This is a genomic window from Proteiniphilum sp. UBA5463 (genome assembly GCF_002427225.1).
Taxonomy (GTDB): Bacteria; Bacteroidota; Bacteroidia; order Bacteroidales; family Dysgonomonadaceae; genus Proteiniphilum; species Proteiniphilum propionicum.
Genome location: NZ_DIQL01000056.1, coordinates 109,305 through 166,975, shown reverse-complemented (window position 1 = coordinate 166,975; position 57,671 = coordinate 109,305). Strand labels below are relative to the sequence as shown.

Here is a 57,671-nt window from a genome sequence, read left to right as displayed (position 1 = left end):
TGGAATACCTGCCTGGAAATCAATTCACCCGGGAGGCCATCAAAGACAAAGACGCACTTATTGTAAGAACTGTAACTCATTTCGGAGAAAAGATACTTTCAGGCACTAACGTAAAACTTATCTGTTCTGCTACCATCGGCTTCGATCATATCGATACAGTATGGTGCGATACACACGGAATTGCGTGGCGAACAGCTCCCGGCTGCAATGCCAATTCAGTAGAACAATATTTAACAGCATCACTTCTGTATCTGGCCGGCAAGTATCAATTCGAACTTAAAGAAAAAACCATCGGCATTGTGGGTGTTGGAAATGTAGGGAGCAAAATAGAGTCAGCCTGCCGGAAACTAGGTATGAATGTATTGCTGAACGATCCTCCAAGGGAAGAGCGTGAAGGCAGAGGCCTTTTTGTGGATATCGCAACTATCAGACAGGAGTCTGATATAATCACCTTTCATACCCCTTTGACCAAATCAGGCAAATATAAAACTTTTCATCTTGCTGATGAGCGCTTCTTTGAAACGGTAGCCAAAAAGCCATTTATAATAAACGCTGCACGTGGAGGTGTCACAGACAACATCGCGTTGAAAAAAGCTCTTTCTCAAGGAAATATTTCAGGTGTAGTAATCGATTGCTGGGAAAATGAGCCCGATATTAATAAAGATCTCCTGCAGATGGCAGATATTGCCACGCCCCATATCGCAGGCTACAGCGCCGACGGCAAGTGGACAGCAACAAGGATGAGCCTTGAAAATCTGAACAGCTTCTTCAATCTTGGAATAGAGCCTGACTATCAGAAGATTCCCTATCCTGCTAAACCAGTTATCAACCTGCAAGGAATTGCACCCGAAAATCAACTAGCACACGCTGTATGGCACACATACAACCCTATGAACGAAACAGCAGCATTAAAAACCGAACCCGGGAAATTCTACCACTTCAGATCGAGCTACCCTTTACGAAGAGAGTACAATGCTTATAATTTTGTGAACGCAGCACCTACTGTGTCTGAAATATTGTTGAAAATGGGTTTTAAACATACAAATATGCCGTAATAGAAGATCAAAATCAATCCAATAATCAAAAGGTAACTAACAAAAAATAGATATACTTATTTTTTTTATTAACAAATAAAAAGTAAATTCGCTATTGAAATAAAAAAGGAAGGAAGCTTAATTTATTAAATACTTACATCATGCAAAAAAAATCTAGTTATTTGTCGCTTCTGCTTCTGCTTTCAGTGGCACTTTTTGCCATATCCTGCAGCAGCAAGCTCAAGCCACTCTCGCAAAACAATTTTAATGTTACCCCCTCTCCTCTCGAGACAGTGGGAAATCAGATTCCGGTAACCATCAACGGGACATTCCCTGAAAAATGGTTTAACAAGAATGCAACAGTAACCATTACTCCTGTTCTTAAGTACGGAAATGGTGAGATAACCGGTACACCATACAGTTATCAAGGAGAAAACATTTCAGGCAACAGGGTAACAATCCCTCAAAACCAGGGTGGTAACTTCACCATGAACAGTACATTTTCCTACATTCCCGAGATGCAGTCATCGGAACTATTTCTCCGCTTTGACGGAAGAATTAAAAACAAACCAGCTAAATTGCCCGATCTGAAAATAGCTGATGGCGTTATTGCTACATCTGCCCTGGCTGATGTCAAGACAACCACTCCTTCTGTAGCTCCCGACGGGTTCCAGCGCATCATTAAGGAAGCTCAGGAAGCCAGTATCATGTTTGTGATTCAACAGGCAAACCTTAGACAGGGCGAACTTAACAAACGCGATATGGCTGATTGGAAACAACGGGTGGAACAGGCTTTCAAAGATCCCAGGCAAAATGTGAATGTAGAAGTTTCGGCCTACGCATCACCTGACGGCGGATTTTCTTTAAACGAAAGACTGGCAGCACAACGTGAAAAAAACACATCGGAGTATCTTGAAAAAGAGTTGAACAAAAGAGATATCGATACTGATGTATATGCACACTATACCGCACAGGACTGGGAAGGATTCCGCAAGTTGGTATCTGCATCGAACCTGCAGGATAAAGAACTTATACTGCGCGTACTGGAGATGTATCCCGATTCTGAAGCACGTGAAAAAGAGATAAAGAACATCTCTTACGTGTTTGAAGAGCTTGCAGAGACTATACTGCCGCAACTGCGTCGTTCGCGCATCATAGCAAATATTGAGATAGTTGGCAAGTCTGATGAAGAGATTATGACAACATGGAAAAACAACCCGAAGGAGTTGTCGGTAGAGGAGTTGCTTTATGGCTCAACATTAACCGCCGATGAAAAAGAAAAAGAGAAGATATATCAATATGTGACAGCCAATTTTTCGAACGATTACAGGGGATGGAACAATATTGGAACAATGTTCTTCAAAAGGGGAGAATATGCAAAGGCAAAACAGTCATTCGACCGTGCAGCTCAGGTAAATCCGTCAGCCCCAGAAGTGAATATGAACAAAGCTCTGCTTGCAATTATGGACAACGACCTATCAACAGCGAACGAATATCTCGGCAGGTCTGCCGGTGCCAGTGGCCTCGATGAAGCAATGGGATTGATAAATTTGTTGCAGGGTAACTACAATCAGGCTGTTGGTGCTTACGGAAACGGCAAGTCCAACAATGCAGGCCTGGCACAGCTATTGGTCAGGGACTACAATAAGGCAAAACAGACATTGGAATCTGTTGAAAACCCGGATGCAACTACCGCCTATCTGCTTGCTATCATCGCATCAAGAACGAACAACTTCAATGAAGTTATCTCTAATCTCCGGACTGCAATCGGTCGCGACAGAACAATAGCTTCACAGGCACTTAAAGATCTGGAATTTGCGAAATATCGCACCAACCAGGAATTTATGTCGGTTGTCGGTTAAGACAAATTCATCAATAATTACAAAAAAGTGGGCTGGTTCAGCCCACTTTTTTTATCTCAAAAACCTGTAATCGTTTATTCAGAAATGATCATAACCGCCAATACCAATAAAACCTATTCCAGCGAAAAAGTCACGTTCAGATGTTTATCGCTTCTAACATAAGTTGAAGTAACATCATATGAGAGCGATTGCTGTCCTTCTGCAGCAGAGATAAGCTGCGTTGAACGGGGGTAAAGAGTAATACTCCGGGTGCCATTGCCCAATGTTAATTTAAGTTCGAAATAAAGATCGCTGTTATTTTTTAATTCGTAGAATATCGTTTTTTCACCATTTTTATTTTCCTGAATATAGTGCCCCGGCATTAGCTTAACACAGGCATTGAACAGACTTCTCACATTCTCCTCTTTTCCTGCCAGTATTTTGCTTGCCCAGGCAACGGTACGGCCTGAATTCAACGCTTCACGAATAGACTCGGGCGTTCTCTCTTTTGCCATCACCAATGTCATAGTTCTGTGCACATAATCTTTGCTTTTATCATAATCATGCCCTATCAGGTTGTGTGCATCAGTACTGCCCATCACTGTCAATCCTTTATCAACGCACCAATCGAGTGCTTTCATATGTAACCCAAAACCGTTGATAACCTCAATTCCGTGCAATGCCCCACTTTTATAGAGATCTTCGATTAACGGGAGCCATTCATATGATCCTTCTATGCCTGGCTGCCAACCGGGATGGTTCCAGAAGATAAAAGCATCCTGCTCTGCCGCTTTCATCACAGCAGCCTTGTTATGCTCATTGCTTCTATCCTCTATAAAGGGTGATGAATCCTTAACATAAATTGCATTAAAGTGGCCCGGAGGAGTATTACGGGTTATTTCCGATCCATTTACCAAGATGATGTTATTTTTCGGGGCAACATCTTTAAGAAGCTCATACCCACGGTTGTGATCAGTTCTCACATCTGCTTTATGTGGCTGATACTCTATATGATCTGTCAGGGCAAATGCATCCAGACCCTCTTCCCATGCCTCCTGGTTACGGATAGTGGGCCACACCTGTCCGTCGGAAAAAACCGAGTGCATATGGAAATCACATTTAAGTACTTCATACCCATTCACTTCGGGTATGATAATATTTTCACGATACACAGGCCGCCTATTTTCATCGAGGTACATCATTCCCTCAACAGTGCCTCGTTGTCCGAATATCAGCATAGACAACAGCAAAAATCCAATCAGTAAAATGTTTCTTTGTGTCATTATAAAAAATTGTTGGTTTTTATCTATAAGTCAGCACCGAAAACCTTGAACATAAACATAATACATTATATATCAATATTTATTTTAAACCAAATGCAATAAAAAAGACTTTCTGGCGGGGATTCATATTTAAAAACAGTTAGTAATTATCCTTATAATCAGTTGGTATTTCTCTGTAAAACAAGTTTGAATAAACATCTAGTATTTTTCCGTAAAAAAGTTGATTATTCTATACTTTGCCAAATTAGTTTATTATTTTATCTCTGCCAAATTAGTCAGGTACAAAAATCATCTGCAACCATATTATTCTTAACCTTCCTTAGAATTCATAAAGTTGTTACACTGTTTTATACGGAACATTTTAATTATAAACATTTAATTTAAAGTTGTGCCTCTGTCATCTGAAAATGCTTCGTTAAAACTTCATTTATAATACTGACAGTCAATAAGTTATACCGCACCCTCAAAAGGTGTCGTACTCTATTGATATTCAGTGAATTATAAGGACCATTTTAAAAGTATTACCGAAGTATTGATATGACAAAAGGTTCATAAAAAATAAAAAGCTCACAAAATGGGACAAACAGATAAAAAACGATTAATTTTACAGCCTGATTGAGGTTGATTAAAGTATTGTAATTAGAAGCCGCTCAAAATTGCAAATAATCAGGAAGATATTTTGGCTTCTCCTGAAAAACTGAAAATTTAACATAAGATTTATGATACGGACAAGGGCTGTAATAAAATATTTAGGTTTCATTTTACTATTCAATTCGCTGTTTCTCTTCATTGCCGCTACAATTTCCTATGCATATAAAGAAGACTCCTTTAATGCTCTGTTATTCAGTGGCGTTTTTTGTGCCGCATCGGGAATCTTACCACAGCTTTTTATCAAAAAGATTGATGAGATTGTGTTTCATGAGGGATTGGCAATAAGTGTTCTGGGATGGATAATTACCTGTTTTGCCGGTATGATTCCGTACTGTTTTTGGGGAGGGGAGTTCACACTTGCAAATGCGCTGTTTGAAAGTGTATCCGGCTACACTACAACAGGAGCAAGCACTTTGAGTAATGTGGAAGCATTGCCTAAAGGGTTGCTTTTCTGGCGGGCATCCACCTCTTTCATTGGGGGAGTAGGAATTATCCTGTTTGTATTATTGATCCTTCCAGAAAAGAAAGGTGTTATATCCAGCTTTTATCGTTCAGAGGTATCAGATCTCTCCAGAATGAGTTTCAGAATAAGATCTAAGCATATTACCCGCATAGTTGTTTCGGTCTATTTAAGTCTTATTATCACTCAAATAATTCTTTTGAAATTATTTGGCATGAGTCTTTTCGATGCTGTCTGCCACTCATTCTCCACGGTTGCCACATCGGGATTCTCTACAAAAAACTTAAGTATAGCTTCATACAACAACTTGGGAATTGAGATTGTTACAATGTTTTTCATGCTGGTAAGCAGTATGCATTTTGGATTGATCTATGCTACTTTGACAAGGAAAAAACTCAATATATTCACTTCCCATCCAACACAAATGTATATGCTCGTTATATTAATCGGGATTATATTGATAACACTTCAACTCACCCATGAGAAAATATTTGGATTTTGGGACTCCTTACGGCATGCAGCTTTTCAGGTGATCTCACTAACTAGTACTACAGGCCTGGTTACAGCTGATACTTCAGTTTGGCCTATTTTCTCAATCATCATATTATGCTATTTCTCTATTCAGTGTGGTATGGTAGGTTCTACCGCAGGAGGGATTAAATTCGACAGGGTTTACCTCTTCTTCTCCTCTGTAAAAAAACAGTTAAAACTAATTCTTCACCCAGAAGGAGTTTACGCCGTGAGAATGAACAAGATAGTCATTGTGCACGATCTGGAACTGCAAATCATGGTGTTCATTATATTCTATATCCTTACTTTTTCAATTACCACTCTCATACTCTCTTTCATGGGGATAGACGGAATGACATCTTTTTCAGCATCAATTGCCACTATAGGCAACGTTGGGCCGGGCTTTGGAGAGGTAGGGTCGGTCAGTAACTACGGACATCTGCCCAATGCTGCTAAATATGTTCTTTCTGCAAATATGTTTCTCGGTCGACTTGAAATAATGAATGTGTTTGCTCTGTTTTTAATGTTGGTTAAGAAAAAGGAAAGGTAAAGAGCGGATAAATTATTATCTTTGCATAATTTTTTGAATTCGATAAACAGACATACAAAGATTATGAATTTTGTGGAAGAGCTCCGATGGCGCGGCATGATACAAGATATGATGCCAGGCACGGAAGAACAGTTACAAAAAGAGCAGACCGCAGGGTATCTTGGAATAGACCCCACAGCCGATTCACTGCATATAGGTCACCTGGTGGGTGTGATGATGCTAAAGCACTTGCAACGAGCCGGGCACAAGCCTATTGCTTTAATTGGCGGTGCCACAGGAATGATTGGCGACCCATCAATGAAGTCAGCAGAGAGAAAACTGCTCGATGAAGATACGCTTCGACATAATCAGGAAGCAATAAAAAAACAATTATCCAAATTTCTTGACTTCGAGAGCGATATTCCCAATAGAGCTGTGCTGGTAAATAATTACGATTGGATGAAAGATTACACTTTTCTCGCTTTCATACGTGACATCGGCAAACATATCACGGTAAACTATATGATGGCGAAAGACTCAGTAAAAAAACGTATCAGCGGCGAAGCGGGTGAAGGGATGTCGTTTACCGAATTCTCATATCAGCTGCTTCAGGGATATGATTATCTTTATCTTTTCCGGGAGATGGGGTGCCGGCTCCAACTGGGCGGATCTGACCAATGGGGAAATATTACAACCGGCACAGAACTCATTCGTCGTGTGGATAGCGGCGACGCATTCGGACTGGTATGCCCTCTCATAACAAAAGCTGACGGTGGAAAATTCGGAAAAACAGAAAATGGTAACGTATGGCTCGACCGCCGCTATACATCACCTTATAAATTTTACCAGTTCTGGATGAATGTGAGCGATGAGGATGCTGAAAAGTATATTAAAATATTTACCTCACTGTCGAGAGAAGAGATCGATGGATTAGTTTTGGAACAGAAATCATCACCTCACCTGCGTCCTTTGCAAAAGCGGCTGGCTGAAGAGCTGACAGTGATGGTGCACTCTCGTGAAGACTATGAGATGGCTTTTAACGCATCAGAGATCCTATTTGGCAAGTCCACCTCTCAGGCTCTGCGCTCTATTGATGAAGAGACTTTTCTTCAGGTATTTGAAGGAGTACCACAATTCTCAATCTCTCGCGGTAAACTAAACGAAGGAATAAGGGCGGTTGATCTTCTTACTGATGAAGCCAGCGTATTTCCTTCAAAGAGTGAGATGCGTAAGACAGTACAGTCTGGCGGAGTAATGATAAACAAAGAGAAGCTTGAAGCCTTTGATGAAGTAATCGGCGTTTCACATCTTATTGGAAATAAATATTTACTTGCACAGCGAGGAAAAAAGAATTATTTTCTACTTATTGCCGAATAGTATACAAAACAGGACTATCTAATGTAAAATCAGATCAAAATATTTGGAACGTTAAAATTAATATTATACTTTTGCACTGCTTTTCACGAAGCACATAAGGATTGTCCCATGGTGTAATGGTAGCACATCTGATTTTGGTTCAGCCAGTCTAGGTTCGAATCCTGGTGGGACAACAACAAAAACGCTATTACTCTGACAAAATAGATTAATAGCGTTTTTATTTTCCTAATATGCGAAACTCATATTTTTTGTTCTACTTTTATGCATAAAAGTAACTCCGAAAAACATCGGAATCGGTGCCTTAAAAATCAAGCCTTTTTATTGACAAACAGGAACATTATCATTAGAGCTGCAGCAATAAGCGACATAACACTCCCAAAGTAGAAAGGAGCACCTGGGCTTACACGGTCGTAAAGATACCCGGCTATAACACTTGCCGGCAACAACATTATTCCGAGCACAGCGTGATATAATCCGTAACCGGTTCCTTTCATCTCATTGGGTATCAGGTCGGAAACTAATGCTTTCTGGCAGGTATCGGTAAGGGCGCTGTATACACCGTACATACCAAACATGGCAATATACACCAGAATCTGACTGGATGCACCAAACATAAAATATACAAACGAATAGACAATAAATCCAGCCGTAATGAGCTTCGCTCGCCCAATTTTATCTGATAGTTTTCCGAAAGGAATCGCCAAAAGAACAGAGACTGTATTGAAAAGCATGTATATTAGTGGTACCAATGACGGACTAATTCCTGTCTCACTGGTCCTTACGATTAAGAGTGAATCGGTAGAATTACCTAGTGTAAAAACAGCAACAATAATAAGAAAGAAAGAATAATTCCTTGGTAATTGCTTCAGTGATATCTTACTTACGGTAAAACTCTTCTGTGATTTGGCCTCTTTCAAAAAAAAGATGATTGTTAGAACACCAATCACAGCTGGTACCGTAGCTACCCAAAAGATGATTTTATATTGAAGAACTGGATTATCCTTAGGCAGGAAAAAAAGTATTCCCGATGCCATTAGAGGACCAACAATAGCACCACTATTATCCATGGCTTTATGAAAACCGAAGCTTTTGCCGGTCTCTCCATTATTAACCGATCCAGATATAAGACTGTCACGCGGTGCAGTACGTATCCCCTTACCTACCCTTTCCAAAAACCGGTATGCCAGCACCTGCATTGGATGAACTACATATGCGTACAAAGGGGTTATTAATGCAGTAATAGTATAACCAATAAACATAAAAGGTTTGTTCTTCCCTATTTTATCACTCCAGAAGCCAGAAACGGCTTTCAACAAGGAGGCAGTACTTTCTGCAATTCCCTCAATAAGCGATATTTGTATTTTTGATGCACCAATAGACATGAGAAAAAGAGGCATTACACTATACACCATTTTAGATGATGTATCTGTAAAAAAGCTTGTCAATCCGGTATAAAAGACGTTTTTCTCTAACCCAAAATAGCGCTTGAGTTTCATCTGTAAATCTGTTTATAACGACAAATTTAGTGTTTTTCACGACAAGAAAAAACAAAAGTGTAAATCCTCTTGCGTTATCGGCAAGTGGTTTTGCTGTCGAAATCACTCACGGAGCATGGTTGACTGATGCTTTACTGAGGTATTACTATTCCTTCTTTATCGAGAGTTTGTAACCCACACCATAAATACTTTTTAATTTTATGGATGGAAAATTCTTTAATATTTTTTTTATACGGGAAATGGACGTATCCAGCGTGTTTTTCAAATGTGAACCGTCATCATTCAAGGAAGCGTTCTGGTTTCCGCTGGCGGCGGGAACGATTGGCGGGTTGGCAATGTCGATTGTGGGGATATTTGTGTTTTTGCCGTTGATGACGGTGAGAAGAGAAAACTATAAAAAAAGATAAAATGTAAAGGCCCACTTCGATGAATACTTCCAACAAAAAAATCCCCGGCATATATTACATATACCAGGGGATAGTTAAACTCAATAAGATAGGTTTGTTATTTCGAATAACTCTCTTTTACAAAAGCTGCATTATTCAAAAAATCATAACTCTCCTTCACTCCTTCGAAAGGGGTTCCTGTATATCTTTCCACTTCCACAATCATATATTTTGCGCCCGATTTCTCTGCATTGTTGAAGATATTCTCAAAGTTCACTTTTCCACTTTTACCTAATTCGGTCTCATCTTTTACATGCAATTGTTCGAAGCGCCCGGGGAAGCTGTTGAAATAATCTACCGGGTCTTTACCGCCCTCACACACCCAGTAAACATCCATCTGGAAAAACACTTTGGAGGGATCGGTATTGTTCAACATATAGTCGTACATTAATTGACCTTCTATTTCGTTGAACTCAAAACTGTGGTTATGATAGCCTAAACGAAGACCTGCAGCATTACATTTCTCACCTATCTGGTTATAATAATCACAATATACCTGAAGGTCGGATAGCGTTTCAGGGGTGGTCATCCAGGGAATGACAATGTATTTCATTCCTGCTTCCTTGTGAGCCTGAATAGCAGTATCCCACCAAGCCCAGGTCTCATCCCAGTTTGTTTCACCCGGTTTTTCGGCTAAAGGTCTTGAAGCATGTGAAGACAGTACTTCCATGCCTGCATCTTCGATCGATTTCTTAAAATCGACAGGAGACATTCCATAAAACTGTCCGTCATTATATCCTGCTGCCTCTACTCCGGTATATCCTATTTCTGCGACTTTTGCAATGGTACCAGCGTAATCAGCCTTGATATCATCTCGTACTGAATATAGTTGAAGGTAAATCTCTTTTTTGGCTGATGCCTCCTCTTTCTGTTGTTTTCCCTGGTTGCATGCAGAGAAAAAAAACAAACCGCTTAATAATGCGGTACTTAACAAAATTGAACGTTTTTTCATTGTATAAGTTGTTTAAAAAAAGGATGTTCCCGTTTCAGATGAGAATATCCTTTCCCTTTGTTTAAATTAATCCAATATTTTAATTTTTATATTTCTGTACCATACATCATCGCCGTGATCCTGTAAGCCTATATAACCTTCCTGATTTTCACCTCCTGCATTCAGGAAGTCAGGCCAGTTTTTGAATTTGCTCCCGGCAACCATTTCTTTCCATGAGTCTGTCCACAGGTGATATTCTACAACATTTTCACCATTCTGAGTATGAATAACGGTTCCTTTATACACCATAATGCCACCTGTATTCCATTCACCTGCAGGTTTTGAATTCTGTGGTACTGCAGGCACCAGATCATACAAAGAAGCAGATTGGCGATTTCCGTCTTTTCCTAACTTGGCATCGGGATGTTTTGCATTATCAAGAATCTGATACTCGGGTGCCGATTCGTAAATTTGTTTTCCTTCCAGCTCCTGAGCCAGATAGAACACACCACTATTTCCACCTTCAGATACTTTCCATTCGAAGGTAAGCTCGAAGTTTTTAAATTTCTGGTCATAAATGATGTCTCCACCATCTTTTGCACCGGCTTCACCCATTCCCGATCCGTTTATCTTGATTGCACCATCTTCAATGGTCCAGGCCGAAGGCATATCGGCACGGTTATAACCACGCCATCCTGTAAAATCTGTACCGTTGAAAAGTGTAATCCATCCTTCACCGGCTGCAGTCATCTCAACACAGTCTGTTGCATCGGCTGTCTTAGATTGTTTGCTTGTGTTGGAACATGACATAAAAATCATTCCTGAAATAATAATTAGACTAAATACATTTAAAACATTTTTCATAACTATTTTCTTTTTAATTAAACTGAAATTTAATTTTTTAAATACAGGGAACAACGACGAAAGAATCAGTCGTTGTCCCTTCTAACCATCAAAAGTGTAATATTATGGCATATCAGGCAATTTCCATCCATTCTGATAGGAGTGCTTGATCATCTCATTTGCATATTCAATAGCATTTACCGGTTCTGTCCAAGTTTTGTTGAATGTCGGGTGTCCGTCGGTGATCTTAAATCCATCTTCAATAATGGTTTTGATAACAGCATCAGCAGGTATATTGGTGAATTGCATGTTTTCACCATCCCAGTGAAGCTCCTGGTTTAATCCTTGCAGTCTTACAGCAAGAACACCCATCACAACCATCTCATTGAAAGGGCCAGCTTCAGAGAAAGGAGACGCAGTTTCAACACGATTTGCAGGAGATTCCTTACAAGCACGTACCCAGTCCATTTCATGCGACAAGGTAACCTCGCGCTGTGTTTTGGGCGAGTTGGGTTTGCGACCGGATACCAGCCACGGGTTAACACCATAACAACCGCATATAAGCGTATCTTTAGATCCGTAGAAGATCACACCCCCACCCTGATCGTTCAGGTTCTTACCCGCAGGAACACCTTCTGGACGCATTGGTTGTAAACCACCATCGTACCAGGTAACCTCAACTTCGGGCATGGCAACTTTAGGCAAGTTGTCGCGTTCAGGGAATACATATTTAACCATTTGAGCGTTGGGAGCACAATCTGTCAGCAACATTGTAGAAGAGCCCTGCACCTTGGTAGGATAGCCCAGATTTAATCCTTTAAACACCGGATGTAAAATATGACAAGCCATATCACCTAATGCGCCGGTACCGAAATCCCACCATCCGCGCCAGTTCCATGGATGATAGATATTATTGAACGGACGTTTTTTTGCCGGTCCTATAAAAAGGTCCCAATTCAGTGTAGATGGAATCTTATCAGCCTGTTTAGGTGTCATCAAACCTTGCGGCCATATAGGCCTGTCAGTAAAAGCTTCAACTTTTCTCACTTCACCTATCTGACCATCTCTTATCCAGTCTATAACCTGGCGTACTCCGGGAGCTGAAGATCCCTGATTACCCATGCTTGTTGCTACTTTGTACTTTGCTGCAAGATTTGTTAACAAACGTGATTCATATACACTGTGAGTAAGTGGTTTCTGAACATACACATGTTTACCCATTGTCATAGCATCAGCGGCAATCATTGCGTGCGTATGGTCAGCCGTAGCTACAACAACAGCATCGATGCTCTTACCCAGTTCATCGTACATTTTTCTGTAATCGTAATACTTCTTAGCTTTCGGGTACTTATCAAACACACGCTGGCTGTACTTCCAGTCCACATCACAAAGTCCGATAATATTCTCGCTTTCAAGCCTGCTAAGGTTGGCGTTCCCCATTCCGCCAATACCTACTCCGGCAATATTCAGTTTATCACTTGGTGCAGTTTGTCCTACACTTTTCCCAAGTACCGATGAAGGTACAACGGTTAGTCCGGCAGCAGCTATTGCTCCGGTTTCTAAAAATTTTCTTCTTGTAATTTTTGATGACATAAGTACTTTTTTTGGTTATTACTTGATATTAATTATAGTTTTTATCCTCTTGTTATCTCTTCTTTTTCTTTATTCCAGTACATGGTTCGGCCTTCGAGATAGGCACGTGTTCCCATATGAGCCGTAATTGCCTCTTCAAAGCCCTGATCGATACCGCAGGAAGGTTGCTTTCCGTTTCTGATGCAGTCCAGCCACTCTTTAAGGTGCAGAAAGGTAGTGTTATATCGCTTTCCACTTATAAATGAGAAGAGCAACCCGCGTTCTGCAAAATATTTTTCGGTAGCAGTTGACACAGCATCAACACTCTGTCCGGGTATATATGAGTAAAATGGTTCACCGGGCTTTATGATTCCCTTGTCTATTTTATCACTATACTGCTCAGACCTGGGGTCTACGGTAACGGTAAGAGTGTTTCCAACCTCCATGGTAGCATCATGGCCCATGATCTTACGGCTGCGATTAAACTGGTTGGCCAGTGTTGCTGAGTAGAGCATTGTCAGGTCCCTGTCTTTGTATTCGAATACCGTTTGCAATACATCCGGTACGGTTCGTCCGTCCTTAAAGAAATAGACACCTCCCGAAGAGCTTGCAGACGAAGGTATACCCAGATTAAGTATCTGGTTCATTGCGTCATACTCATGTGTTAAAAGATCTCCACTCAAACCTGTACTGTAATCCCACCAACAGCGCCATCGGAAAAATCTTTCAAGACTGAACTTTTCGCGGGGCTCTGGCCCTACATATTTTAGTAATCCTGCCGAAGTCATGTAATCCATGTACTCTTTTATACGGCCGGTATCTCCTTCAAATTGTTTCCAGTCAATATTTTTAGATGTAGCCTGTTCATGTATGGGGTATACCCATGCGCCATTAGGATCATTCCTGTTTGTACCGGTCTCTATCAAAGAAACTTTGCCCAACAACCCTTTTTCAATGATCTGCCGTGCCCTCTCGTAGGCTTCAATCTGCCTGTTCTGGTGTCCTAACTGAAATACTAGCTGAGGGTTACTTTTCACAATCGAGCGGAGCTTGTAGGTCTCTGGTACGGTCCAGGTCATTGGCTTTTCAAGATAAACATGTTTGCCCGCCATTATGGCGTCCATAGCCATGGTACCATGCCAGTGATCGGGTGATGCAATTACTACAGCATCAACATCCGGTGCAGACAACAGTTCCTTATAATTAAGGTATCGCTTCGGTTCCGGGCCATGCTTCCCGTTCACCCCTTCCCTGTGTATATTTGCTCCTGCCTTTATAGCATCATTACCATAGACATCAAAAATATCACAAACAGCAGTAATTTCAACACGCAAGTCCTCCTGTTCCATAAAATCACGGTAACGAGTATTGTCAGAGTCTGCTTTTGCCTGCTTAATAAGGTCTTCAACATAGCCGGGAGTAGCAAATCCCAGAGCTTGCATCAGCTGAGCACCTCTGATGCCGAAACCGACAATACCTATTTTAATAACCGGGGCATCGGATGGTATGGAAGCATAGGGTGCTACATCACTCTTGAATCGAAAAATCTCAGAAGCATTTCTGTTTTTGTTTTCAATCTGTTTTTTTTTGTACACTCCGTATGCCATCGCCCCTAATACCGGGACAGAGGCCATCGCCTTGAGTACATCACGGCGCCCTTGAGATACTTCTTTGCCTGATGATTTTTCCCCTTCTCCATTATTGTTATTATATATCTTTTTATCTTCGTCCATTAGATTAAAAATATTGATTTTCACATGTATAGCTTGAACACGATTTAATCATCTGCTTGATTTAAATTAAATATCATGCTCGTCTCATACAAAATTGAAATAACAAAAAATCAGTTTTTTACATTAAGATATATTTTAGAAAGCTATTTCTATTTCAGAATTTAGTATATCGCAAAAGTACCCGATAAAGCAAATGAACTGACTCTGCTTTCACTTTTTCCGGCGAAACAACAAACTGTCAAAACCAATTATTTTTGATGTTGGAAAAAGCATCAGTACCACTACTGCAGATATTATAATAAGATTTTTTTCTATCCACAAATAAGATCCTCCAGCAGGCAATATATATTCTGCATTTAATAATGGAGGATGTGAAAGATAGTACAGAGTCAGAAAAAAAACAGCACCGTAATATCCAATATTTGAAAAAAGGCCCAATATCAACAGTAAGCCAATAAGAGTTAATCCCCATATATTTATAAAATTTGCGACAGACAGTAATATGTTATTTCCGGCAATATACATAAAAACAGGTGCAAAAACCCCTTGCGAGTCCATCATATAGCCATATGCAGACCAGTTTGGAGTGAATACCTTTGCCAGTCCCTCATACAAAAAATACCAACCTATTAAAATACGCAGCACAAACAGTGAGTATAATTGTAATTTGCTATAATGTATTGATTGCATTTTTTTACGGCTTAAAAGATTGTCATCTTGCTTTTTTATGAAGCAAAATGCACCCGTAAAAGTAAGACAAATAATTTTGAAAATGAAATTTTATTGTTTTATTATCACAATCATGCAAGACAAATTGTCAATATTGATGCTTTTCGACTGTTTTTACTGACAATGCTATATAAAAAACGTCATAATAAATTCGGATTTCTTTTATCACTTTATTCATCTTTCACTTATGTTTTGATTAGAGCTGAAAACAGTTTCGGGAAAGTTGTAAATTTGTTCATTCGTTTTTTTTTATCTACTTTTATGGTCTAAAAGTCTTGAAATATTAGTCACGGTAGCTGGCAATTCACTGCTCCCGGCAGATTATTTTCAATAAATAATCACTTTATCACTGTATTTACAGAGATAAGCAAGTTATTTATAAACAATTGAAATTACGAATTGAAATAAACAATACACACGATAAATTGTTTTTTAATTTGTAAAGAGGTATGATTGTCCGGTTTTTTCGAAAATTACTTACAATTTACTGATTATTGAATTGATTTGTACTTCGCATCGTGCAGTTGTCAATCGGTTTATTGCGTGAGTATTGGGTATATATTTGCCAGATTATTAAAGAGATGTAAAAAATAAAAAACAGAATAATGACCCAAAACACTTTTTTAGGCTCAATTGAGCAAAGTATTCGAAATCATTGGAATATGCCGGCCATGACCGATTTTAATGGCAAAACCTTTTATTACAAAGACTTTGCCCTTGAAATAGATCGGCTGCACGACTTTTTTAAATCTGCTGGGATAGAACGTGGGGACAAAATCTCGGTGTGTGGTAGAAACTCCGCCAACTGGGCTATAGTCTTTTTTGCAACTCTCTCTTATGGCGCTGTCTCGGTAAGCATACTTCATGAATTCGATAAAGAGAGCGTACAGTTCATAGTGAATCATTCCGATTCAAAAATGTTTTTCGTGGATGAGAATATCTGGGGCGAAGTTGACGAAACCACCATCCCCAAAGTGGAAACTGTTTTCTCTCTCGACAATTTCTCACTCATAAAAACTGCCTCAAAAGAATTTGAAGTGTTTGTGCAGAATGCACCTGCATTTTTCGAAAAAAAGTATGAGAAGGGTTTCTTTGTCAACGATATCTCTTTCCGTACCGATAAACCGGAGGAACTGGCTGTCATCAACTACACTTCGGGAACAACAAGTAGCCCTAAAGGTGTGATGATACCCTACCGTAGCCTGTGGTCGAATACTAAATTTGCCAACGACAATCTGGAGTTTATTTTTTCGGGCGACAATATTGTATGTATGTTACCAATGGCACATACGTATGGACTGGCTTTTGAAGTTCTCAATTCCATATCAATGGGTTGCCACATCCATTTTCTGGGGAAAACCCCTTCTCCGAAAATACTGCTCGAAACATTCGCGAAAGTTAAACCAAAGCTGATTCTTGCCGTTCCACTCATAATAGAGAAAATTGTTACCAGAAACGTTTTACCCAAGCTGAAACATGGAGCTGCCGGGACACTAGTTAAAATACCGCTGCTAAACTACATAGTGCATGCGAAGGTACGAAAATTGATGATGGCATTTTTCGGCGGGAACCTGGTAGAGGTTGTTATTGGTGGTGCTGCACTCAACTCAGACGTGGAGAAGTTTCTCCGGAAAATCAGATTCCCATACACCGTTGGGTATGGTATGACTGAATGCGGTCCACTTATCTCCTACTCCTTCTGGACTGAGTTCAAAGAGCGTTCATGTGGAAAAGTTGTGGACAGAATGCAGGTGAGAATTGACTCCGAAGATCCACATAACGTTGTTGGAGAGATTCTAACAAAGGGTGCAAATGTTATGCTGGGATATTATAAAAATGAAGAGGCAACAAAGAAGTCGTTCACAAAAGACGGATGGCTAAAGACTGGTGACCTGGGTACTCTGGACAAAGACAATTACGTCTTTATCAGGGGACGAAATAAAAACATGATACTGGGACCTTCGGGGCAAAATATCTATCCCGAAGAGATTGAAGAAAAAATTAACGCTTATACCTATGTTAGCGAGTCACTAGTGATTGAAGAAAATGAAAAACTTATTGCTCTTATTGTACCCGACAAAGATACATTACAGGAACATGGAGTTAATGAACCTAAAATAATACCCTTCTTAGAGCAACTGATAAACGAGGTTAATAGCAAACTGCCATCATACAGCAGGATAACCTCCATCCGCATTCAGGAAGAGGAGTTTGAGAAGACACCCAAACGAAGTATAAAGCGATTTAAATATCAGAAGTAAATAATCAGTGAGATCATTCAAAATAGGAATATAAAAAAAGAGGGTGTCATAATGTGACTTTACCCTCTTCTTTTTTGGTAGATGTATCAATGTCTCTCTTTCACTTTATCAAACGGCCGTGGTCAATACTCATCCCAGCTCTTTATCTCAATATCTTCAAGATCCTTCTTGCAGAAAGCGGTGATAAAAGCGCTAGCAAGCCTGGCGTTAGTAATGAGAGGAATATTGTAATCCACTGCAGCACGGCGAATAATGTAACCGTTTGTCAGCTCCCTGCGAGTTACGTTTTTGGGAATATTAATAATCAAGTCGAATTGTTTTTCTGAAATCATTTTCTTGATGTTATTATCACCATCTTCATCAGGCCAGTTGACATCGGTCGCCATAATGCCGTTATCTTCCAGAAACTTCTGCGTACCGTGGCTGGCATAGAGATCATACCCTCGCTCTCCAAGCAGCTTGCATGCCTCAAGCAGATCAACTTTAGACTTCATCTCACCCGAAGAGATAAGAATTCCCTTTTTAGGTATTCTGTACCCAACAGAGAGCATCGACTTAAGGATTGCCTCTGAAAAATCATCTCCTATACAGCCTACTTCACCGGTGGAAGCCATATCCACACCAAGCACCGGATCGGCATTCTGCAGGCGAGAGAATGAGAACTGCGATGCTTTAACTCCAATATATTCCAGATCAAACACCGAGCTGTCGGGTTTGGTATAGGGAGCATCCAGCATGATGCGGGTTGCTGTCTCTATAAAATTGTGTTTAAGGACCTTAGATACAAACGGGAATGAACGCGATGCTCTCAGATTGCACTCTATTACTTTTATATCGTTATTTTTGGCGAGATACTGAATATTAAAAGGGCCACTGATATTAAGCTCTCTGGCAATCTGCTTCGATATCTTCTTAACGCGTCGCATGGTCTCAAAATAGATTTTTTGAGCAGGAAAAACAAGAGTGGCATCGCCTGAGTGAACACCTGCAAACTCCACATGTTCAGAGATAGCATATTCAACCACCTCACCCTCTCTGGCCACAGCATCAAACTCAATCTCCTTGGCATTTTGCATAAAGCAGGAGACAACTACGGGATATTCTTTCGATACGTTTGAAGCCATCTTCAAGAAGGTGTGCATCTGCTCCTTGTCATAACACACATTCATTGCAGCGCCTGAGAGCACGTAAGAGGGACGGATAAGCACCGGGAAACCCACCTCATCAATAAATAAATCAATCTCTTCAAAGCTGCTCATCTCTTTCCATCGCGGCTGATCAATACGCAGCTCATCGAGCATAGCAGAGAACTTATGGCGATTTTCTGCCCGGTCTATGGAGAGTGGTGAAGTACCCAGGACAGGTACGTTTTGCCTGTGCAGCTTCATAGCTAAGTTGTTAGGAATCTGCCCCCCTACAGAGACAATCACCCCTTTAGGATGCTCAATATCTATAACATCCATAACACGTTCAAACGTAAGCTCATCGAAATAGAGCCTGTCGCACATATCATAATCGGTTGATACCGTTTCAGGATTGTAGTTTATCATCACCGATGCATAACCCAGATCACGGGCTGTTTGCACGGCGTTGACCGAACACCAGTCGAATTCCACTGACGAACCAATTCTATACGCACCTGATCCCAGAACTATAACAGCCTCCTTATCCTCTTTCACCGTGTGGCGACTATCACCTCTACCATAGGTGAAGTAGAGATAATTTGTTTTGTCTGGATGCTCCGAAGCAACGGTATTGATTCGTTGCACAGATGGTACAACCTGCAATTTTTTCCTGTGATTGCGCACCCTGATTAAATCATTTTCGAGGGTTCCCTGAGGATCTTCCACAAAACGGGCAATCTGGAAATCGGAAAAGCCAAGACGTTTTGCCTCTCTAAGTACATTTTCCGGTAGCTCTTCTATCTTATTGTATGCAGAGAGTACCTTTGAATAGTTGTATATATTCTCCAGCTTCTCCAGGAACCAGCGATCTATCTTTGTCAGTTCCTCAATTTTTTCTACACTATACCCTTTATCCAACGCATCAGCGATGGCGAAGATACGCATATCGGTAGGTTTGTATAGTGCCTCTTCCACATCATCGAAAGTCATCTCCCTGTTTCCCACAAAACCGTGCATTCCCTGCCCGATCATTCGTAGCCCTTTCTGGATAATTTCTTCAAACGATTTGCCAATAGACATTATCTCTCCAACCGACTTCATGGAAGAACCAATCTCGTGACTCACACCATAGAACTTATTAAGGTCCCAACGAGGTATCTTCACAATCATATAATCTACCTCGGGTGCCACGTAAGCAGAATTTGGCGTTCCCATTTCACCTATCTGGTCCAGTGAATAGCCCAAGGCCAGCTTGGTAGCCACAAAAGCCAGAGGATACCCCGATGCTTTGGAGGCTAGAGCAGACGAACGGCTCAGGCGAGCATTGATCTCTATTATTCGATAGTCGTTTGTTTCGGCATTAAATGCATACTGTATGTTGCACTCACCCACAATCCCAATATGTTTAACTACCCTCCGGGCAACATCCTCAAGCAAGGCTACCTGTTTTTTGGCAAGGGTGATGATGGGGGCCACCACAATACTTTCGCCGGTGTGGATACCCAGCGGATCAAAATTCTCCATAGGCACAACGGTAAAACAGTGGCCTTTCTTGTCACGTATAACCTCAAACTCAATCTCTTTCCAACCTTTGAGGCTCTCTTCCACAAGTATCTGATCTGAAAAAGAGAGGGCACTTTTGCAAAGTTCGATAAACTCCTCTTCGTTTTCGCAAATACCTGACCCTTGCCCTCCCAAGGCGTAAGCCGATCGAACCATAATGGGAAAACCAATTTCACGGGCAGCTAGCAGTGCATCGTCAATACTCTCCACAGCATGTGAGTGGGGAGTCTTTGCTTCAATCTCATTCAACTTTTTCACAAAGAGATCACGATCCTCAGTAATCATAATAGCATCGACCGAAGTGCCCAGCACGCGAACCCCATATTTTTCAAGCGTACCGTTCAGGTACAATTCCGTTCCGCAGTTCAGCGCTGTCTGTCCGCCAAAAGCCAGTAGTATGCCATCTGGCTGTTCCTTGCAAATTACTTTCTCCACAAAATAGGGCGTAATGGGCAGGAAGTAAACTGTATCGGCTACTCCTTCAGAGGTTTGTATGGTTGCGATATTGGGGTTGATCAACACTGTTTCTATTCCCTCTTCACGCATTGCTTTCAATGCCTGCGAGCCGGAGTAATCGAACTCCCCTGCCTGTCCGATCTTCAGGGCACCGGAACCCAGTAAAATAACTTTCTTGATTGATTTATCCATTTATATTTACTTATATATATTGCTTAGTGTATTACTAAAATATTTAAAATATAGTTCTTATTAATTGTACCCTCTCCAATGTTTTACAGCTATAATCTGGTTGCCGGCTTTACTGAGTGACCTAACAAAAGCATTCGTCAAACAGTTATTGGCAGAAAGCTGAGTATCATTAATAATTCGGTAGCCTGAAAATCCCATTTCACTACTCAAATGCGAATACTCTCTGGAGTAGCACATTAGGATAAGGGGAGCCAAATGTAGATATCCGGGCCCAAAAAAATCGGAAATCACGTCTGTTTCGCTGTGCGCGGGAACTTCGTTATTTCCGATTATGTGATATATGAGTGTTAATATTTGGCCTTTACCAGAGGGATCCGTCAGGCTTTCCCGGTACCCTGTAGCAGCTGTATTGAAAATCACCTCTCCCGATGCTGCCTCTCGGGCTCCAAACGACCATCCGTGAAAAGCCGTACCGCTTACAAGGATCAATCGCACCGGTCTTTCTCTCTGCATAGTGCGTACATTGTTATTTCGAGTTGATATATTATGATATTAGAATGCAAAGATAGAAAAAAAATCTGAGAACATTACAACTGATAAACCGCAACTTTGAATAAATAATTACTTTAACAATACGGTAAATATATTATTAAAATTTACTTGTTAACAGATTACAGCTAAATGCACGACTTCCAATGTTTTGTAACCTGTTTCATATGATGGGTACTCTAAAATAGATATATAAGTCTCATATTTAGCTGCATGAGAAAGTAATAAACGCATGTGTTACGATGACAAGTAGATGGATAAGTAGAGTATTTTTATTAGGCGTACAGATCTTTTTCATTTGCTTTTTTCAAAATTTTTGCTTATATTCAGGGTGGAGAAAGCATGCTAAATATTATGTAAACCACTACTAATCAGTAAGTAATAAACATTGTTGCGTATTTCAGGAAAGATTTAGCAATTCTCATACAGGTTTCGTATGTTTATTTTTCGGAATATGCTGAAAATCTTTACGGATTGAGGCATGAGTATGCTCGAAAATTCAAAATATCAAAAAATAATTATTTATAACGCATTGAATATCAATATCTGTTTTGACACGGTTGGAGTGAAAAAACTTTTCGGAGGTAACTCAGATATAAAGTAATTCAATTATCGTATGAGTTCCGGTTGAAGCTTAAACATTTAATGTATTAAGATATGCATAGCATGGATATATACGAAAGTCAGTTAAAGTAATTTTTAGTTTAAATATGAATAAGATTGCAATAATTGGGAATTATCCTCCCCGTAAATGTGGAATAGCCACATTTACAAAGGATTTAAATGAAGGGATGAAGAAAAAAGCCGTATCAACAGCTGTGGTGGCTATGAATGATGGATTAAACCGATATAATTATCCTGATGATGTGGTTTTTGAAATTGATCAAAATGTAATGCCACTATATATTAATGCAGCTGAATATCTGAACTCCAATAATTTTGATGCTGTAATACTTCAGCATGAGTTTGGAATTTTCGGTGGAAAAGACGGCAGCCATATCATCCAATTGCTTAAACGGTTGCGAATGCCGGTGATCACAACCCTGCATACAATAATTGATGATCCAACAAATAACCAGCGACTGGTAATAAATGAGCTGGCACGCCTTTCTCATAAACTTGTAAGTATTTCTAAAAAAGGAATAGAACTGCTCACAAAAATATATGGTATCCCCGAATCGAAATGCATACATATACACCATGGGGTTCACAATATTGGAAGTGAGAATACTTTAGGTTTGAAAAAGAAACTTGGTGTAGAAAACAAAAAGATAATACTGACTTTTGGCTTGCTATCAAAAAACAAATCTATTGAGGTGGTAATCAATGCACTTCCTGAAGTTATAAAAAAACATCCGGAAGTGGTTTATATTGTTCTGGGGGCAACACATCCACATGTGGTTAAAAACGAAGGTGAAGACTACCGCCACATGCTTTTTCGCCTTGTCAACAGGTTGAATCTGGAGAAGAACATATTGTTTATAAACCGTTTCGTAAGCAATAAAGAACTGTTCAACTATCTTAAGATGTGCGATATTTACGTGATACCGTATATGGGTGAAAAACAGATCTCTTCAGGCACTCTGATCTATACAATGGGTGCTGCCAAACCAATAATATCCACACCCTTCTGGTACGCTAAAGAGATGCTGGCTGACAACAGAGGGGTACTGTTTAACTTTAAAGATTCCGACCAGCTTAGTGAAAAAATAATTGAACTTCTGGATAATGAGAAGAAGAGCAAAACAATTGCTATGAATGCCTTTGCTCTTGCCAAGGAATGTTACTGGCCTAAAATAGGCAAACAGTACTATGACCTGGCGGCAAGAATGATATCGGGAAAAGATATTATTAAACCGGGTATTGAACAAACCACTGAAAGTGAAGTGAAATATGCTGTTCCACCAATTAATCTGGGGCAATTACGTGTTCTTACAGATGATACAGGCATTTTACAGCATGCAAAATTCAACGTACCCGATAGAAACCATGGCTATTGCACCGATGATAACGCAAGGGCATTGATGTTGACAGTGATGCTGCAAAACGAGGTACAAGATACAGATGAGGTGAACAGGCTGGCCAGCATATATTTGTCATTTATCGATTATGCATATAATCCCGAAAACGGAAAATTCCGGAATTTTATGAACTACGAAAGACAATGGCTCGAAGATGAAGGATCTGAGGACAGCACAGGAAGAGCCATTTGGGCACTTGGGTTCACAGCAGCCCACACCAATGTAAGCAACTTCAACCATCATTCCAACCATTTGTTTAAGAGAGGCATTAAGGCGGTTAAGCAGATGACGCATCCCCGGGCAATGGCTTACGCTATCCTTGGGCTGGTGAATCACGCAAAAATGTATGGTGAGGCAACAGTGATAAATCAATTGAAAGAAACAGCTAAAAAGCTTTACTCTTTCTTCGATACAACCATCGATCACGAATGGCTTTGGTTTGACAAAAGAGTTACTTATGGAAACAGCAGAATCCCCCAGGCAATGATTTATGCTGGGATGTACTTAAATGATACCGGTTTAGCAAAGAGAGGCTTAAAAATTTTAGACTGGCTTATTGATAAACAGTTTATAGGTGGGTCATTCTCACCTATCGGCAATAATGGCTGGCTCACCCCGGAAGGGAAAGCACAGTTTGATCAGCAACCTCTGGAGGCAAAGGGCATGATTAATGCGTGCCTTCAAGCAGAAGAGTACACAAATAACGGCAGCTATGGCGAATATGCAGTTAAAGCATTTGAATGGTTTACCGGTGAAAACGACCTTAACATGCCTGTGTATGATTTTGCTACCGGCGGGTGTCGCGACGGACTTCATCACGAAGGAGTGAACCTTAACCAGGGAGCTGAATCAACCTTATCGTGGCTGATATCACTTATGGATATTTCATTTTATTTACGTAACAAAAATAATTTACAGATATGATAAATATAAACCGGCTGCCTATAAAAATTTTGCCATCTTCCAGGCGTACGCTTGTTAGGCCATTTATCCCAAGTAGCGAATCACAAGTGGAACATATACTTTTTAGGATATTCTCTACTCCCTTAGATGAGAAAAAACGTGTACTCGACGGCATTTATGAACGGATTGAAGTGCCTTTGGATACAACACAGGATATTTTTCTGAAAAATTTCGATCACATAAAGCACCGTATTCCAAGCAACCTGAAAATGACTGATGAGAAGAAGCGGCATATCGGTGCTTTTTTCACTCAGCAGTATGCCCTGGAATCTACTGCGCTGTTTAACCCTTCCATTGTGCCACATCCTGTGCAAGATAAAGAGGGTGCAATACGTTTTATTCTCAGCTTACGCGCTATTGGAGAAGGGCATATTTCATCAATCACCTTCATGGAGGGAGTGATTGATTCAGATTATAACATCACTCTTGCTGATAATTCTCCGGTAATTTACGAGCCTGATCGTACAGAACATCATTACCATAAAGATTTGTTTTTAAAAAAAGCATACGACCTGGGCATCCTTACAAGTATAAACATGCCTCTGTTTGATTTATTGTCAGAACAGTTTTCTTTTGAGGATTTAACTAAAGCCATTAATATAACCGTAAGGGGAAACACAATGAGCAATAAGGAGGAGCTCGAGGTCTCCATGAACAGCATAAAATCGTTGGCACTGTCGAATTTCACACTAAATTTTTCGACTGATAACATCACCGAACGTGCAATTTATCCGGCATCGCCCTCTCAGAGTAACGGATTGGAGGATGCCCGTTTTGTGCGGTTCGTGCGTGAAGACAACAGCGTGGTTTACTACGCCACCTTTACTGCTTATAACGGAAAGTCCATCATGCCGGAGATGCTTGAGACAAAAGACTTCAAGGAGTTCAGAATATCCACTCTTAGCGGCCGGGCTGTGAAGAACAAAGGGATGGCCCTTTTCCCCCGTAAGATAGATGGAAACTATATGATGCTTGGACGTCAGGACAATGAATCTCTATATATTATGAAATCTGAAAACCTACACTTCTGGTATGACTATGAGCCTTTACTGAAACCAACTTACGACTGGGAGCTGATTCAGATAGGGAACTGCGGTTCTCCTATTGAAATTGAAGAAGGCTGGCTGGTGATAACACACGGAGTGGGACCGGTGAGAACATATTCATTGGGTGCAGTGCTTCTCGATAAAGATGATCCCAGGCAGGTAATCGGGCGACTGAAAGAACCGCTGCTTACACCGGCCAAAAAAGAGAGCACAGGCTATGTTCCAAATGTTATTTACACCTGTGGAGCTATGGTTGTGAACCGTACATTGATACTGCCATATGCCATCGGCGATATGGTAACAACCTTTGCTACGATAAGTGTAGATGAATTAATTGAGGAGATGGAACGAGAATGAAAATTGCAATGCTTTCACCCATAGCCTGGCGAACGCCCCCTGTTCATTACGGGCCCTGGGAACTTGTTACTTCTTTGCTTACAGAAGAGTTGGTAAAAAAAGGGATAGATGTAACTCTTTTTGCCACTGCCAATTCAATAACAGAAGCAAAGCTTAGATCAGTATGTCAAAGGGGGTACGAGGAGGATAAGAGCATAGATCCAAAGGTGTGGGAATGTCTTCACATATCGGAATGCTTTGAACATGCAGGGGAATTTGATATTATTCACAACCAGTTCGATTTTTTACCGTTAACTTATTCGGGATTGACAGATACACCCTTAATTACCACTATACACGGTTTCTCATCGCCTCGCATTATGCCGGTGTACAAAAAATACAACCGCAAAACACACTATGTTTCCATAAGCAATGCCGACCGTTCGCCCCTGCTGGACTATATTGCCACCGTTTATCATGGCATTGATACGGGTAATTTTACCTTCAATCCTAATCCGACAGGCGACTATCTGCTATATTACGGGAGGGTCCATCACGACAAGGGAACTAAAGAGGCGGTAGAGATTGCCCTGGCACTTGATATGCGGCTGATTATCGCCGGTATTATTCAGGATCAGTTGTATTTCGACACTTATGTTAAGCCTTTTCTAAAAGAGGGCAAAATTGAATATATAGGCAGCGTGGGCGCTGACAGGCGTGACGGGTTACTGGGAAATGCGCGACTGCTCTTGCATCCTATCAATTTTAATGAACCATTTGGCCTATCCATTGTGGAGGCTATGGCATGCGGAACACCTGTAGTAGCATTCAACAAAGGGAGCATGCCTGAGCTGATAACCGATGGGAAAAACGGCTATCTTGCAGAGAACTCAGAAGATGCCATTGAGAAGATCAGGAAGGTGGATAAAATCAGCCGGCAATCTTGTAGAGAGGTTGTGGAAAAGCATTTCACCAAGGAGGTCATGGCTCAGAGCTATATAAAAGTGTATGAAAATATTTTGAATAAATAATTTTACTGTTACCCGGCTCTTTTCTTTTACGCTTCTTCTGTTCTCGTTATCCGTTTCCGGATTTACAAACTCGCCTAATGTCAATAAAGGGAGCAAGTGAAGTAAACAATAGGTTTTTTAAAACTATTTATCCGTTTAGTTGTTAAACATATAATAAAAACATGAAACGTGCGGGCATAATCATTCTCACTTAACAGTTATAGTGAGGTGCAAGTTCCGTAAAAAAACTTATAAAAATGAAAAACTGGAGGATAGAATCATTGATTATTGCGGTGGGACTGACATTAATAGGTGTCATGATTAATACCGGTATCAGTAATTTTAAAAACAGAGACCGTGTAGTAACGGTAAAGGGACTTGCCGAGATGGAGGTCCCTGCAGATAAGGTTGTTTGGCCTTTGATGTACAAAGATTTAGGTAATGATTTATTAACGCTCTACAACAATATTCAAACGAAGAACAAAACCATTGTGGAGTTTTTACAGGCAAACGACATATCAAGCGAAGAGATAAGCGTTGCTCCTCCTGAAATAATTGATATGGAGGCAGAACGTTACTCCGCACAAACACCTCAATACCGGTACAATGCTACATCGGTAATCACCGTTACTTCCAAAGATGTGGAGAAAATAAGGAAACTAATCTCAGAGCAAACCGAACTGCTGAAGCAGGGTGTTGCCATTACGGGTGGCGATTACCGCTATAGCACCATCTACGAGTTCACTGGGTTGAATGATATTAAACCTCAAATGATAGAGGAGGCTACCAAAAACGCACGGCTTGCCGCCGAAAAATTCGCCATCGACTCCGGAAGCAAGCTCGGTAAGATACGCGATGCTTCACAGGGGCAGTTCTCCATTACCGATAGGGATGCCAACACGCCATACATTAAAAATATAAGGGTAGTAACCACGGTAAACTACTACCTGAAAAATTAAAACGAACCAGCAACAGTCTGCAATATTTAGACCTAATAAATAACTAAGATTGCATATCGCTTACAAAGAGAAGCGTTTTCCAGTTTTAAGATAACTCTCATATTTGTTTTGGTTGAATCTGTAATAAAAGGCTCCTCTGCGAGAGTTTTCCTTGTCTTTTATCTCCAGTTTATCCAACAGGTTCATCGAGCTGAGTTTCTTCCTAAAGTTACGTTTATCCACAGGCATTTGATAAATAGCTTCATAAAGATCCTGCAAAGCAGGAAGTGTAAACTTGTTATTAAAGAAGCGAAACATTAGAGGTTGCGTCGAAACTTTATACTGAAGAAGCTTTAGAGCATCGTTTACCATTAGGTTGTGGTCGAAAATAAGTTGCGGTAGTCTATTTATGTTTGTCCATTTGGCATCAAACTTTCGTGCCTGTGAGGTATTGAAATTTTCCGTTGGCACCAGTGCATAAAAGGCTACAGAAATAACCCGTCCCCCCGTATCACGGTCTATCTCTCCGTAAGCCTTTACCTGCTCCATGTAAATGTTTTTCTGTTTAGTGTACCGGTATAACACTTTTTCAGCTGCCTTATACAGGCTTTCATCTGCTTCCATAAAACCTCCCATAAGAGACCATTTATTTTTTAAAGGTTCAACAGGCCGCCGGGTAAGCAGTACGTGAAGATCTTTTTTGCTAAAACCAAAAATAATGCAATCCACTGCGATCAAAAATTGATCATTATTTTTGTAATATGTCTGTAACATAGTAATTATAAGGTAATTATAAGGTAGTTAAAACGGTTAAAAAAACACAGAAGAGGGATACTGTCGTATCCCTACTTCTCTATCATGGTTTGTGTTTACAGAGCTTAAAGTTTGCGTGCACCGTCGCTTATTACCACGTCGTACACCTTCGGCTCATGGCCAAAGCGCGCCTTAAATTTTTCTTTGGCATCGGCTACAAAACTGTCATGTAACTCATCTTTAACAAGGTTGATGGTACAACCTCCAAACCCTCCACCCATAACACGTGAACCGGTAACCCCATGTTCACGTGCAATATCGTTCAAAAAATCGAGCTCATCGCAACTCACTTCGTACAACTTGCTCATACCATGATGAGTCTCATACATTTTCTCACCCACGGTTTTATAGTCGCCCCGTTCAAGGGCATCGCTCACATCTCTTACGCGTTGAGTCTCCTCAATAACATATTGTGCACGCATAAAGTCCTCTTCTGAGATCTCATTCTTCACCTCCAGGAGCATCTCCATTGTTGCATCACGCAAAAATTCCACTTCAGGATGGCGTTTAGCAATGGTTCTTGCTGCGTGTTCACACGATTCGCGACGTTTATTATATGCTGATGATGCCAACTCATGCTTTACCACCGTATCAAGCAGTACCAGCTTATAACCCTGGGGATCGAATGGGAAGTATTCATATTCCATTGTTTTTGTATCGAGGCGTATCAGATGTCCTTCCTTTCCGAATAGAGAGGCAAACTGATCCATGATACCGCATTTTACTCCTACATAGTTGTGCTCGGTACTCTGTCCCACACGGGCCAGTTCGAACTTGTCGATACCCAGTTTAAGCATATCATTCAGCGCAAAAGCATAGGTGCTTTCCAATGCAGCGGAAGAAGACATACCTGCGCCCAGTGGTACATCGCCCGAAAATACTGTATCGAAGGCTTTAATTGTACCTCCTCTTTTAATTATCTCACGGCATACGCCAAAAATATACTTCGCCCACCCCTCTTTAGGGAGATCCTCCTCGTTGAGCCCAAATTCGGAACTTTCGTCAAGATCAATTGCATAAGCTTTCACCTTATCGGCCCCGTTAAACCTGATGGCAGCAATCATCCCTTTGTCAATTGCTCCCGGAAAAACGAAACTACCATTATAGTCGGTATGCTCCCCGATTAGGTTTACACGCCCCGGGGAGGTATATACCTCAGGTGCTTCAGCACCGAATTTTTCATGAAAAATTTTAACTATTTGTTCTTTTGTCATTATTGTCTGATTAATAAATATGAATCACGTAAGAATAAGTTCTGTAAAGAGTACTTTTTGTCTTACTCCTCATGGTTTACAGGAATATTCTTGTTAACATTTTTTGATCCGGCAAGTGCATAATATAACAAAAATGCCATACCTGCGATCACAAGCCAGTAACTACTTAGAAAGCCAGCTTTATCGGAAATTAATCCCTGCAGATATGGAAGTATTCCACCACCGCAAACCATTACCATGAATATTCCGGATGCCATTTCAGTATATTTACCCAATCCTTCCACAGCAAGGTTAAAGATGCTTCCCCACATGATGGAAGTGCACAAACCGCCTAAAACAAGGAAGAAAACTTTAATAGGCACAACAGCACCGAATAAATTAATCGAAAGTGCTGCAGGAATAAAGATAGCTGTCAATATTAACAAGATACCCAATGATGATGTAAAGCTAAGCATGGACTTGCTTGATACTTTAGCACCAACCGAAGCACCTATTAAACGACCGGCAAGCATCAGCAACCAGTATAACCCAACAATTGAGCCTGCAACTCCTGCAGCTATGCCAAGGCCACCACCTTCAGCACCTGTTGTCATATAAAGGTTAGCAATGTTGGGAATACCCACTTCAACACCCACATATATGAATATTGCGATAATACCCAGAACGAAGTGACGGAACGACAATGCACTGTGCTTGTCTTTTACTTTTTCTTTTTTAGGCTGGTTACGTGTTATCTCCAAACGTGGTTCGGGAATATTAACTGCCAAAATAACAATAAAAGCAAAGGCAAAAATACCCATTGCAAGAAACAATGCAGGATTGGCATCACTAATAGCAGCCCGTGCCACATCACCCATCAGGTAACCCACAAGTATGGGAACGATAGTTGCTCCAATGGAGTTGATTGCACCACCGAACTGAATCAACTGGTTTCCTTTATTTCCACCACCGCCTAAAGTGTTAAGCATAGGGTTGACCACGGTATTCAGCATACACATTGAGAAACCTGAGATAAAAGCACCTGTCAGATATACACCAAAACTAGCCACAGTTCCTGAAAGGAAGGTAATTGTCACTCCAATAAAACCAATAGCTACAGCCATCAGGGCAGTGAATTTATATCCTTTTCTTTCAAGGATTAATCCAGCCGGGATTCCCATAAAAGCATAGGCGATAAAGTTTGCCAGATTTCCAAGTTGAGACATGGCATTGCTTGCGCCGAACTGGTTTTTCACAATAACTCCCATCGGATTCTGCAAACCGGTAACGAAGGAGATCATAAAAAACAACATGAACATTACCGCGATAGGCAATGCGTAATTCTTTTTCTGAGTTGTCGTATTCATACTTTTTTATTGTTTAATAATTTCAATTATAGAATAATTTTACTTTATATTTCAAATATTTATCTCACACAAAGAATCTGTAGGTAGTTCTGGAATTAAATATCTCAGCGGTACTCAAAATCACTGAAGGGTATTGCGGTTTATTAATACTATCCGGATAGTGCTGTGTCTCAAAGCATACGGCAGACCTCGATGGATAACGTTTACCGTTTTTTGCAACAAAGCTACCATTCATCCAGTTACCGGTATATACCTGAACTCCGGGCTCTGTAGTATAAATCTCCATTTTGATCCCTGTTTTGGGCGATTCACATAAACCTGCGAAAGAATATTCATTTACTGACTTTTTGTTCAATACAAAATTATGATCGTAGCCACGGCCAATTTTAAGTTGCTCAAAATCATCATCTATACGTTCACCAATAGCATGCGGCCGGGTAAAATCGAACGGAGTTCCTTTCACCGGTTCTGCATCGCCCAAGGGTATGGCTGTATTGTCTGTAGGCAGGTAGCTGGAGGCATTTAGCATAAGAATATGTTCACCAATATATTCATCGCCTTGTCCTGAAAGATTAAAATAGGAGTGATTGGTAAGATTAAGAATGGTAGTTTTGTCTGTTGTTGCCCTATAATTTATGTCCAGAGCATTGTCATCAGTTAATGTGTATGTTACCGTTACAGACAGGCTGCCGGGGAAACCCTCTTCACCGTCGGCTGACAGATAAAACAGTTGAATGCTGTTGTCTGTCACTTTTTTCACCTCCCATACAACTGCGTTAAATCCCTTGATGCCACCATGCAGCGAGTTTGGTCCATTGTTTATGGCAAGATGATACTCCCTACCTTCCAGTTCAAACCGTCCTCCTGCAATCCTATTGGCTGTTCTGCCGCAGACAGCACCAAAATAGGGCTCTTCCGAGGTTAGGTACTCATCGATAGTGGGGTGTCCCAAAACTACGTCAGTTAATATTCCGTTTTTATCGGGAACCATTAACGATACAATTTTAGCTCCGTAATTAGTTACGGTGACTTCACTTCCAAATTTGTTTTTAAGAATGTATAACCCGGTTTGCCTGCCATCCACTGTTTTGTCAAAAGCTTTGACAAGCAAACCGGATTCGCTATACAAATTGTTCATGTAATTTCCTGGGTTTAAGAATAAGATATTGATGAAGATTGATTTTCTGTATAATTGGTGTAAAATTAACACAGTTTTTTGAAACGTCCTAATAAAAATTTGTGTTTAACAACATAAATTCATTAATTAACATTTTAAACTATTAAATATAAACTGCATCAAACCTGCAAAAAACAACCTCCCTCATCTCTCATTATTTGTTATTAATTATATTATTACTTCATTTTCTGCCTTGAACCTCCTGGTAACCAGCACTTTGTCTATCTTGTTGCCATCTATATCTACTATCTCGAACATAAGATTATCATACTCAAATCTATCTCCTACGCCGGGAATTTTGTTAATACATTCAAATACAAAACCGGCGACTGTTGAATAGTCGATTTTATCAAAATCAACGATAAAATCCTCATCAAGCTGTGATAATATTTCTATAGGGGCCTCTCCGCTTACCAGGGCAGAGTTATCATCCCTCATAAAAATGAGTGGTTCATAAGATTCATCTTCTGTCTCCTCCGGGATAGCACCTACAAGATTTTCAAAAATATCATGAATGGTGATTATTCCGTCGAGGCTGCCATACTCATCTACCACCATAGCCATAAATATATGATTTTTCCTGAAGTACTCAAGCACTTTTTGCGCCCGCAGGGTACTGGGTACGATAACAGGCTCCTTAATAAGCTCTTCAATTGTGAACTGTTCATTGTTATTCAGACGCAATAGAAAATCCCTTATAGATATAGTTCCTGTAAAATCATCAATCTTTTTTCTGCATGCAAGAATAATGCTATGTTTTGTCCGAAGCAGATCCTCAATTATCTCCTCACGGCTTTTACTTATATCCACCCACTCCACATCCGTTCGGTGAGTCATCAGGTGAATTGCCTTTTTATCGGAGAAGTAAAATACCTGTTCGTGGATAATATTCTCTTCAACATCAATAATACCTTCATGCGAAGCTGTCTTCAGCATTGCACGCAGTTCCATTTCCGAAACCACCTCATCTTTCGGTTTTAACCCTATAAGTTTATTTACAAAACTTGTTGATACAGAGAGAAGTTTCACGAAAGGATAAAAGATAAGACTCACCACGTGTATAGTAGGCGAGACAGCAATCGCCATTTTTTCGGAATTGTTCAGTGCAACTGTTTTTGGTACAAGCTCACCTATAACAATTGATACATATGTGATAAGGAATACCACTACTATCAATGAAGCAGCGTCCGCAAAAGCACCTATAGCATTAAATTGTTTAAAGAAAGGTACCAGATAGACAGCAAACGCCTGCCCCCCGTACGCACCATTAACAATACCAATAAGAGTAATTCCCACCTGAACTGATGAGAGAAAATTATCGGGGTCGGCCTGCAACTTTCGTGCACGCGCGGCACCTTTACTTCCTTTCTTGCGTTCTGCTTCCAATTTGTTTTTCTTTGCCGAAACAATTGCAATCTCCGACAACGCGAAAAAACCGTTAAGAAGGATAAGAAGAAGTATAACGACAATATGTACCCACATAATCAGCCTATCAGGTGAAGAAAAGTAATCATAAAATTACCACAGCGGAGAGGGATAGGCCTTGTTAGCGGTAAGGCTTTTCAGCTTTGATACTACTTCGGGACGATCATCGGCATAAGTCACACCAAACCACTTTGAAGGTGTATCCAATACTTTCACTGTAATATTACCATTCACAATCAGATGGTTTACCAGTAAAGGGATAAAAAACTCAGCTCTGATATTCTCCGCGTTCTCATTAAGAAACTGCACGAAATAATCATCGGAATATTTGAAGTAATCTGGTGTGAAACCCCACATATTCATAGATACTGGCGTATTGTCGTCAATAGCTATCCACTGATCTCTTTCATTCTTGTAGCTCACTTTTCCATCAATACGCATAACCTGTGTGCGCTCAACCACTCCGGTGAGATTTCCATTTTTATCGGTCTCACATACTCCTCGCGCCACAGTACCGCTTTCTGACAATGTGTTGCCAACTCTATAACCAACCATACAATATTTGTCATGACTGTTTTCAAGAGTCTTTAGATAATCTGCCAACACCTGAAAGCTTTCACGCCCATAGAAGTCGTCGGCGTTGATCACGGCAAAAGGTTCGTGAATCACCTCTTTTCCCATCATTACGGCGTGGTTGGTACCCCACGGTTTTACTCTATCGGGATGGGGGGAAAAGCCTTCTGGAAGATTATCCAGCTCCTGGAATACCAGTTCAACCGGTATTTTCTTCTCATATTTTTTTACAATCTTTTCCCTGAAGTCATCTTCAAACGATTTGCGAATAACAAAAACCAGTTTTCCGAAGCCGGCGTTTACCGCATCATAAATAGAGTAATCCATTATGGTCTCACCTGCCGGGCCTACCCCGTCTAACTGTTTCAGTCCGCCATAGCGGCTGCCCATTCCTGCTGCCAATACAAATAATGTAGGTTTCATCGTGAAAAATTAAAAATTTAGTTCGTCCACAAATGTAAGATTTTTATCGAAAACGAGGAAAAGATTATTGCTCAAATTGCTCTTCAGACCTGTTTTTTGGTTCTTTATTGGCACAATAGATCTATAAATAATTATTAAACCTGCTTGAGAAAATAGTTTTTATACAAATAAGTTACCGCATTTCTGACGATTACGTTTTATACAAATGCTTTCCACAGATCATCTTCCGGAACAGGTGCAGTTACCGATATCTTCTTTTTTGAAACAGGATGTATAAATGATATAGAACGCGCATGCAGGCTGATGCTGCCATCGGGATTGGAGCGCTCAGCCCCATATTTAAGATCGCCCTTGATGGGACACCCCGTTTCGGCCAGCTGGCAGCGGATCTGATGGTGTCTCCCGGTCTCCAAAGCGATCTCCAGCAAAAAATAATTTTTTGAAGCACCTACAAGTCTATAATGTAAGACAGCTTTTTTGGTATTTGGTTTCTCGTTATCGAAAGCAGTAGACTTATTTGTTTTTTCATTTTTCATCAGATAGTGCACCAAAGTGCCCTCTTCTTTTGGTGGGCGATTTTTTACTATAGCCCAATAGATCTTGCTTACTTCATCGTCACGAAACATTCTGTTCAGTCGCGAGAGCGCCTTGCTTGTCTTGGCAAACACCAACACCCCGCTTGTGGGCCGGTCGAGCCGGTGCGTAACGCCACAAAACACGTTACCGGGCTTGTTATATTTAACTTTCAAAAATTCTTTCACCATCTCCGACAATGGTTTGTCGCCCGTTTTATCGCCCTGCACAATTTCACCTGGTGCCTTGTTAACGATAATAATATGGTTGTCTTCGTAAAGAACTGTCATCTGATATGTGACTTCCCTTTTGCCGGGAATAAATAGTGATAATTAAACTTGTGAGCCTACTTTTGAAACCCTTGAAATAAAAAAATGATTTCTAATGCATTAGATGTCAACATCATCCGTTTTGTCACGATTGCAATGAAAGAGGCTTTTAGAAATCCCTATGTTTGCAAAAGCAATAACATTAGGAGTATTGTTATTTATTGAGGATTCACTGATGAAACAAAATATCAGAGACACAAAATTTATTCTGTATCCCTGATATAATCAGTATCCCTGTAATAAAGGCAAAAAGTGGTAATAATTATGCATTCATTCCCCCACAAACATTTATCACCTGCCCACTGACATACGAAGAGAGGTCTGAAGCAAGAAAAAGAGCTACATTCGCAACATCTTCGGGCGTACCTCCGCGACGAAGAGGAATTTGCTTTGCCCATTCTTTTCTTACCTCTTCAGACAATTGACCTGTCATATCAGTTATGATAAAACCCGGAGCAATGGCATTTGCACGGATACCACGTGACCCAAGCTCTTTTGCTATAGATTTTGCCAGGCCTATCATGCCTGCTTTTGAAGCCGAGTAGTTAGCCTGTCCCGCATTTCCTGAAACACCAACCACAGAACTCATATTCACAATGCTGCCCGATTTCTGTCGCATCATCACAGGTGTAACAGCATGGATAAAGTTGAATGCCGACTTCAGGTTCACATTAATTACCGCATCCCATTGCTGTTCGCTCATCCTCATCATCAATCCATCTTTAGTAATACCTGCATTATTGATAAGTATGTCGATACGGCCGAAATCCTTTATTATCTCATCAACTATTTTGTGAGTCTCCTCAAAATTAGCAGCATTGGATGCATATCCCTTGCACTTAACACCAAGCGAGGCAATTTCACGCTCAGTGGCTGCCCCCACCTCATCTATAGTTAAATCTGTGAACGCGATGTTTGATCCTTCCGACGCAAACTTCAAAGCTATGGCTTTACCAATACCACGTGCGGCGCCGGTTATTACCGCTGTTTTTCCTTCTAGTAACTTCATTTGATTGATTATTATTAAAATATCTATTTGGTATATAACCCATTTAAAACGAGGTTCGAGATAATATCCCTATCCTCTTTTTTGTTATATTCTAGTTTCATTACACCACGGATAACAGGCACCTCAAGACCTTTAAATGCATAGTGCAGAATTTCGGCTGTCTGCCTTACATCTTTAATCTGAAAGATAGCGCTGTCACACCCATCCTGCAAGATAGTCTCAAGATAATGAATCTCTTTCTTGTCGAACTCCTTGCGCACATTCTCCACCTGCCATATATCTCTGAAAAAATCGGCCCGGAGTGTACCGTTTCGTGTAACTACCTCTTTTATTGCATTTAGCCGCGTAAAAGCCAACAAAAGAAGTTTTTCATCGTTGGGCATATCACGCTCAACCACCTCTTCAAGCTTATTGTACAGTACTTTTAGCTCAGACTCTATAACTGCCTTGTAAATATCGTTCTTGCTGCTGAAATAGGTGTACAATGTTCTCCTTCCTCTTTGAGAAGCCTCTGCAATATCGTTCATAGTCGTATTCTCGACACCCTTTTTCGCGAAAAGTTGCCGGGCTACGTCTATAAGATTATTCTTCGTTTTAGATATTGCTGCAGACACTTTACTTTGCACATTTCATTTATTTATGTGCAAAAATAAAACAAAGATTTAATATTCCGAAAGTAAATGGGTAAAAAAAAGCGAAATAGTGCTTTCGGCTGGCTTAAGTAATCCAAAACAGGAGAAATTGACTGCTTTTAACAGTTTTCTTTAAACAGTTCTGCAGCCTTACACAGCTCGTTATACCAATCCTCACCAAATCTCCTTATCAACGGTTCTTTTAAAAACCGGTAAAGAGGTATCCCCTCTTTTTGTCCAAGATTAAGTGCAGGCTTGCAGAGATACCACCGCTGGTAATTGACAGCTGTAAAATTATTATACTCATTAAGCCGGATAGGGTATAAATGGCAAGATATTGGTTTTTGAACTGAAATCCTCCCCTCTCTGTATGCTTTGTCAATTGCGCACTTGCATACGCCATTCTCATCGAAATAGGTAAAAACACACTCCTTGCCTTCTATTATTGAGGTAACCAGTTCTCCATCATTATCTATATATGCTATTCCCTGATCATTGATCAATTCAATCGCTTTGGCGGAGAGCTCATCCCGGATATCCGGCAGAATTTCTTTTATTTGTTCAAACTCCTCTCTAGTAAGTGGCGCTCCCGACTCACCCTCAACGCAACATTGCCCTTTGCATTTACAGAGGTTACAGATAAATTGTTCTTCGAAAATATCGTCCGATATTAATGTATTCTGAATTTGTATCATTATTGTTTGTTACTTAACTTTCGCTTGTGTTAGTTGTTATCATTTACAGCTAAATATAAGACTTAGGATAGCTGTTTAGCTGTTACCGCAACACGTTAGAAAATTGAATTAGTCAGCAAGAATCAACTTCAGTTTGTACTGAGGTTCTTAAATTTTTTTTGTATAACCAGAACAGTAGAATTGTCAGCAGCAAGCAAATTAGTGCCATAATTGCAAAGGGTGCAGTGATCTCACTGTTTTCAATATTGTACAACCATTCACTGTCTCTACAGAAATAGGCCAGCACAATAACTGTAGCGTTATTCACAAAGTGCATAAGTACAGGTATCCACAGATTCTGTGTGTAGAGAAAAAGGTAGCCTAACAGGGCTCCCAACAACAATCTTGGAAAAAAGCCATAAAATTGAAAATGCACTACACTGAATATCAATGCGCCAATCCACACAGCCATATGCCCATTTCTGAATTTCTCCTGTATAAGCTGTTGTAATGCGCCGCGAAAAAACATCTCTTCCGCAACAGCTGCAAGTCCGGCTATCATAAACAGGTTCATGAAAAGGCGCCCGATACCTTCACCGGATAACAGCAAATCGGTTGTTTCCTGTGCAGCATCCTCCATAGAACGCATCCACTGTTCAGCAATCTGCATCGATTCTGGGAGTTCAATGCCTTTATTCCATTGTGTAAGGAGAAAAACCGGTATATAAGAAAGGAGAAAAACCATTATTGCTAAAATAATTTTCCTCCCTGCATGCTCTTTGTCCACCATCTTCAGGTATTGCGCTGCCCCGGGAAAACTCCATCCGGTTACAAGATATGCAGGCATAACGAATGCAAAAAAAGCCTGTAATCCCGAACTCAGATATATGATTGTTACCCCGCCCTCTTCAACGCCTGTAACAGCCGAGAAAGCAATCAATATGCTCCCGGCCAGAAGCAGACCGATAAACATGAGTAAAAAAAGATATACAATTTTTGTACCAGCAGTAACCGAAGTAAGAATTTGTCGCATCTTTTCTGTTTTGGAATGCAAAGATAACTAAATAATAATTCAGGCAACTCCTCTTGTAGTAAAACACGGATGTAAAATATTTTTTGCAAATTGGAAGAATAACACTAATTTTGCAGTTTTATTTAAAAAATCATTTCAATCGGTTGAATTTTACCGACTTTCAACAAAAACTAATCACTCAGTATAATGAAGTCAACACTGAATAAAACAGACGAAGTAAACGGAACTATTGTCATTGAGCTGGAAAAAGCAGATTATCAGGAAAATGTAGATAAGTCACTTAATCAATTCCGTCAAAGAGCCAATATTCCGGGATTCCGCCAGGGCAAAGTACCTAAAAGCCTAATACAGAAGCTATATGGCAAAGCTGTAAAGGCAGATGAGATCAATAAAATTGTGACAGATGAAGTTGGCAACTTCATTCGCGACAACAAACTGAAAATTCTGGGTGAACCTCTTCCCGATAATAGTGATGAGAAATTAGTTGATCTGGAGAATGACGAAATACTGAAATTCTATTTCGATGTTGCCCTTACTCCCGAATTCGACCTTCCCCTGGATAAAAGTGTTGAACTGACCTGCCACAAGGTCCTTTTGGAAGAAAATCTCCTGGATGAGCAGATGGATGCCTATAAGAAGAATTACGGCACTTATCTCTCTGTTGAAGATGAAGCAAAAGACACAGACCTGATAAAGGGGACCCTCACCGAATTGAGCGACAGTGAAGATAAAGACAACCTGCAGGTGATAGAAAACGCTATTCTTATGCCTTCATATATTAAGGATGAAGAGATAAAAAGCAGCTTCACAGGTTCCAAAGCGGGCGACAAAGTGGTATTCAACCCAAAGAAAGCATATGATAATAATGAAGCAGAGATAGCATCACTGTTACAGACAACCAAAGATAAGGTAAAAGATATTGATTCCGATTTTTCCTTAGAGATTAAAGAGGTGACCCGTTATCAGGAGGCAGAAATGAACCAGGAGCTTTTCGACCGTGTACTTGGCGAAGGCGTGGTTACTACAGAAGAGGAGTTCAGGACAAGGATAAAGTCAGAGCTTGAAAAACAATTTAAGCCCAATGCCGACCATCTATTCATCCATGAAGCAAGAGATATCATCGTAGAAAAGATGAAAGAGGTTAAGTTTCCCGATGAGTTTCTGAAACGGTGGTTGCTTGAAACAGGTGAAAACAGAACATCAGAGCAGGTGGAAGATGATTATCCGAAAATTCTGGAAGATCTTAAGTTCCACATTGCAAAACAGAAAATTGCGGAAGAAAATAATATCAGCGTCGAATTCGCTGATATTGAAGCGTTGGCAGCAGAGGTGGCAAAAGCCCAATTTGCACAATACGGAATGACCAATCTGCCAGCAGATGTGCTGCAGAACTACACAAAAAGCATGTTGGAGAAAGAGGAGACTGTTCAAAATCTTTACGACAAAGCTACAGAAGACAAGATTATTGACTGGTTAAAAGAGAATGTAACTGTCATTGAAAAAGAGATCTCTTCCAAAGAGTTCAATGATTTGATGAATGAACGCACTCGTTTGCAGGAAGAGAATTGATTGTTTTTCACTGTTTTATTTTGCATTTCAATTATTCTTTATAATTTTGTTAGGTGAATGGAAAACATAAAACTGTTTTCCATGATATTCCGGTACTGTTTTTGCAACTGTTCATCTGACAACTTAAGTTGAACATTCCAAAAAAAAGATTTATGAACAACGATTTTAGAAAATACGCGGTAAAACATTTGGGTATGAGCGGATCAAGGCTTGACAGTTATATGAATATAACAAGTCAGGGAGGGGGAGGCTATATCTCACCAACAATCATTGAGGAACGCCAGCTCAATGTTGCACAGATGGATGTTTTTTCCCGCCTGATGATGGACCGCATCATCTTTCTAGGGACCAGCATCGACGATTATACAGCCAACGTGATTCAGGCACAACTTCTTTATCTCGACTCCTCCGACCCGGGCAAGGATATCTCAATATACATCAACTCTCCCGGTGGATCGGTATACGCAGGATTAGGCATTTATGACACAATGCAGTTTATAACAAGTAACGTATCAACCATTTGCACCGGCATTGCCGCATCTATGGCTGCCGTTCTTCTGGTATCAGGCTCTGAAAAAAAACGTTTCGCTCTCACTCACTCCCGGGTAATGATACATCAGCCTATGGGAGGTGTTCAGGGACAGGCATCCGATATAGAGATCACTGCCCGTGAAATAGCTAAAATCAAACAGGAACTGTACACCATTATTTCCAATCACTCCGGTAAGCCTATCGATGATGTATCAAAAGACTCCGACCGTGATTTCTGGATGACCGCAACCGAAGCCAAAGAGTATGGCATGGTGGACGATGTTCTTATTAAAAAGTAATCAAGAATGGCAAAAAAAGCTAACAGCAGCAATCATTGCAGTTTTTGCGGCAGAAGCGAACAGGAGGTAAACCTTCTTATTTCGGGGATGACTGGTTTTATTTGCGACATGTGTACTGAGCAGGCACACGAGATTGTTAACGACTCGTTCAAGAGTACCGGCAAGACCGATTCAGGTATTTCACTGTCCTCACTCCCCAAACCTGCTCAGATCAAAGAGTTTCTTGATCAATATATCATCAAACAGGACAACGCAAAACGTTTTCTATCGGTTTCGGTTTACAACCACTACAAACGAATTTTACAGAAAAACGTGAAAGATGATGTTGAGATAGAAAAGTCCAACATAATTATGGTTGGCGCAACCGGTACAGGGAAAACGTTGCTGGCAAGAACCATAGCTAAAATGCTGCAGGTCCCTTTTACCATTGTTGATGCAACTGTCCTTACCGAAGCAGGTTACGTGGGAGAAGATATTGAAAGTATTCTCACCCGTCTGCTGCAGGTAGCCGATTACGATGTAAATGCCGCTGAGAGAGGTATCGTCTTTATAGATGAAATAGATAAGATAGCACGGAAGAGCGACAATCCTTCCATTACCAGAGATGTCAGCGGCGAAGGTGTTCAGCAGGGATTACTTAAGCTGCTGGAAGGTTCGGTAGTTAATGTCCCCCCGCAGGGAGGCCGGAAACATCCTGAACAGCGAATGATTGCGGTAAACACCAAAAACATACTCTTTATTTGCGGTGGCGCTTTTGACGGAATAGAAAAGAAAATAGCCCAGCGGCTCAATACACGTGTGGTAGGATATGCCGCCAGCAATCAAAAGGCAACTATCGACAGGAACAATCTGATGAAATATATTACTCCGCTCGACCTGAAATCATTTGGGCTCATCCCCGAAATCATCGGGCGCCTTCCTATTCTCACCTACCTGGAGCCACTGGATAGAGACGCGCTGCTACGCATACTTGTGGAACCGAAAAACTCCATCATCAAACAATATCAGAAGTTGTTCGAGATGGATGGAGTAGCTCTCACTTTCGACCGGGATGCATTTGAATATATTGTGGACAAAGCTATTGAGTTCAAGCTTGGGGCACGCGGATTGCGTTCTATCGTTGAAGCAATAATGATTGATGCAATGTTCACTCTGCCTACTGATGATAAGAAGAAACTTCACGTAACGCGTAAATACGCTTCCGATCAACTGGAAAATTCAGATTTACACCAATTGAGAGTTGCCTGAAATATTCCCGATAATTTTCGGATAATCAATCCGCCGGTAGATGAAAATTCGCCGTGTGAAATATAAAAAACGCATGTCCGGCTTGCGTTTTTTTAATTGTGAAACGAACATTTTACAACAATTTCAAAGAAACTGATTATAATTGGGTTTTGTAAGATGCCTGCAATAAAAAGAATATAAACACCAAAAAAAAAGTAAAGTTAAAGTGTTATTTTTTTCTCAATTTTGTTTTTATTGTTGGAAATATGAAATACTTTTTTAATTTTGTACATAACTTTTGATGACAATTTTTTTACATCAGTGTGATACGTGCAATGGATAAAAAAGAGATACTTTACAAGGGTTTAAAGGAATATTTTGGGTTTGATACATTCAAAGGCAATCAGGAAGCTATCATAAAAAGTGTCTTATCCGGAAAGGATACTTTTGTATTAATGCCCACTGGCGGAGGAAAATCGCTATGCTACCAGCTACCGGCTCTGCTTATGGAGGGCACGGCAATTATTATATCACCGCTTATCGCACTTATGAAGAATCAGGTTGATGCCATGAGAAATTACAGCGAGGAGGATGGCGTTGCACACTTTTTAAACTCATCACTTAACAGGCAGGAGATTGAAGAGGTAAAAAAGGATATTCTTTCAGGTTTAACAAAAATGCTGTATGTGGCTCCCGAGTCGCTCACAAAAATAGAAAACGTTGAGTTCCTGCGAAATATTCAAATTTCGTTTTACGCGGTAGATGAAGCACACTGCATATCGGAGTGGGGACACGATTTCCGTCCTGAATACCGCCGTATCAGGCCAATCATCAGTGAAATATGCCCGAAACCAATCGTAGCCCTTACAGCAACGGCAACACCCAAGGTTCAGCACGACATTCAAAAAAACCTTGGCATGCATAATGCAGTGGTCTTTAAATCGTCTTTCAACCGTCCCAATCTCTATTACGAAGTCCGTAATAAAACAGAACAGATAGACAAGGAGATCATCAAATATATTCTCTCGCAGGGGAGAAAATCGGGCATTGTATATTGCCTTAGCAGAAAAAAGGTGGACGATTTCGCCGAAATCCTGCAAGCAAACGATATAAGGGCATTACCTTACCACGCAGGGATGGATGCTGCCACACGCAGTTATAATCAGGATGCCTTCCTTATGGAGCAGGCAGATGTGATAGTGGCTACCATAGCATTTGGCATGGGCATAGATAAGCCTGACGTACGTTACGTGATACATTACGACATACCAAAAAGCCTGGAGGGTTATTACCAGGAAACCGGCCGTGCCGGCCGCGATGGGGGCGAGGGGAAGTGTATTGCCTTCTACTCCCATAAAGACTTGCTTAAACTGGAACGTTTTATGCAGGGAAAACCAGTTTCCGAACAGGAGATAGGTAAACAGCTGCTGCTGGAAACAGCCGCCTACGCAGAGTCATCAGTATGCCGGAGAAGAGTGTTATTGCACTACTTTGGCGAAAATTATAATGAAACTAATTGTAAAAATTGTGATAATTGTCTAAATCCAAAGAAGAAAGTGGAAGCAAAAGAGTTACTTATTACTGTATTAGAAGCGATTATTGCTCTTAAAGAAAAACAAAAAGCCGATTATGTTGTCGATTTCCTCATAGGAAAAGAGTCGTCCGATATTGAAACCTACGGGCACAACGAACTGGAAGAGTTCGGGACAGGTGCAGACGAAGAAGATAGTACCTGGGAGGTGCTTATCCGTCAGGCATTGCTGGACAACTACCTGAGAAAGGACATCGAAAACTACGGTATTCTAAAAATCACCAAAAAAGGAAAAGAGTTTTTAAAAAACCCCGTGTCTTTTAAGATAACTAAAGACGATGAAGATGAGGATGATATGTCTGATCTTGAAAGTGAAGATTCAGATGCTTTAGCCTCGTCCGGGGCCAGTGGCGGTGCGGCCGATCCTGTACTTTTCTCTATGATGAAAGATCTGAGAAAGAAGCTGTCGAAAAAACTGAACGTGCCCCCCTATGTGATTTTTCAGCCCTCATCGTTAGAAGCAATGGCAACCTCCTACCCCATCACGCTGGAAGAACTGCAAAATATACCGGGCGTGGGAGCAGGGAAAGCAAAACGATACGGTAAAGAATTTGTGGAGCTGATAAAAAAACATGTTGAGGAGAATGATATCACTCGTCCCGAAGACCTCCGAGTGAAGACAGTAGCCAACAAGTCGAAGCTAAAAGTATCTATAGTACAGGCCATTGACCGCAAAGTAGCACTTGACGACCTTGCAGAATCAAAAGGTATAGATTTCAATGAAATGCTTTCCGAAGTGGAAGCAATTGTTTATTCAGGTACCAAAATCAATATCGATTATTTTCTCGAAGAGGTTATGGACCCGGATGTGATGCAGGATGTGTATGCCTATTTTAAGGAGGCGGAAACAGATGATCTCGACAGTGCACAGGAAGAGCTTTCAGAATATACGGAAACGGAGATTCGCCTCGTTCGTATCAAGTTCTTTTCTGACATGGCCAATTAGAGCTAAAAAAGAAAAATAAACTATTTTACACCTTCATCGTTATTATTAGGATGGGTGTATGAAATATGAAATACTTACAAAAAATAAATAGTCCCGGTGATCTGAAAAAACTCAGTGTTGACGAACTGAAAACTGTTTGTGATGATCTGAGAGAATTCATCATTGAACAACTGTCGCACAACCCCGGGCATTTCGGATCGAGCCTGGGTACGGTGGAGTTGACAGTGGCACTCCATTATCTATACAATACACCTTACGACAGGCTCGTATGGGATGTAGGGCATCAGGCATACAGCCACAAAATACTTACCGGGCGGCGCGGACTCTTTTCAACCAACCGCAAACTGGGAGGACTTTCCGGATTCACTAATCCCAATGAAAGTGAATACGATACTTTCATTGCCGGACACGCATCAACCTCCATTTCGGCAGCGCTGGGAATGGCAGTTGCAGCTAACCTCAACAATGAAAACCGTCACATAGTTGCAATCATTGGCGATGGTGCAATGACGGGCGGCCTGGCATACGAGGGAATCAACAATGCCTGTTCACAACCCAACAACCTGCTTATTATCCTTAACGACAACGATATGTCTATCGACAATAATGTTGGAGGGATTCAGGACTACCTGGTGAAACTGACTACATCGGCCAAATATAACAGGTTCCGTAACAACCTTTACCAGGGTTTCAAAAAACGGAAGCTAATCTCCGAGAAAGAAAAAAATCTGGTATTGCGATTCAACAACAGCGTAAAATCGCTTCTCACTAAAGAACAAAATATTTTTGAGGGATTCAACATACGCTATTTCGGTCCGGTTGACGGTCACGATCTGCCGGGACTTATCCGCATTCTAAGAAACATCAAAGATATGCAGGGTCCTAAGCTGCTGCACATTAAAACGGTTAAAGGAAAAGGATTCAAGCCTGCAGAGAAATCGGCCACGGTATGGCATGCTCCGGGACTTTTCAATAAAGAGACTGGTGAACGTATTCTAAAGGATAATAAGGATCAGCCACAACTATATCAGGATGTTTTCGGACATACACTCGTTGAGATGGCAGAGAAAAACTGCAAGATTGTGGGTGTTACACCGGCAATGCCTACCGGCTGTTCCATGACCTATATGATGGATAGATTTCCCAACCGGGTTTTCGATGTAGGTATTGCCGAGGCGCATGCGGTAACCTTCTCTGCAGGTATGGCCAAAGAGGGGCTTATTCCTTTCTGCAACATCTACTCATCATTCATGCAGCGTGCTTATGATCAGGTTATTCACGACGTTGCCCTTCAGAAGCTGAAAGTGGTTATGTGTCTCGACAGAGCCGGGCTGGTAGGTGCCGACGGCCCCACTCACCACGGTGTATTCGATCTGGCATACTTGCGGCCGATACCCAATCTGGTAATCTCAGCACCTTTTAATGAGCATGAGCTACGAAACCTGATGTACACAGCTGTATATGGTAACGACGGGCCATTTGTGATTCGCTATCCACGGGGACAAGGTGAGATCACCAACTGGCAGAACGAACCTCAGATACTCACTATAGGAAAAGGACGAAAACTTAAACAAGGAAAAGAGATTGCCCTTCTCTCCATAGGAGCTATAGGCAACAACGCGTCTAAAGCAATTGCCGAGGCAGAGAAGTTAGGTATAAGTGTGGCACATTACGACATGGTTTTCTTGAAACCTGTAGATGAAGAGTTACTTGAAGAGGTTGCGAAAAAATACAAATATATTATAACTGTTGAAAACGGAGTTATTAAAGGTGGTTTGGGAAGTGCTGTACTTGAGTTTCTGGCAGAAAACGACTACAGTAACATTCATTTACACCGCATAGGCATCGGCGATGAATTTGTGACACACGGGTCGGTTAAAGAGCTTCAGCAACTAACCAAAATTGACGAGAACAGCATCCTGGAAAATATTATTAAGATAAATGATAAACTAAATAACCGAAGCAGCGATATACTGCCTACAATAGAACCCATAGCCTCCACCAACATAATACACAATCGTTTCATAGTCAAATAAAATAATTGTAACATAGTAAATGAAAATCTTAATTGCCGGTGCAGGCGCCGTGGGAACTCACCTCGCGAAACTTCTGGGACAGGAGAATCACAATATAACACTGATGGACGACGACAAAGACCGTCTATCTATGATAAACGACAATACAGATATATTGACATATATCGGCAACTGCACTTCACTTAAAGATCTCACTGACGCAGGTATTACCAATTCCGATCTTTATATTGGCGTAACCACTGAGGAGTCAAGGAATATCACTTCATGTATGCTGGCATCCAACCTGGGAGCAAAAAAAACACTTGCCCGCATAGATAATTACGAGTACCTGCTGCCTAAAAATACCGGATTCTTCGAAAAACTGGGAATCAATTCAATGATCTACCCTGAACTGATGGCCGCAAAGGAGATCGCAATGGCGCTTAAAACACCCTGGACACGTTTTTGGTGGGAGCTATGCAACGGAACAGTGATACTTTCTGCTGCAAAAGTAAGAGAGAATGCTCCCATAGTGAACAAATATCTGCATGAGCTTATGCAAAGCGTGAAACTGTTCCACCTGGTAGCCATTAAACGTGACTCTCACACCATTATACCCAAAGGAAGCGACCAGATACTTCCTAACGACATTCTCTATTTCACCACTTTAAGAAAACACCTGGATTCACTTCCCGAGTTGCTGGGGAAAAAATCTTTCGAAACAAAAAGGATCATTTTCATGGGAGGAAGCCGTATAACAATGCGTACAGTACAGCAACTCCCCCAGAATATCAATATAAAAATAATAGAACAGGACAGAGAACGTGCTGAGATGCTGGTCGAAACAGCTCCTCCAAATGTCACAGTTTTTGTAGAAGATGGGCGCAACACTGAGTTCCTTATACGCGAAGGTATCACCGAAACAGATGCATTCCTCGCTCTCACCGGGAACTCGGAAGCAAATATCCTGAGCTGTATGATGGCAAAACAGTATGGTGTAAAGAAAACTGTTGCAGAGGTTGAAAACATCGATTATATATCGATGGCGGAACGGTTCGACATTGGAACAGTTATCAACAAAAAACTTATTGCAGCCAGTAAGATCTATGAACTGCTGTTGAAAGCCGATGCCTCGAATATAAAAAGCCTCACCATCGCCGATGCAAACGTAGGGGAGGTAATTGCCAAACCTAACTCGAAGGTGACAAAAAAACTTATTAAAAACCTTAACCTGCCCTCCGACATCACTTTTGGAGCGCTTATCAGAAACGGCGAGCCTATGCTTGTAGATGGAGATACACTAATAGAACCTTACGACCAGGTTGTGGTATTCTTCCTAAGTAAATCACTGAGGAGCATAGAAAGCTATTTTAATTAAGATGGCTATATGCTGAAAAAAACTTATGCAATTATTTTTCAGACTCCTGACAATCAGGTAAATAATCGCGACACTTCTGCAAAGCTCACTCTCGTGAGTTAATTGATTGCTTGCCTTCCCCTATTAATTTTTGAAATAAAGCATGTCGTCAATCGCATCAATGATGATAGGCTTTGATTTATCCACCTTACCTGCCAGAAGATCTTTCGATAGCTGGTTTAATACCCGTCGCTGTATAACCCTCTTCACAGGGCGTGCACCGAACTCTGGATCGTAACCGGCAAAAGTGATACTGCGAACTGCTTCATCGGTATATTTGAGTTCGATACCATTCTCCTTCAGCATCCTTCCTACAATACCAAGCTGCAAACGTACAATCTGTTCAATCTCATTCTCCTTCAACGGAGCAAACATGATAATATCATCTACGCGATTCAAAAACTCGGGACGGATAGTTCTCTTCAGCATATCCATCACAATATTTTTCGTGTTTTCAATGATCTCCTCTCGGTTTTCTCTGTTTATTTTTTCAAAGTTCTCACGAATAAGTTCAGATCCCATGTTTGAGGTCATGATGATAATGGTGTTCTTGAAGTTCACTACCCTGCCCTTGTTGTCAGTGAGGCGACCATCATCCAGCACCTGAAGCAGAATGTTAAACACATCAGGGTGCGCTTTTTCTATCTCATCAAACAGCACCACAGAATAGGGTTTGCGACGAATAGCCTCGGTAAGCTGTCCCCCTTCATCATAACCCACATATCCCGGAGGGGCCCCGATCAATCGCGTAGCACTGAATTTCTCCTGATATTCGCTCATATCAATACGCGTCATCATATTCTCATCATCGAAAAGATACTCGGCCAATGCCTTTGCCAGCTCTGTCTTGCCCACACCCGTTGTCCCAAGGAAAATAAACGAGCCTACAGGACGCTTAGGATCGCTCAAACCGGCGCGACTGCGGCGTACGGCATCAGCGACGGCAGTTATGGCCTCTTCCTGGCCAACAACACGTTTATGAAGCTCATCTTCCAGCTGAAGCAATTTCTCACGTTCACTCTGCAGCATCTTGCTAACAGGAATTCCGGTCCAACGCGACACTACATCGGCAATATCTTCAGCATCAACCTCTTCCTTTATCATAGCTCTTCCGCCCTGGCGCTCATGAAGCTGATTCTGCAGATCTTTTATTTCGTTTTCTTTTTCCTTAATTCTTCCATATCGCAATTCGGCTACCTTCCCGTAGTCGCCCTCACGTTCGGCACGATCGGCCTCGAACTTTGCATCTTCTATATCAATTTTTGCCTGCTGGATCTTATTGATAAGCTCTTTCTCAGCCTTCCATTTGGCTTTCTGTTCAGACTCCTCGTCTTTCAGATTCCCAATCTCTCTGGTCAGAAGATCTTCTTTTTGTTTGTCATCCTCACGCCTAATAGCTTCACGCTCAATCTCAAGCTGCTTTATCCTGCGCATAATCTCATCCAGCTCTTCCGGAACGGAATCCACCTCCATACGTAGCTTGGCAGCAGCCTCATCCATAAGGTCAATAGCCTTGTCGGGCAAAAAACGATCGGTGATATAGCGGCTTGAAAGCTGTACAGCAGCGATGATAGCCTCATCTTTAATTCGCACCTTGTGGTGGTTCTCATACCGCTCTTTCAGTCCGCGAAGAATGGAGATACTGTCAGATTCACCCGGCTCATCCACCATAACCGTTTGGAAACGACGTTCAAGAGCTTTGTCTTTTTCAAAATATTTCTGATACTCATCGAGTGTGGTAGCACCAATAGCCCGCAGATCCCCACGTGCCAGCGCTGGTTTCAGAATATTGGCGGCATCCATTGCACCTTCACTTTTTCCTGCACCTACCAGCGTGTGGATCTCGTCAATAAAGAGAATAATCTCTCCGTTCGATTTTGTCACCTCATTTATAACAGACTTCAGACGCTCCTCAAACTCTCCCTTGTATTTTGCGCCTGCAATAAGTGCCCCCATATCGAGAGAATAGATCTGCTTGCTTTTAAGATTCTCCGGCACATCGCCTCGGATAATTCGGTATGCGAGTCCTTCGGCAATAGCCGTCTTACCCGTCCCCGGCTCACCAATAAGAATGGGGTTGTTTTTGGTACGCCTGCTCAGGATCTGCAGCACTCTTCTAATCTCCTCATCACGACCGATAACTGGATCTAGCTTACCGTTTCGCGCTTGCTCCGCCAGGTTCACCGCATATTTACCCAGTGACTGGTATGTATCTTCAGCCGATTGGCTTGTTACCTTCTCACCCTGCCGAAGGTCCCGGATAGCCGACTGCAGCTGGCTGAGTGAAATACCTGCATCTTTCATCATCTGCGAAGCGCTGTTCTTCTCGCTCAGGATTGCAAGCAGCAAATGTTCAAGAGAAACAAACTGGTCTCCCATCTTGCTTGCGTAATCAGCCGCTTTCTGAAAAACAGCATTTGCCTCCCTGCTCAGCATAGGTTCGCCACCCGACACCCGGGGGTATGATTCAATTTCACTGTCTACAACCTTTTCCAGGTTCCGGCCATTCACCCCAAGCTTCTGAAACAGAAAGCCAGTCACATTCTCACCAACCAGCATAACCCCTTTGAGAAGATGTGCCGGTTCAATCATCTGCTGATTGTTACCCTGTGCCAGATTTATCGCTTTTTGCACCGCTTCCTGCGCCTTTATTGTAAAATTATTGAAATTCATATATCCATTATCCTTTCTTTTTAATATTGTTTAATCTGGAACATATCTCACCGGATAAGCCACTTGAAGCAACAGCTAAAAGTGGGCAGCCCTTTCAACCGGGCTGCTTTACCCAAAGCCTGTTCAACGCTGATTCACATCATGGTAAGGTCAAAATCTTTGCCAAAGGACTAATCATGACGTTTTGGCAGTCGAGTATTTATCTGTGAATATATGAAAGTTTATTTACAGTACATTAATAGGTAATATGGCCCAATTGTTTCAGTTATTATACTCTCTTCTTCATTGACTTTCTTAATTCATTAGCCTTCTTAAAAAAGGTCTCATCTTTTCCAAACTCAATAATGCGAGCTACGCTTCCATTGCATACTTTGCAGCTCCCCTTTACCAGAATGTCGTTAAAATGAGTCAGATAAATCTCTTCCACCAAAACTCCTTTTTCAGCAATACTCCTGCAGTGGCTACAAAATACGTTAGCAGAAATTATTGTGTCGTAAAAAATTTTTTGTCCTTTATCGAGTAATATTCCCAATTGAAATTGGTTGATTTCGATTTCATCTTGTCGTTTCATCTTGTCGTTTCATCTTTTGTCTCAGTTTTGTCAATTTATGGTTAATATTTTTTTATACATGGTACAAAGATGAACAGATACTTTGACAACTTTTGTCAATGCTTTCCGCATTTGCAAAAGAAACTGAGAAACTTACATAAAGCAAGCTCCTCTGTTTTTCGCTTTCATATAGACCATTATCCAGCTAATATTCATATCATTATACCGCATTAAGAAAAAGTACTAAACTATTTTCTTTTTTAAATGCTCTGTATAAAGGATACAAATGCACTACAAATTCCATAACCGAACGAATATTTTTTTAATTTTGTGGAACTTCTTTGTACAAATCAACAGGCAACGGATTGAAAAGCAGAACAGAAATAACAAAACTATCGAACGATGAATTGTTTGATCTTTGTAAAAAAGAAGAACAAGCAACCTACTTCGACGAATTATACCGGCGCTATATACCTATGGTATACGGATTATGTCTGAAATACCTGTCTAACGAGGCCGACGCACAAGATGCAGTGATGGATTTGTTTGAAGATGTTTCACAATAACCGATAATGGAAAAATCTATGGACAATGAGATTAAAGCAGCCACAGCACAAGGTAAAAAAGACTTTTACCCGGGTCTCCGCCATGGTCGGAAGTGAGCCGGAAAATAACGTTGAAAGTTGAATTATAAATCTTGTGACAAACGAAAAATTCTATACTGACCGCGAAGAGAAGGCCAACTACATAACACATGGCCTTGGGGTATTGATAAGTATTGCAGCAACTGTTATACTAATTAACAAGGCTATTTCTTCAGGTAACCGTGGTGCAATCATCGCCTATGGGTTATTCGGCATCGGTATGACTATCTGCATGGGCTCCTCCACCATCTATCACTACGTGCGGGATCAAGTTTTAAAAGCCAGGTTACGCCATTTCGACCATGCAAGCATTTATCTTCTTATCGCTGCAAGCTACTCTCCATTCACTATTATCCTGCTTCGCGATGCACAGTTCTGGGGCTGGCTTCTGTTCGGGATAGCCTGGACAACCGCCATTGCTGGTATCGCCTTGAGCTTCAGGAAGCTCAGTAAAAACAGCCACCTGAAAACCGCTTCATATGTAATGATGGGGCTGGTGGCTCTCATCGCTTTCAAACCGTCAATAGAGATTGCTCATGCAAAAAACTGTATGGATGTGATCTACTGGCTGCTTGGGGGAGGCCTGTTCTATATTGCCGGCGCCGTTATATACGCCACTGCCAGACGGGAGTTTGTACACGCTGTATTCCATCTGTTTGTATTGCTGGGACTTGCATGCCATATAACGGCAGCATATCTGATCCCGCTATAGTATTATAGTAAGACTGGGATCGTAAGGCCCTAATCACTACCATTTTTCCACATGCTAACCATCCCTTATAGATACACAAAGTTTTATTAACTCTCAATAAAGCCTCAATCAAAAAAGGCGACCCGCCTTTGTAGCGAATCGCCTTTATGTAGTTTTCAAATCAACTTCGGGCCGTCAGTCATCAGCTTTCAGTTGCCTGCTATAAGTTTTCTGTGATCAGTTTCTCTTCCCAGCTTTATTTAGCCTGTCATCAGCTTTATGTCATCAGTAACAGTACTCGCAAGCCATGAAACATGAAACTCTTCACGATTAATTCTGGATATTAGGTAATTCCAGTCCGTATCCTTTCTTTTTATCCTCTGCTTTCAGCAGGAAAGCAAAAAGAAGTGCCAGAACACCAAAGGATGTAAAAATCATCATTGGAATTGTGTAGTCGTATGTGTTAACGCTCAGTCCGTCGCGAACTGTCTGCCCCGTCACGCAGAACTTCTCGAGCACCCATCCTATCAGAAGAGGGACCCCCATCAATCCCCAGTTTTGTACCCAGAAGATAAGTGAATAAGCTGTACCAAGGCGCTTTTCGGGAACAATCTTGGGTACAGATGGCCACATTGCCGAAGGAACAAGTGAGAAGCCAATACCCAGAATTACGACCAGCACCATCGCAAAAATCCAGTTGTTGAATAGTGGAACGGAGAACAGTGCATGAACCAGAATCAGCAGCAGCGAGCCAATAATCATAATTGTTGCACCTTTCCCTTTCTTGTCATATATACCGCCAAACAGAGGTGTAAGGAGAATATTTCCGAAAGGCAGCAACATAGGTATCATTCCCGCAAGGTCTTCTTTCACTCCGAACTTATTTACCATCAGGTCGGTGGCATATTTAAGAAATGGGAAAACAGCAGAATAGAACAAAACGCACAAGATAGCAATATACCACCATCCTTTATTACCCAGAATCTTTCCTATATCAGATAGTTTAAACTCATCTTCAGAACTACTTTGTTCCATAGAATCCGTTGCCTCCGAAGCATCCAGCTTTTTATCCATCACCACATAAACCAAGAACGAAATAAATCCGATACATAGTCCTATCAGGGCCACCAGCACGGGGCGCGAAACATCAATAATACCTGTAGCTTTTGCGATAGGGATAGAGAAACCCAACGCCATAGCGGTACCTATTCTTGCCATCGCCATCTCCATACCCATAGCCGTGGCCATCTCTTTACCCTTGAACCACTTAACAATAATCTTTGAAACGGTAATTCCGGTCACCTCTACACCCACGGCAAAAACTGCAAAACCGATACTTGCCCATAAGACCTGGGCATCCAGTCCCAAAATGACCTTTCCTGCAAGTGTGTCAGTAGAAATAGCCCAGTATTTTATAGCCGTACCTATCACCATTACAGCTGTGGCACCAATACCTGTCATACGTACTCCCAGTTTGTCGAGAATTATTCCTCCAAATATTAGCATCAGCAGAAAGACGTTAAACCAGCCATATGAGCTTGTGAATGTGCCATAATCAGCACGTGACCATCCGAGTTGTCCCTCAAGCAGTCCGGCCAGGGGGGCCATGATATCCGTTAAAAAATACCCGCACATCATTGTAAAAGCGACGAAGAACAGTGCGGACCACCGTGCCGCTGCAGAATCTCTGAGCGATTTCCTGATTTTTTCTACCATTTCAAATTATTTTAAATTTTAATTGAGTTAAGTTTCGCATATATAAATTACTGGCATATACACCTAAATATAAGACTTTTGTGATTTTATATAGCTCTTATCGTAACACATGTGAAAGTTAATTAATTTATTTTCGAATCTGCAAAGATAATCAATCCGAACAACTTATTCAGAAAATAACCGTATATAATCACATAATCAGAGTTCATCAACCTGAAGTCTGTTAAGGAATGCCACTGTCTTACGAATCTCTTTATACATCACAATATCCTCTTTAATGAATGGCACCTCTTTCCTATACTCCTTTACCACTTTTTCAATCATTTGCGACGATTTTAGTGGGCGTCGGAATTCGAGCGCCTGTGCTGCATTCATCAGTTCAATAGAGAAAATGATATCGAGATTGTCCAGAATCCTTAGTAGCTTAATTGCCGAAGTGGCACCCATGCTCACATGATCTTCCTGGCCATTTGAAGAGACAATTGAGTCAGTACTTGAAGGAGCGCAGTACATCTTGTTCTGGCTAACTACCGATGCCGCCACATATTGTGGAATCATAAAGCCCGAATTAAGACCGGGACTTGCAACCAGGAACTCCGGCAGCTCACGCCTTCCCAATATCAACTGAGCCGTTCGTCGTTCGGAGATATTACCCAGTTCTGCAAGCGCTATAGCCAGAAAATCGTAAGCTATTGCCAGCGGTTGTCCGTGAAAATTTCCTCCAGATATTATCTTATCATCATCAGGGAAGATTGTTGGATTATCGGTCACCGAGTTGATCTCGGTAAGCACCACCGATTTTACGTAAGCGAGGGCATCCTTGGTAGCTCCGTGCACCTGCGGTACACAGCGGAATGAGTACGGATCCTGCAAATGCTTCTTTGCTCTTGAAATGATCAGGCTTCCCTCAAGGAAACTACGTATATTACGTGCAGTCTCCAGCTGTCCACTGTGCGGTCGGATCATATGCAACCTTTCATCGAAAGGCTCCAGGTGTCCATCATATGCATCGAGCGACAATGCAGCTATAAGGTCGGCCCTCTTCGAAAGCCTTTGCGCTTTCATAATGGCATATACACCATGTGCCGACATAAACTGGGTACCGTTCAGCAATGCCAGTCCCTCTTTGCTCTTCAGTCTTATCGGCTGCCAGCCGAACTCATCGAGTACACTACCTATATCACGTTTGCTTCCCTTATAAAAAACATCACCCACACCTATAAGCGGCAAAAATAGATTTGCCAATGGAGCCAGGTCCCCTGAAGCACCAAGTGATCCCTTATCATACACAACAGGCAGTATATCGTTATTGAACAGATCAAGCATCCTTTGCACTGTAGCCTCCTGCACGCCACTAAAACCTAATGAAAGAGCATGTGCCTTCAGCAAAAACATAAGCTTCACTATAAGCGGTGTAACCTCTTCTCCAACACTACAGGCATGCGATTTTACAAGATTCTCCTGTAATGTGTTCAGGTCATCACCTGAAACAGAATGATTACATAATGAACCGAAACCGGTAGTTATACCGTAAACAGGTTCAGTCTGGTTTTCCATTTTTCTGTCGAGGTAATCGCGGCACTTCCTTATACGTTCCCTAGCCTCGGGAGCCAGCTCCACCTTTATGTTACCAGTAATAATCCTCTCCAGGTCTTCAATGGTGAGATCTTTTTTTCCTATGTAGTAAATATTTTTCATATTAAATCTCATTTTTTGCCCATTCAAATAACTCCCGTTCACTATTGATAGCCTCTTTTTCAAGCAGATCGCATTTTAATGAAAGCTCACTGACAAACTTATCATCCCTAATCCCCCTCAGGTTAATGCGTACGTTAAGCAGTGCGCCCAGAATAGCGGTGCGACATGCCAGCATAGCCACACAACCATCGGTAACTGCATTTTTATTACCACTCTTCACTGTTTCGGCGATAATACCGAGCATACCTGAAGCTCGTTCGGCCACCTCCATCGGCACCAGCGACGCAATTTTAGTAGCTTCCTGAATTTTTCCGGTACGATATTCTTTCTCCTCTTCTGTCTCTTTCGGAAGTTTGTAGGCACTGATAACAAGGTTATATGCATCGCTGTCCCTATCGATATCTTCTATAAAGCGCATCCGCAAATCAGATGCCTTATGTAGGTTCTGCTTCATCATCGCCTCAGCATCAGCATAGTTCTTTTTGCCGATGGTCAAATTAGCCATCATTTCAGTCAATGCCGCAGCAATGGCTCCATTCAGTGCCGATGAACTGCCCCCTCCGGGCAAAGGTTCTTTTCCCGCGGTTTTTTCGAGAAATTGCTTTAAAGTTAAATCTTGTAGCCTCATATTTGTTAAACTATAAATAAAATAATACGGAAATTACTGTATATGATTTTTTGATTTCTTAGCGACAAATACCACAATACAAAGCAGCAGCTCTACTCATTTTCAACTGTTTAAATAAGATTGTGCCAGCTGTTTTCAGAATAAACTAATTTTAATGCAAACTACATACAATTTTCCCCCGTTTCACCACCTTATCCACTATATTCATTCCCACGTGGTAAGGCAGAAACTTGTACGACGGAAACTGCAACAGCACCAGATCCCCCTGTTTACCCACATCTATGCTGCCTGTTATCCCCTCCCTGCCGAGTGCTGCAGCACTGTTGATGGTAAATGCGGTAACAGCCTCTTCAGGTGTAAG

Annotated in this window: 44 protein-coding genes and 1 tRNA gene (1 of these 45 only partly in view); 19 read left to right on the top strand and 26 right to left on the bottom strand. The window is 41.2% G+C overall.

What is annotated here, in order from left to right; genetic code table 11:
- Both pdxB and B3B27_RS10340 read left to right on the top strand, forming a co-directional pair.
- Positions 1-1,055 carry the 3' portion of a 4-phosphoerythronate dehydrogenase PdxB gene (gene pdxB, locus B3B27_RS10345; protein WP_238866796.1) on the top strand. It extends 64 nt beyond the left edge of the window, so 1,055 of the gene's 1,119 nt are visible here — the last part of the coding sequence; the start codon falls outside the window, past its left edge; its stop codon occupies positions 1,053-1,055.
- A gap of 140 nt (positions 1,056-1,195) precedes the next feature.
- A complete protein-coding gene (locus B3B27_RS10340; protein WP_238866798.1) occupies positions 1,196-2,896 on the top strand; it encodes a tetratricopeptide repeat protein in 1,701 nt (566 codons plus the stop codon).
- A 113-nt stretch (positions 2,897-3,009) separates the two neighbouring features.
- Here B3B27_RS10340 and B3B27_RS10335 read toward each other — a convergent pair whose 3' ends face one another.
- Positions 3,010-4,158 (bottom strand): Sb-PDE family phosphodiesterase, encoded by a 1,149-nt coding sequence (locus B3B27_RS10335; RefSeq protein ID WP_238866800.1) that lies wholly within the window; start codon positions 4,156-4,158, stop codon positions 3,010-3,012.
- Between the two features lie 719 nt (positions 4,159-4,877).
- Between B3B27_RS10335 and B3B27_RS10330 the strand changes: the two genes are divergently transcribed.
- The 3 genes from B3B27_RS10330 to B3B27_RS10320 all read left to right on the top strand — a co-directional run bounded on the left by B3B27_RS10330 (position 4,878) and on the right by B3B27_RS10320 (position 7,858).
- On the top strand, positions 4,878-6,329 hold the full coding sequence (locus tag B3B27_RS10330) for a TrkH family potassium uptake protein (protein WP_238866802.1): 1,452 nt from the start codon (positions 4,878-4,880) through the stop codon (positions 6,327-6,329).
- A gap of 63 nt (positions 6,330-6,392) precedes the next feature.
- Positions 6,393-7,685: a tyrosine--tRNA ligase gene (gene tyrS, locus B3B27_RS10325; RefSeq protein WP_238866804.1), complete on the top strand. Its 1,293-nt coding sequence runs from the start codon at positions 6,393-6,395 to the stop codon at positions 7,683-7,685.
- A gap of 102 nt (positions 7,686-7,787) precedes the next feature.
- Positions 7,788-7,858: transfer RNA gene (locus tag B3B27_RS10320), tRNA-Gln, on the top strand.
- A 135-nt stretch (positions 7,859-7,993) separates the two neighbouring features.
- Here B3B27_RS10320 and B3B27_RS10315 read toward each other — a convergent pair.
- Positions 7,994-9,181, bottom strand: coding sequence for an MFS transporter (locus B3B27_RS10315; protein WP_286847384.1), 1,188 nt, complete (start codon positions 9,179-9,181; stop codon positions 7,994-7,996).
- A 200-nt stretch (positions 9,182-9,381) separates the two neighbouring features.
- Here B3B27_RS10315 and B3B27_RS10310 point away from each other — a divergent pair, with 200 nt between their 5' ends.
- Complete coding sequence (locus B3B27_RS10310; RefSeq protein WP_238866820.1) at positions 9,382-9,588, top strand: hypothetical protein; 207 nt, start codon at positions 9,382-9,384, stop codon at positions 9,586-9,588.
- Between the two features lie 97 nt (positions 9,589-9,685).
- Here B3B27_RS10310 and B3B27_RS10305 read toward each other — a convergent pair whose 3' ends face one another.
- The 5 genes from B3B27_RS10305 to B3B27_RS10285 form a co-directional block, all read right to left on the bottom strand.
- Positions 9,686-10,579: a sugar phosphate isomerase/epimerase family protein gene (locus B3B27_RS10305; RefSeq protein ID WP_238866822.1), complete on the bottom strand. Its 894-nt coding sequence runs from the start codon at positions 10,577-10,579 to the stop codon at positions 9,686-9,688.
- A 66-nt stretch (positions 10,580-10,645) separates the two neighbouring features.
- Positions 10,646-11,422: a 3-keto-disaccharide hydrolase gene (locus tag B3B27_RS10300; protein ID WP_286847383.1), complete on the bottom strand. Its 777-nt coding sequence runs from the start codon at positions 11,420-11,422 to the stop codon at positions 10,646-10,648.
- A gap of 102 nt (positions 11,423-11,524) precedes the next feature.
- Entirely contained in the window at positions 11,525-12,994 is a 1,470-nt protein-coding gene (locus tag B3B27_RS10295; protein WP_238866824.1) for a Gfo/Idh/MocA family protein, read from the bottom strand.
- A 41-nt stretch (positions 12,995-13,035) separates the two neighbouring features.
- On the bottom strand, positions 13,036-14,706 hold the full coding sequence (locus tag B3B27_RS10290; protein ID WP_407681770.1) for a Gfo/Idh/MocA family protein: 1,671 nt from the start codon (positions 14,704-14,706) through the stop codon (positions 13,036-13,038).
- A 210-nt stretch (positions 14,707-14,916) separates the two neighbouring features.
- Entirely contained in the window at positions 14,917-15,396 is a 480-nt protein-coding gene (locus B3B27_RS10285) for a DoxX family membrane protein (RefSeq protein ID WP_238866826.1), read from the bottom strand.
- Positions 15,397-16,040: 644 nt separating this feature from the next.
- Between B3B27_RS10285 and B3B27_RS10280 the strand changes: the two genes are divergently transcribed.
- Positions 16,041-17,696: an AMP-binding protein gene (locus B3B27_RS10280; protein WP_286847381.1), complete on the top strand. Its 1,656-nt coding sequence runs from the start codon at positions 16,041-16,043 to the stop codon at positions 17,694-17,696.
- Between the two features lie 122 nt (positions 17,697-17,818).
- Here the strand turns inward: B3B27_RS10280 and carB are convergent, their stop codons facing one another.
- Together carB and B3B27_RS10270 are read right to left on the bottom strand one after the other, a co-directional pair.
- Positions 17,819-21,031 (bottom strand): carbamoyl-phosphate synthase (glutamine-hydrolyzing) large subunit, encoded by a 3,213-nt coding sequence (gene carB / locus B3B27_RS10275; RefSeq protein ID WP_238866830.1) that lies wholly within the window; start codon positions 21,029-21,031, stop codon positions 17,819-17,821.
- 60 nt (positions 21,032-21,091) lie between these two features.
- A complete protein-coding gene (locus tag B3B27_RS10270; RefSeq protein ID WP_238866832.1) occupies positions 21,092-21,544 on the bottom strand; it encodes a carbamoyl-phosphate synthase domain-containing protein in 453 nt (150 codons plus the stop codon).
- A gap of 746 nt (positions 21,545-22,290) precedes the next feature.
- On the opposite strand from B3B27_RS10270, the gene B3B27_RS10265 reads away from it, so the two are divergent.
- The 4 genes from B3B27_RS10265 to B3B27_RS10250 all read left to right on the top strand — a co-directional run bounded on the left by B3B27_RS10265 (position 22,291) and on the right by B3B27_RS10250 (position 27,915).
- Entirely contained in the window at positions 22,291-24,525 is a 2,235-nt protein-coding gene (locus B3B27_RS10265) for a glycosyltransferase family 4 protein (RefSeq protein WP_286847379.1), read from the top strand.
- Complete coding sequence (locus tag B3B27_RS10260) at positions 24,522-25,967, top strand: glycoside hydrolase family 130 protein (protein WP_286845854.1); 1,446 nt, start codon at positions 24,522-24,524, stop codon at positions 25,965-25,967. Before B3B27_RS10265 ends, B3B27_RS10260 begins: the two co-directional genes overlap by 4 nt.
- On the top strand, positions 25,964-26,977 hold the full coding sequence (locus tag B3B27_RS10255) for a glycosyltransferase family 4 protein (protein ID WP_286844510.1): 1,014 nt from the start codon (positions 25,964-25,966) through the stop codon (positions 26,975-26,977). The genes B3B27_RS10260 and B3B27_RS10255 overlap by 4 nt, the downstream gene beginning before the upstream one ends.
- A 236-nt stretch (positions 26,978-27,213) precedes the next feature.
- Complete coding sequence (locus B3B27_RS10250) at positions 27,214-27,915, top strand: SIMPL domain-containing protein (protein WP_238866840.1); 702 nt, start codon at positions 27,214-27,216, stop codon at positions 27,913-27,915.
- A gap of 60 nt (positions 27,916-27,975) precedes the next feature.
- Here the strand turns inward: B3B27_RS10250 and B3B27_RS10245 are convergent, their stop codons facing one another.
- The 11 genes from B3B27_RS10245 to B3B27_RS10195 form a co-directional block, all read right to left on the bottom strand.
- Positions 27,976-28,668, bottom strand: coding sequence for an NUDIX hydrolase (locus B3B27_RS10245; RefSeq protein WP_238866842.1), 693 nt, complete (start codon positions 28,666-28,668; stop codon positions 27,976-27,978).
- A 104-nt stretch (positions 28,669-28,772) separates the two neighbouring features.
- Positions 28,773-29,921, bottom strand: coding sequence for a galactokinase (galK, locus tag B3B27_RS10240; RefSeq protein WP_286832554.1), 1,149 nt, complete (start codon positions 29,919-29,921; stop codon positions 28,773-28,775).
- 62 nt (positions 29,922-29,983) lie between these two features.
- Complete coding sequence (locus B3B27_RS10235) at positions 29,984-31,267, bottom strand: MFS transporter (protein WP_238866846.1); 1,284 nt, start codon at positions 31,265-31,267, stop codon at positions 29,984-29,986.
- 64 nt (positions 31,268-31,331) lie between these two features.
- Positions 31,332-32,405, bottom strand: coding sequence for an aldose epimerase family protein (locus B3B27_RS10230; protein ID WP_238866848.1), 1,074 nt, complete (start codon positions 32,403-32,405; stop codon positions 31,332-31,334).
- Between the two features lie 207 nt (positions 32,406-32,612).
- On the bottom strand, positions 32,613-33,926 hold the full coding sequence (locus B3B27_RS10225) for a hemolysin family protein (RefSeq protein WP_238866850.1): 1,314 nt from the start codon (positions 33,924-33,926) through the stop codon (positions 32,613-32,615).
- Between the two features lie 36 nt (positions 33,927-33,962).
- Complete coding sequence (locus B3B27_RS10220; RefSeq protein ID WP_286845856.1) at positions 33,963-34,865, bottom strand: sugar phosphate nucleotidyltransferase; 903 nt, start codon at positions 34,863-34,865, stop codon at positions 33,963-33,965.
- Positions 34,866-35,062: 197 nt separating this feature from the next.
- Positions 35,063-35,728 carry an RluA family pseudouridine synthase gene (locus B3B27_RS10215; RefSeq protein ID WP_286845858.1) on the bottom strand — a complete coding sequence of 222 codons (666 nt, stop codon included), beginning with the start codon at positions 35,726-35,728 and terminating at the stop codon, positions 35,063-35,065.
- Positions 35,729-36,029: 301 nt separating this feature from the next.
- Complete coding sequence (gene fabG / locus B3B27_RS10210) at positions 36,030-36,776, bottom strand: 3-oxoacyl-[acyl-carrier-protein] reductase (RefSeq protein ID WP_238866856.1); 747 nt, start codon at positions 36,774-36,776, stop codon at positions 36,030-36,032.
- Positions 36,777-36,799: 23 nt separating this feature from the next.
- Entirely contained in the window at positions 36,800-37,390 is a 591-nt protein-coding gene (locus tag B3B27_RS10205) for a TetR/AcrR family transcriptional regulator (RefSeq protein WP_238869480.1), read from the bottom strand.
- Between the two features lie 137 nt (positions 37,391-37,527).
- On the bottom strand, positions 37,528-38,103 hold the full coding sequence (locus tag B3B27_RS10200; protein ID WP_238866858.1) for a DUF3109 family protein: 576 nt from the start codon (positions 38,101-38,103) through the stop codon (positions 37,528-37,530).
- Between the two features lie 112 nt (positions 38,104-38,215).
- Positions 38,216-39,115: a CPBP family intramembrane glutamic endopeptidase gene (locus B3B27_RS10195; RefSeq protein WP_238866860.1), complete on the bottom strand. Its 900-nt coding sequence runs from the start codon at positions 39,113-39,115 to the stop codon at positions 38,216-38,218.
- Positions 39,116-39,301: 186 nt separating this feature from the next.
- Between B3B27_RS10195 and tig the strand changes: the two genes are divergently transcribed.
- From tig to trkA, 6 genes are all read left to right on the top strand, one after another.
- Positions 39,302-40,684, top strand: a complete 1,383-nt coding sequence (tig, locus tag B3B27_RS10190) for a trigger factor (protein WP_286847377.1) — start codon at positions 39,302-39,304, stop codon at positions 40,682-40,684.
- A 152-nt stretch (positions 40,685-40,836) separates the two neighbouring features.
- Positions 40,837-41,514, top strand: a complete 678-nt coding sequence (gene clpP, locus B3B27_RS10185) for an ATP-dependent Clp endopeptidase proteolytic subunit ClpP (protein WP_238866864.1) — start codon at positions 40,837-40,839, stop codon at positions 41,512-41,514.
- A gap of 6 nt (positions 41,515-41,520) precedes the next feature.
- Positions 41,521-42,762 carry an ATP-dependent Clp protease ATP-binding subunit ClpX gene (gene clpX / locus B3B27_RS10180; protein ID WP_238866866.1) on the top strand — a complete coding sequence of 414 codons (1,242 nt, stop codon included), beginning with the start codon at positions 41,521-41,523 and terminating at the stop codon, positions 42,760-42,762.
- 314 nt (positions 42,763-43,076) lie between these two features.
- Positions 43,077-45,278 (top strand): DNA helicase RecQ, encoded by a 2,202-nt coding sequence (gene recQ / locus B3B27_RS10175; protein WP_238866868.1) that lies wholly within the window; start codon positions 43,077-43,079, stop codon positions 45,276-45,278.
- A 65-nt stretch (positions 45,279-45,343) separates the two neighbouring features.
- Positions 45,344-47,314, top strand: a complete 1,971-nt coding sequence (dxs, locus tag B3B27_RS10170) for a 1-deoxy-D-xylulose-5-phosphate synthase (RefSeq protein ID WP_238866870.1) — start codon at positions 45,344-45,346, stop codon at positions 47,312-47,314.
- A gap of 19 nt (positions 47,315-47,333) precedes the next feature.
- Positions 47,334-48,671: a Trk system potassium transporter TrkA gene (gene trkA, locus B3B27_RS10165; protein WP_238866871.1), complete on the top strand. Its 1,338-nt coding sequence runs from the start codon at positions 47,334-47,336 to the stop codon at positions 48,669-48,671.
- 123 nt (positions 48,672-48,794) lie between these two features.
- Here the strand turns inward: trkA and clpB are convergent, their stop codons facing one another.
- Together clpB and B3B27_RS10155 are read right to left on the bottom strand one after the other, a co-directional pair.
- Positions 48,795-51,383 carry an ATP-dependent chaperone ClpB gene (clpB, locus tag B3B27_RS10160; protein ID WP_238866873.1) on the bottom strand — a complete coding sequence of 863 codons (2,589 nt, stop codon included), beginning with the start codon at positions 51,381-51,383 and terminating at the stop codon, positions 48,795-48,797.
- A gap of 268 nt (positions 51,384-51,651) precedes the next feature.
- Positions 51,652-51,954 (bottom strand): hypothetical protein, encoded by a 303-nt coding sequence (locus tag B3B27_RS10155; protein ID WP_238866879.1) that lies wholly within the window; start codon positions 51,952-51,954, stop codon positions 51,652-51,654.
- A gap of 344 nt (positions 51,955-52,298) precedes the next feature.
- Between B3B27_RS10155 and B3B27_RS10150 the strand changes: the two genes are divergently transcribed.
- Positions 52,299-52,499: an RNA polymerase sigma factor gene (locus B3B27_RS10150; RefSeq protein WP_238866882.1), complete on the top strand. Its 201-nt coding sequence runs from the start codon at positions 52,299-52,301 to the stop codon at positions 52,497-52,499.
- Positions 52,500-52,632: 133 nt separating this feature from the next.
- A complete protein-coding gene (gene trhA / locus B3B27_RS10145; protein WP_238866884.1) occupies positions 52,633-53,289 on the top strand; it encodes a PAQR family membrane homeostasis protein TrhA in 657 nt (218 codons plus the stop codon).
- A 309-nt stretch (positions 53,290-53,598) separates the two neighbouring features.
- Here trhA and B3B27_RS10140 read toward each other — a convergent pair whose 3' ends face one another.
- The 4 genes from B3B27_RS10140 to B3B27_RS10125 all read right to left on the bottom strand — a co-directional run.
- Positions 53,599-54,984, bottom strand: a complete 1,386-nt coding sequence (locus B3B27_RS10140) for an MFS transporter (RefSeq protein WP_238866886.1) — start codon at positions 54,982-54,984, stop codon at positions 53,599-53,601.
- A gap of 198 nt (positions 54,985-55,182) precedes the next feature.
- A complete protein-coding gene (gene hutH, locus B3B27_RS10135) occupies positions 55,183-56,682 on the bottom strand; it encodes a histidine ammonia-lyase (protein ID WP_238866888.1) in 1,500 nt (499 codons plus the stop codon).
- 1 nt (position 56,683) lies between these two features.
- Positions 56,684-57,310, bottom strand: a complete 627-nt coding sequence (locus B3B27_RS10130) for a cyclodeaminase/cyclohydrolase family protein (protein ID WP_238866890.1) — start codon at positions 57,308-57,310, stop codon at positions 56,684-56,686.
- A 151-nt stretch (positions 57,311-57,461) separates the two neighbouring features.
- A partial coding sequence (locus tag B3B27_RS10125; RefSeq protein ID WP_286847376.1) for an amidohydrolase family protein occupies positions 57,462-57,671 on the bottom strand: 210 nt, incomplete at its 5' end.

Excerpts from the sequence above, each read along its gene's own strand:
- B3B27_RS10250 (WP_238866840.1), top strand. The coding sequence starts at position 27,214 with ATGAAAAACTGGAGGATAGAATCATTGATTATTGCGGTGGGACTGACA.
- galK (WP_286832554.1), bottom strand. The coding sequence starts at position 29,921 with ATGACAAAAGAACAAATAGTTAAAATTTTTCATGAAAAATTCGGTGCT.
- B3B27_RS10230 (WP_238866848.1), bottom strand. The coding sequence starts at position 32,405 with ATGAACAATTTGTATAGCGAATCCGGTTTGCTTGTCAAAGCTTTTGAC.
- B3B27_RS10215 (WP_286845858.1), bottom strand. The coding sequence starts at position 35,728 with ATGACAGTTCTTTACGAAGACAACCATATTATTATCGTTAACAAGGCA.
- hutH (WP_238866888.1), bottom strand. The coding sequence starts at position 56,682 with ATGAAAAATATTTACTACATAGGAAAAAAAGATCTCACCATTGAAGAC.
- B3B27_RS10235 (WP_238866846.1), bottom strand. The coding sequence starts at position 31,267 with ATGAATACGACAACTCAGAAAAAGAATTACGCATTGCCTATCGCGGTA.
- B3B27_RS10270 (WP_238866832.1), bottom strand. The coding sequence starts at position 21,544 with ATGCAGAGAGAAAGACCGGTGCGATTGATCCTTGTAAGCGGTACGGCT.
- clpB (WP_238866873.1), bottom strand. The coding sequence starts at position 51,383 with ATGAATTTCAATAATTTTACAATAAAGGCGCAGGAAGCGGTGCAAAAA.
- tig (WP_286847377.1), top strand. The coding sequence starts at position 39,302 with ATGAAGTCAACACTGAATAAAACAGACGAAGTAAACGGAACTATTGTC.
- B3B27_RS10260 (WP_286845854.1), top strand. The coding sequence starts at position 24,522 with ATGATAAATATAAACCGGCTGCCTATAAAAATTTTGCCATCTTCCAGG.
- B3B27_RS10295 (WP_238866824.1), bottom strand. The coding sequence starts at position 12,994 with ATGTCATCAAAAATTACAAGAAGAAAATTTTTAGAAACCGGAGCAATA.
- clpP (WP_238866864.1), top strand. The coding sequence starts at position 40,837 with ATGAACAACGATTTTAGAAAATACGCGGTAAAACATTTGGGTATGAGC.
- B3B27_RS10195 (WP_238866860.1), bottom strand. The coding sequence starts at position 39,115 with ATGCGACAAATTCTTACTTCGGTTACTGCTGGTACAAAAATTGTATAT.
- B3B27_RS10300 (WP_286847383.1), bottom strand. The coding sequence starts at position 11,422 with ATGAAAAATGTTTTAAATGTATTTAGTCTAATTATTATTTCAGGAATG.
- trkA (WP_238866871.1), top strand. The coding sequence starts at position 47,334 with ATGAAAATCTTAATTGCCGGTGCAGGCGCCGTGGGAACTCACCTCGCG.
- B3B27_RS10340 (WP_238866798.1), top strand. The coding sequence starts at position 1,196 with ATGCAAAAAAAATCTAGTTATTTGTCGCTTCTGCTTCTGCTTTCAGTG.
- B3B27_RS10155 (WP_238866879.1), bottom strand. The coding sequence starts at position 51,954 with ATGAAACGACAAGATGAAATCGAAATCAACCAATTTCAATTGGGAATA.
- B3B27_RS10280 (WP_286847381.1), top strand. The coding sequence starts at position 16,041 with ATGACCCAAAACACTTTTTTAGGCTCAATTGAGCAAAGTATTCGAAAT.
- B3B27_RS10225 (WP_238866850.1), bottom strand. The coding sequence starts at position 33,926 with ATGTGGGTACATATTGTCGTTATACTTCTTCTTATCCTTCTTAACGGT.
- B3B27_RS10335 (WP_238866800.1), bottom strand. The coding sequence starts at position 4,158 with ATGACACAAAGAAACATTTTACTGATTGGATTTTTGCTGTTGTCTATG.
- tyrS (WP_238866804.1), top strand. The coding sequence starts at position 6,393 with ATGAATTTTGTGGAAGAGCTCCGATGGCGCGGCATGATACAAGATATG.
- clpX (WP_238866866.1), top strand. The coding sequence starts at position 41,521 with ATGGCAAAAAAAGCTAACAGCAGCAATCATTGCAGTTTTTGCGGCAGA.
- B3B27_RS10330 (WP_238866802.1), top strand. The coding sequence starts at position 4,878 with ATGATACGGACAAGGGCTGTAATAAAATATTTAGGTTTCATTTTACTA.
- B3B27_RS10245 (WP_238866842.1), bottom strand. The coding sequence starts at position 28,668 with ATGTTACAGACATATTACAAAAATAATGATCAATTTTTGATCGCAGTG.
- B3B27_RS10310 (WP_238866820.1), top strand. The coding sequence starts at position 9,382 with ATGGATGGAAAATTCTTTAATATTTTTTTTATACGGGAAATGGACGTA.
- B3B27_RS10290 (WP_407681770.1), bottom strand. The coding sequence starts at position 14,706 with ATGGACGAAGATAAAAAGATATATAATAACAATAATGGAGAAGGGGAA.
- recQ (WP_238866868.1), top strand. The coding sequence starts at position 43,077 with ATGGATAAAAAAGAGATACTTTACAAGGGTTTAAAGGAATATTTTGGG.
- B3B27_RS10220 (WP_286845856.1), bottom strand. The coding sequence starts at position 34,865 with ATGAAACCTACATTATTTGTATTGGCAGCAGGAATGGGCAGCCGCTAT.
- dxs (WP_238866870.1), top strand. The coding sequence starts at position 45,344 with ATGAAATACTTACAAAAAATAAATAGTCCCGGTGATCTGAAAAAACTC.
- carB (WP_238866830.1), bottom strand. The coding sequence starts at position 21,031 with ATGGATAAATCAATCAAGAAAGTTATTTTACTGGGTTCCGGTGCCCTG.
- B3B27_RS10130 (WP_238866890.1), bottom strand. The coding sequence starts at position 57,310 with ATGAGGCTACAAGATTTAACTTTAAAGCAATTTCTCGAAAAAACCGCG.
- B3B27_RS10200 (WP_238866858.1), bottom strand. The coding sequence starts at position 38,103 with ATGATACAAATTCAGAATACATTAATATCGGACGATATTTTCGAAGAA.
- fabG (WP_238866856.1), bottom strand. The coding sequence starts at position 36,776 with ATGAAGTTACTAGAAGGAAAAACAGCGGTAATAACCGGCGCCGCACGT.
- B3B27_RS10285 (WP_238866826.1), bottom strand. The coding sequence starts at position 15,396 with ATGCAATCAATACATTATAGCAAATTACAATTATACTCACTGTTTGTG.
- B3B27_RS10305 (WP_238866822.1), bottom strand. The coding sequence starts at position 10,579 with ATGAAAAAACGTTCAATTTTGTTAAGTACCGCATTATTAAGCGGTTTG.
- B3B27_RS10255 (WP_286844510.1), top strand. The coding sequence starts at position 25,964 with ATGAAAATTGCAATGCTTTCACCCATAGCCTGGCGAACGCCCCCTGTT.
- B3B27_RS10315 (WP_286847384.1), bottom strand. The coding sequence starts at position 9,181 with ATGAAACTCAAGCGCTATTTTGGGTTAGAGAAAAACGTCTTTTATACC.
- B3B27_RS10265 (WP_286847379.1), top strand. The coding sequence starts at position 22,291 with ATGAATAAGATTGCAATAATTGGGAATTATCCTCCCCGTAAATGTGGA.
- B3B27_RS10140 (WP_238866886.1), bottom strand. The coding sequence starts at position 54,984 with ATGGTAGAAAAAATCAGGAAATCGCTCAGAGATTCTGCAGCGGCACGG.